Below are 56,618 nucleotides of genomic sequence, written 5' to 3'. Positions count from 1 at the left end.
GCGAATTTCCCGGCATTCGAAAATGGCCTTGCGCCCGTCGATCGCATTGACGATGTCCAGCAGGCTGATCTCATCGGCCGGCCGCGCCAGCTTGAATCCCCCACGCACGCCTTCGGTGGCGACCACCAGTTTTGCCTTGGCCAGTTTGGTGAAGATTTTCGCCAGGTAGTCCAGTGGCACCCCTTGCAGCTCTGCCAGGTCACGCACGCTCGCCTCGCGGGTCTCACCACCATTGCCCACCAGGAATATCAGGCAATGAATGCCGTACTCGACGCCCGCGCTGTAAAGAGACATAGCGATCTCCGACTAATGTTGTCGTAAATATTAGCAGTTGACCCTTAGCGAGGCAACGATCTGGAATTTTTCTCCAGGTCCTGGAAAGCCCCTCAAGAACGCGGATTTGGCGTGGTGTGACAAGTCTATCGATGGCATCGATTCGAACCATTGAGAAAAACAGCTTGCTCGAATTAACTACGATCAATAAAGTCGTAGTTGTGAGGTCGGGAGCGGAAGACGCTTTCAGCAGGGAGCGGGTGCCGACCTCCAGACCCCTTAACCCAATTCACTGCCTGGTTTTTTCCCCTGGAGTTAAAAATGAAACAACGCATCCTGGTAATTGGCGCAGGTTTCGGTGGCATGTGGAGCGCCTTGAGCGCCACCCGCCTGTTCGATATCCACGGTCACAATGACGTTGACGTAACGGTGCTGGCGCCCCAGGCCGAACTGCGCGTACGTCCACGCTTCTACGAGCCGAACGCCCACCAGCTGGCGGCTCCCATCGGCGAGCTGTTCGATGCGGTGGGCGTCAAGTTCATCAAGGGGGCTGCCGAGACCATCGACGTCGAGCAAAAGCGCGTGGGCTACATCGATGCCCAGGGCGAAAAACAGGTCTGCATCTACGACAAACTCGTTCTGGCCACTGGCAGCCGTCTCGCACTGCCTGACACCCCGGGTGTGGCCGAATATGCGTTCGACGTCGATCAGATCGAACAGGCCATACGCCTGGAAGCCCACCTCAAATCCCTGGTCAACCAGCCGCAGAGTCAGGCACGCAACACGGTCGTGGTGGCTGGCGGTGGCTTCACCGGCATCGAAACGGCCACTGAAATGCCGACCCGTTTGCGCGACATCCTGGGTGAGGGTGCGGACATCAACGTGATCATCGTCGATCGCGGTGACAAGGTAGGCGGCTCCATGGGCCCGGAAATCGCCGAGAAAATTGCCGAAGCCAGCGAGGAAACCGGGGTGAAATGGCAGCTCAAGGCTTCGGTTGTCGCTGTCGATGAAAACGGCGTGACCTTGTCCGACGGCCGGCGCATCGACGCCAAAACGGTCATCTGGACCACCGGCGTGCGTGCCAGCTCGCTGACCGAGCAGATCCCTGCCGAACGCGACCACCTTGGCCGCCTGCACGTCGACGCGCACCTGCAAGTCATTGGTCAGCCAGACATCTTCGCCACTGGCGACGTGGCCTATGCGGCCAGCGATGACATCGGCAACCATGCGCTGATGACCTGCCAGCACGCCATTGTGCTGGGCCGTCATGCCGGCAATAACGTTGCCGCGCAGATCCTCGGTGTGGACCCGACGCCGTACAGCCAGCCCAAATATGTGACTTGCCTGGACTTGGGGGCTTGGGGGGCGGTCTACACCGAAGGTTGGGATCGTCAGGTCAAGCTGACGCGCCAAGAAGGCAAGTCGTTGAAGACGCAGATCAACACGGTGTGGATTTATCCGCCGGCGGCTGATCGAAAAAGCGCTTGGGCGGCGGCGGATCCGTTGATTCCGATTGCCTGAATGGTGTGAGGTTGTGCGATTCAATAAATCCTGCCCGGAGCATTCCGGGCGGGATTTTTTTGCAGTCGCACATGTTAAGACTTGTAGGCGCCAGCGGTGCGGCGATCCGCCTTGCCGGCGCGGCTGTATTCGATCCACTGTGGGAGCTGGCCTGTCGGGCCGCCGCATCGCAGCGAAGGCGGCCTGAGAGCCGACCTGTGTTTTGTTGAACTGTGTACATATCCATTGCTGCGGTAACGGCGGCTTATGGTTTCGCCCTTACGGCGAGTCCCTTTTGTCAAACGCCACAAAAGGAACCAAAAAGTCTTGCCCCGGCGTCCGGCCCCTCGCTGAGGCTCGGCGTTCCTTCGCTCCGGTATCCATCCGGGGACACTGCCCTCCGGTTGGCTTCGCTGCACCTACATGCAGCGTGTTCGACTGCGTCGAACGGCGCTGCGCGCCAATCCCCGGATGAACACCTCCGCTCAGCCTCCCGATGGGCGGGTGGATCTAGAGCCAAAGCAACAGCAACAGCAACAGCCAAAGCGAGGCGGGTGACCGGTTTGATTTTGGATGTGGCTTAAATCACTCTTTGTCGCTGCCGTAGTTCATGATCGACAACATCCGGATCGGCACCTGCACCAACGCCTCAGGGCCATGGGGAATTTCGCCCTCGAAGGTCAGGCTGTCCCCAGCCTCCATGCGATACAGCTGATTGCCGTGGCGATAAATCAGCTCGCCTTCAAGCAAATGCAAAAACTCGGTGCCGGGGTGGGAGAAGGTTGGAAATTCTTCGCTGGCGTCATCCATGCTCACCATGTAGGCCTCGAAACTCTTCTTGGGCCCACGAGTGTGGTTAAGCAAATGGTAGGTGTGGCCTTTCTCTGTCCCCCGGCGCACCACCTCCATGCCTTGGTCGGCCTTGACCAAGAGTGCGCTGCCGTCCTGCTGGTCGTACTCACTGAACAATTTCGATAGCGGCAAGCCCAGCACGTCACACAGGCGGCTGAGGGTGTCGAGGCTGGTGGAGACCTGGGCGTTTTCGATCTTGCTCAGCATGCCCTGGCTGATATCGGCGATTTTCGCCACATCGGACAATTTCAGGTCCTGGGCCTGGCGCTGGCGCTTGATCTGCAAGCCCAGGTATTGCTCGAGCTTGAGGCGAGGGGCGGTTTCGGTTGGCATAGTCGTCTGCACACTTTCCGTTCAGTAATATTAGTTTCGCACTGAGAAAGTGCAAGTTGCGTCGTCCGCAACACATCCATCAGCCAATATTCCCATGGGGAAAAGATTTTTCCCATATAAACAGCACAACAGGGTTTATCACGCACCCGTCGCGAATCTGGCAAGGGCCTTGCATTCCTATTGGGAAACAAACTTTCTTTTCAGGAATAAATGGAAAGTCAGGGCCAACCCACTAGAGATTTGCCTTTCGCGAGGAGTGACGAGCAATGTTGCCAGCAGAAACCCAGCGCATCATCGACAAGCACGGCATCAAGTACGTGCTTGCGCAGTTTGTCGATATCCATGGTGCGGCCAAGACCAAGTCGGTGCCGATCTGTGGGCTCAAGACGGTGGCCGAAGAGGGCGCCGGTTTTGCCGGGTTCGCGATCAGTGGCATGGGCATGGAGCCCCACGGTCCGGACTTCATGGCCCGCGGCGACCTGGCCACACTGACGCCCGTGCCCTGGCAGCCGGGGTATGGCCGGGTAGTGTGCGTCGGGCATGTCGATGGCAAACCGCATCCCTATGACAGCCGTTATGTATTGCAGCAGCAGATCCGGCGGCTGGAGGACAAGGGCTGGACCCTCAACACCGGTCTGGAGCCGGAGTTCAACCTGATGCGCCGCGACGAACAGGGCAAGTTGCAGCTGGTCGACCTGAGCGACAACCTGGACAAGCCTTGCTACGACTACAAGGGCCTGTCGCGCTCCCGAGTGTTCCTTGAACGCTTGACCGAGGCCTTGCAGGCAGTGGATTTCGAGGTCTATCAAATCGATCACGAAGACGCCAACGGCCAGTTCGAGATCAACTACACCTACAGCGATGCCATGACCTCGGCGGATCGCTTCACCTTCTTTCGCATGGCCGCCGGCGAGATCGCCAATGACCTGGGCATGATCTGTTCATTCATGCCCAAGCCCGACCCGAAGCGCGCCGGCAACGGCATGCACTTTCACCTGTCGATCAGCAGCGCCGAGAACAGGAATCTGTTCCACGACGCCAGCGACCCGAGCGGCATGGGCCTGTCGAAAATGGCCTATCACTTCGCTGCCGGTCTACTTGCCCATGGCCCGGCGCTGTGTGCCTTCGCCGCGCCCACGGTCAACTCCTACAAGCGTCTGGTGGTGGGCAATTCGTTGTCCGGCGCTACCTGGGCGCCGGCGTTTATTGCCTTCGGCGCCAATAACCGTTCGGCAATGGTCCGGGTGCCTTACGGCCGCCTGGAATTTCGCTTGCCGGATGCCGGCTGCAACCCCTATCTGGTCAGCGCCGCGATCATCGCGGCGGGCCTGGACGGCATCGACCGCCAATTGGAAATCGACCACGTCTGCAACGAAAACCTCTACAGCCTGAGCCTTGCGCAGATCGCCGCGCGCGGCATCAAGACCTTGCCGCAATCGCTCAAGGAAGCCTGCGATGCGCTGGAGGCCGACCCGTTGTTCGCCGAAGTGCTGGGCCCGCAGATCGTGGGCGAGTTCATCAAGCTCAAGCGCATGGAGTGGGTGGAGTACAGCCGCCATGTGAGTGACTGGGAAGTCGCGCGCTACACCGAATTTTTCTAAGCGCTAGCAGACGCGCAAAAACGAACCATCTCGCAGCTTGAAACTTGCGGCTGCCGAACGTAGTGAGGACTGTTGTCATGTGTGGAATCGTAGGTCTTTACCTGAAAAACCCGCAGCTGGAATCCCGGCTGGGCCAACTGTTCGAGCCGATGTTGCAGGCTATGACCGACCGTGGCCCGGACAGCGCCGGCTTCGCCATTTATGGCGATGAAGTGGCGGCTGGCTGGGTCAAGCTGACCCTGCAGGCAACCCACGAAAGCTTCGATTGGCCGGCCCTGATGGGCGATCTGGAAGGTCGTCTCGGCTGCTCGCTGGACTGGTTCCAGAACGCCAGCGCCGCGGTATTGAAAATCCACGCAGAAGAAACTCCAGTGCGCCTGGCCCTCGCCGAACTGGCGCCGGGCGTGTGCATCATGAGCGCCGGGCAGAGCATCGAGATCCTCAAGGGCATGGGCTTGCCCCAAGAGATTTCCCAGCGCTTTGGCCTGGCCGGCATGCAGGGTAGCCACATCATCGGCCACACCCGCATGGCCACCGAAAGCGCGGTGACCCTGGAAGGCAGCCACCCGTTTTCCACCGGTGCCGACCTGTGCCTGGTGCACAACGGCTCGCTGTCCAACCACTTCCGCCTGCGCCAGGAACTCAAGCGTGAAGGCATCCAGTTCGAAACCGACAACGACACCGAAGTGGCCGCCGGTTATCTGACATGGCGCCTGCAGCAGGGCGATTCGTTGAAAGAGGCACTGGACCATGCACTGGAGGACCTCGACGGTTTCTTCACCTTCGCCATTGGTACTCGCAACGGCTTTGCGGTGATCCGCGACCCGATTGCCTGCAAGCCGGCGATCCTCGCCGAGACCGACGACTACGTCGCCATGGCCTCGGAATACCAGGCGCTGTCGAGCCTGCCGGGCATTGAGAACGCCAGGATCTGGGAGCCGGCACCGGCCACCTTGTACATCTGGGAACGCGAGTCAGCTTAAGGAGCGCACACATGAAAACCATCGATCTTTCCATTGCCAGCGTGCGCGACCTCAATCAGGCGTTGCATGACCAGGTGCACAACGTAGAAGACCTTGAGTGGGTGGTGACCCATGCCAACGGTAAGCACAACCTCGCCGTCGGGGTGAACCAGGCCGTGTCCATCGATATCCAGGGACACGCCGGTTATTACTGCGCGGGCATGAACCAGCAAGCGAGCATCACCGTGCACGGCAACGCCGGTGTGGGTGTCGCGGAAAACATGATGTCAGGCGTGGTGCGGATCAAGGGCAGCGCGTCCCAGGCCGCCGGCGCCACCGCCCATGGCGGGTTGCTGGTGATCGAAGGCGATGCCGGGGCCCGCTGCGGGATTTCCATGAAAGGCATCGACATCGTGGTCGGCGGCAGCATTGGCCACATGAGCTGTTTCATGGGACAGGCCGGGCGTTTGGTCGTCTGCGGCGATGCCGGTGATGCGCTGGGCGATTCGCTGTATGAAACGCACATTTACGTGAAGGGCAAGGTCGCGTCGCTGGGGTCGGACTGCATCGAGAAAGAGATGCGTGCCGAACACCTGGAAGAACTGCAAGTGCTGCTCAAGCGCGCCGGTTTCGAGCACAAGGCAGCCGACTTCAAGCGCTATGGCTCGGCCCGTCAGTTGTACAACTTCAAAGTCGATAACGCGTCCGCGTACTGATCCACGCGAGGAGAACAGATATGAATGAGAAAACCCCTCCAGTGTTGCGCGAGTCCGCGACTTTCGACCGCCTGACCATCCAGGAAATCCAGCGCGCCGCCGAGACCGGCATCTATGACATTCGCGGCGGTGGTACCAAGCGCAAGGTCCCGCACTTCGATGACTTGCTCCTGCTCGGCGCCAGCGTGTCGCGCTACCCGCTGGAAGGCTATCGGGAAAAGTGCGGCACCGATGTGATCCTCGGCAACCGCTTCGCCAAGAAACCGATCCACCTGAAGATCCCGGTGACCATCGCCGGCATGAGCTTCGGTGCGCTGTCGGCCAATGCCAAGGAAGCCCTGGGCCGTGGTGCGACCATCGCTGGTACCAGCACCACTACCGGTGATGGCGGCATGACCCCGGAGGAGCGCGGGCAGTCGCAGCATCTGGTCTATCAGTACCTGCCATCGCGCTACGGCATGAACCCGGATGACCTGCGCAAGGCGGACGCCATCGAAATCGTCCTGGGGCAGGGTGCCAAACCCGGTGGCGGCGGCATGTTGCTGGGCATGAAAGTCACCGAGCGCGTGGCCGGCATGCGCACCTTGCCGATCGGTGTCGACCAGCGCAGCGCCTGCCGTCATCCGGACTGGACCGGCCCGGATGACCTGGCGATCAAGATCGCCGAGATCCGCGAAATCACCGATTGGGAGAAGCCGATCTACGTCAAGATCGGCGCCAGTCGCCCGTACTACGACGTCAAGCTGGCGGTGAAGGCCGGGGCCGACGTGATCGTGCTCGACGGCATGCAGGGCGGCACGGCGGCGACCCAGGAAGTGTTCATCGAGCACGTTGGGATTCCGATTTTGCCGGCCATCCCGCAAGCGGTACAGGCTTTGCAAGAGATGGGCATGCATCGCAAGGTCCAACTGATCGTTTCGGGAGGGATTCGCAACGGTGCCGACGTGGCCAAGGCCATGGCGCTGGGCGCGGACGCGGTGGCCATTGGCACGGCGGCCCTGATTGCGCTGGGCGACAACCACCCGCGGCTGGATGAAGAACTGCACAAGATTGGTTCAGCCGCAGGCTTTTATGACGACTGGCAGAACGGCCGTGACCCGGCAGGGATCACCACTCAGGACCCGGAGCTGTCCAAGCGCCTGGACCCGGTGGAAGGCGGTCGCCGCCTGGCCAATTACCTGCGAGTGCTGGTGCTGGAAGCCCAGACCATGGCCCGGGCATGCGGTAAGTCGCACTTGCATAACCTTGATCCGGAGGACCTGGTGGCATTGACGGTGGAATCGGCGGCCATGGCGCGGGTGCCGCTGGCGGGGACAAGCTGGATCCCGGGTTCCGGTTTCTGAGGTTGATTTGGATCGTTCCCACGCAGGAGCGTGGGAACGATCAGATTAGGGGGCCCGCCAAGAGGCTCACGCGCCAACACTTGCTCGCTGCCGACACTTCCCATTTCCATTGCAGGAGCTTTGAACATGGTCAATCGTCTTCTCGGCAAATCCCTTGTTGGCTTATTGGCGAGTGGTGCGCTGGTGTCCTTGGCGCAGGCTGCCGATGCACCAGCATTGAACACCGGCAGCACCGCCTGGATGGTGACCGCCACGGTATTGGTGCTGTTCATGTGCTTGCCCGGTCTCGCCCTGTTCTATGGCGGCCTGGTGCGGGCGAAAAACATGTTGTCGTTGTTCGCCCAGTGTTTCGGCATCGCAGGGCTGGTGGGCGTGTTGTGGGTGATTTATGGCTACAGCATGGTGGTCGACACCACGGGCATGGTCGAGGGCGAGGTGTCCTTCAACAGTTTTGTCGGCGGCATGAGCCGTGCCTTCCTTTCCGGAATGACTCCGCAAAGCCTGGTCGGGGAGATTCCGGAAGGGGTGTTCGTGACCTTCCAGATGACCTTTGCCATCATCACCCCGGCGCTGATTGCCGGTGCCTTCGCCGAACGCATGAAATTCTCCGCGGCGCTGTTGTTCATGGCGCTGTGGTTCACCCTGGTGTACGCCCCGGTGGCGCACATGGTCTGGGGTGGTGCGGGGGCCTTGATGCATAACTGGGGAGTCCTCGATTTTGCCGGTGGCACCGCGGTGCACATCAATGCCGGTGTCGCCGCGCTGGCCGCCTGCCTGATCCTGGGCAAGCGCAAGGGCTATGAAAATACCCCGATGCCTGCGCACAACCTGAGCCTGACCATGGCCGGTGCAGCGATGCTCTGGGTCGGCTGGTTTGGCTTTAACATCGGTTCCGGTGGCGGCCTCAGTGGTACGTCCGGCATCGTCATGCTCAACACCCAACTGGGGGCGTGCGCCGGGATTCTTGGCTGGATGTTCACCGAGTGGTTCAAGGTCGGCAAGCCGAGTGCACTGGGCCTGGCCAGTGGTGCCCTGGCCGGTCTGGTGGGGATTACGCCGGCGTGTGCCTATGTGGGCGTGGGCGGCGCCCTGGCCATCGGCTTGTTATGCGGGGTGTTTTGCTACTTGAGCGTCACCGTGCTCAAGCGCCGCTTCGGTTATGACGACAGCCTCGACGTGTTCGGCCTTCACGGCATCGGCGGGATGATCGGCGCAGTGTTGACCGGTGTGTTTTGCGTGCCGTCCCTGGGCGGGCTGGTGGAAGGCGTGAGCATGGGCGGGCAGGTGCTGGCGCAGATCAAGGGTGTAGCGCTGACGACGGTGTATTGCTTCGTCATCAGCTGGATCATTCTTAAAGTGGTGAATGTCGTGGTCGGCCTGCGAGCCGATGAGTCGGTGGAGGAGTTGGGCCTGGATCTGGGCGAGCACAATGAGCGGGCCTACAACCACTGATCGACAGTGATCTACCTCTTCCTGTAGGAACGAGCCTGCTCGCGATGGTCGTTAACGATAACGCGTGTTGTCTGGGTACACGCGGCGCCCTTGAGACCATCGCGAGCAGGCTCGCTCCTACAGTGGCATCGAGTGGCGAGTACGGACCCCACGCTGCAACTGGCTGGCAACCAGGGTGTTCTTCAGCAGATAAGCAATGGTCATCGGCCCGACACCACCCGGCACCGGCGTGATTGCGCTGGCGACAGTGCGTGCACTGGCGTAATCGACATCGCCGACCAGTCGAGTGCCCGATGCGGTGGTGATGCGATTAATCCCCACATCAATCACCACCGCCCCGGGCTTGAGCCAGCTGGCGTCAATCATCTGTGGGCGACCCACCGCGACCACCACGATGTCCGCCATCCGGCACAATGTCGGCGCATCGACGCTGCGCGAGTGCACCACGCTGACCGAGCAATCGGCCTGCAACAACAGCGTCGCCATGGGTTTGCCGACAATGTTCGAACGGCCGATGACGACTGCGTGCAGGCCACTCAAGTCACCGCAGGTTTCCTGCAGCAGCCGCATGCAACCGCTGGGTGTGCAGGGTGTCAATACTTCGATCCCTTGAACCAGTCCACCGACGTTTTCCCGATGAAAACCATCCACGTCCTTGATCGGGTCAATGGCATGAATCACCGCCGCTTCATCGATGTGGGCCGGCAGGGGTAACTGCACCAGGATGCCGTTCACCGTGACGTCGGCGTTCAACTGCGCGATCAGTTGCAGCACGTCGTTCTGGCTGGCGATTTCCGGCAGGCGGTACTCCAGTGAACGGATGCCGACTTCCTTGGCCCGCAGCAGTTTGTTGCGCACATACACCTCGCTGGCCGGGTCTTCACCGACAAGCAATACGGCCAGGGCGGGGTAGATCTGTTGGCGGGCCAGGACCTGAACCTCTTCTCGAACCTCGTCGAGAACCTTGGCAGAGATTGCTTTGCCGTCGATATCGCGGGCCAGTGCGGGGTTGGTGCTGGTCAAGGTAGGTCACCGTTGTCTGGATTGAGTGAAGGTATAGCGATCATCAAGGTGTCGTCGCGCCCCGATGATTGATCAGGGACGTGCAGGCAAGGATGCTCAGGCTACCAGTTGATGGCAGCCATGCACCACCCGTACACCGCAGGATTCAGTGTGCTGACCAATGTCCGGGGCCAGGGCACGACGCCGGGCATGTCATCCGGCGTCGTGGTCTTCAGGGATGGGTCAGGACAGTTCGCCGATTCGCTCGGCCCGCTTGCCGAGTTTCATCAGCCAGTAATAACTCAAGGCCGGCACCAGCAAGCCCACCAGCCAGGCCAGGTCGACACCGTCGAGGGCTGTGGCGACCGGACCGACGTAAAGGGTGGTATTCATGAACGGAATCTCCAAGGCAATCGCCAGGACGAAACTGCCGCAGGCGATCCAGTTGACCCGTCCATAAATCCCGTTGAGGTCGAAGATGTCATCGATCCGGTACTCACCCTTGCGCAGGCAATAGAAGTCCACCAGATTGATCGCCGTCCAAGGAATCAGGAAGTAGCTCATGAAGAAAATGAAGTTGAGGAAGAAGGTGATGAAGTCGTCCTGACTGATGGTGCACAGTCCGGTCGCTATGACGCTGATCACCAGCATGAACAGGCCGCGTACCCGTGGCGTCACCTTCAAGCGCGCGAAGGGTTCGATCACCGTGATGGTCGACATGAACGCCCCGTACAGGTTGAACACGTTGATCGACACCTGGCCATAGACGATGAAGGCGAATAGCAGGATCGCGCCGCTGCCAAACAGCCCGGCAACATGGCCTCCGACATTACTGGAGAAGTCGCCGATCCCGACGCTCAGGATCGCCCCGAGAATCATCATCCAGGCACCGCCGCTGACCGTGCCGGCGTAGCTGTACCAGAACACCTGTGCGGCGCTCGCGCGGCTTGGCAGGTAGCGAGAATAGTCGGCGACGTAAGGCGCGTAGGACAGCTGCCAGGTCACGGCAATGCTCACCGCCACCAGGAACTTCGACAGCGAGAAGCCCGTCGGCAGCCATTGTTCGGCCGGGATCGTCAGTTGCAAGGCGAGCAACGTGGCGGCGGCGAACACTAGCAGCGAGAGGATCGACAGCAGCTTCTGCAAACGGTGAATCAATCGATAGCCATACAGCGCAACCACGAAACACAAGGCGCCGATCAGGTAGATGTTGCCGCTTGCCGGCAACGGGCTGGCCGACTCAAGCGCCTGCGCCGCAAGCAGGGTGTTGCTGACGAAGAACCCCAGGTAGATCAGCATCACGAACAGCAGCGGCAACACCGCCCCGAGTACGCCGAACTGCGCACGGCTCTGGATCATCTGCGGGATGCCCAGCTTGGGCCCCTGGGCGGAATGGGAGGCCATGAAAATCGCCCCCAGCAGCGAGCCGACGACGATTGCCAGGGCGCTCCAGAACAGGTTGAGCCCCATCACTACCGGCAGTACCCCGGAGGCGATGGTGGTGATGTTCATGTTGGCGCCGAACCAGATGAAGAACAGCGACCCTGGCCGGCCATGGCGTTCGGCTTCGGGAATGAAATCGATGCTTCTTTTTTCGACTTGCATGGCGATTACTCCTGAGTCCGCACGAGGTGGTTTTGCAGCCGGGCGATGGTGCCTGGCAGCTCATGGGGCTGGTGGGCGAACAGGTCCGGGTGCTCGGGATTGAGGCTCAAGTAGTCGAGGTTTTGCAGGGCGCGCCGGCATTCACTGCTGGTGAGGATTTCCAGGGAGTAGACCCAGTTGACCATGATCAACAGGGCCGAGTAGTGCCCGGCCAAGGTGGTCGTGGTGCAGGCGTCGCTGACCAGGCGAGTGTGATAACCCAGGGCGAACGCATCGAACACCGTGGTCAGCACGCAGACATCGGTGAGCACGCCGCTGATGATCAGGGTGTCGACGTCCAGCGCCTTGAGCCGGGCATCCAGGTCGGTACGGTGGAAGGCGCTGTAGCGGCCTTTGTCGATAATGGCTTCATCAGGCCGCGGGGCCAGGCGCTCGATGATCTCTACCTGGCGGGTGCCAGCGCGGTAGCCGCTCGGACCGCCATCGCACGCACGGGGTTCGCCGCGTGGCAAGTCGTTGCCATCGGCTTGATTGATGTGGCGGGTGTAGAGGATCGGGACCCGCTGCTGGCGGGCGGTATCGAGAAGATAGGCCGTATTGGCCACCACCTTGTCGAAGTGTTCGAGGACGAAACCGTCCTCCTGTTGCATGTCGATGATCAACAGAGCGTTGTTATTGTTCATGGGGCAAACCTGATCATGAGCCGAAGCACAATGCACGGTGCATACCGCGCAATGAAGCGGTATGGCGTGCGTGACTTTCTATTTGGGCAGGCTCAGTAAACGGGTTGCCAGAAGCCGTTCTGCTTGGCGGAAACACTGGCGGGCAGGCGCTTCAAATGGATATGCGAAGCGGTCCATTCGCCGCGCAGGTAAGCCTGCGCGGCGCCGGAGGGAAGGGGGAGTGACCGGAGATGACCATTATTGAGCATGGAAATCGAACCTGGACATCATTCAACAATCCTTGTGGGAGCGAGCCTGCTCGCGAAGAGGGTTTCACATCCAACATCAATGTCGACTGTCAGATCGCTTCGCGAGCAGGCTCGCTCCCACAGGGGGTGGGCTCAGCGGAACGCTGGCACTACGTGCTTGATAAACAGTTCCAGGGATTTCTTCTTCTCGGCATGCGGCAGGCTGTTGTCGCACCAGAAGCTGAACTCGTCGACGCCCAGCTCCTGGTAGTACTTGATGCGCGGGATGATTTCTTCCGGGGTGCCGATCATCGCGGTCTTGTGCAAGCTCTCCAGTTCGAACTCTGGACGGCCGGCGAATTTCTCTTCCGGACTCGGTGCCAGGAAGCCGTTGACCGGGGTTTCCTTGTTGCCGAACCAGGCATCGAATGTGCGGTAGAACTTGGCGATCGCCTTGGCCCCGACCTTCCAGCCTTCGGGATTGTCGACCGAATGCACGTGGGTATGGCGCAGCACCATCAATTGTGGGCGCGGCACGTCCGGGTTGTTGTCCAGGGCGGTCTGGAATTTGTTCTTCAGGTCCAGGACTTCTTCGTCGCCTTTCATCAGCGGCGTGACCATCACGTTGCAGCCGTTGGCGACGGCGAAGTTGTGCGAGTCCGGGTCACGGGCGGCGATCCACATCGGCGGGTTCGGTTTCTGGATCGGCTTGGGCACGCTGGTGGAAGTCGGGAACTTCCAGATGTCGCCGTCATGGGCGTAGTCGCCTTGCCACAGGGCTCGAACCACCGGGACCATTTCGCGCAATGCCTGGCCACCAGAGGAAGCTGGCATGCCGCCGGCCATACGGTCGAATTCAACCTGGTAAGCACCACGGGCCAGGCCCACTTCCATGCGACCGTTGCTGATGACATCGAGCAGTGCGCATTCGCCGGCGACCCGGATGGGGTGCCAGAACGGCGCGATGATGGTGCCGGCGCCAAGATGAATGGTGGTGGTCTTGCCAGCCAGGTACGCCAGCAGTGGCATCGGGCTTGGCGAAATGGTGTATTCCATGGCGTGGTGTTCACCGATCCATACGGTGCTGAAACCACCGGCTTCGGCCATCAGCGTCAGTTCGGTCAGGTCTTCGAACAACTGGCGGTGGCTGACGCTTTCGTCCCAACGTTCCATGTGTACGAACAGGGAAAATTTCATGACGCTACCTCGAATCTCTTGTGGTCGACCCGTCGACTGCGGGGCTGTTGATTATTGGTATACCATAATACGGTTATACTGCAAAATCTATCAGATCAAAAGATCGCAGCCTTCGGCAGCTCCTACAAAAGCTCACATACTCCCTGTAGGAGCTGCCGAAGGCTGCGATCTTTTGCTGTGTCAGGCCAGAACGGGCAAGGCACCCATCTTGCCGTGGCAATACACCAGTGGCCCGGCATTGTGTTGGGGCACGATCAGGTTCTTCACTGCGCCGACCATGATCGCGTGGTCGCCCCCTTCATACTCGCGCCACAGTTCGCATTCGATAACCGCCGTGGCGTTGGCCAGGATCGGGTTGCCGAGTTCGCTCAACGTCCACTCGATGCCTTGCGCCTTGTCCTTGCCCTTGCGTGCGAAGGCATAGGCTTCGCTCTGCTGGCCGCCGGACAGCACATGAATGGCGAAACGTTTGTTCCTGATCAGGACCGGGTAGGAGTCCGAGCTGTAGTTAGGGCAGAACAGCACCAGGGCCGGGTCCATCGACAGCGAGCTGAAGGCGCTGGCGGTCAGGCCGACGACCTGCCCATCGTCATCGAGTGTGGTGATCACGCAGACGCCGGACGGGAACGAGCCCATGACTTGTTTGTAGATGGCGGCATCGATCATTGGACTGTCCTCTGGAGTGGAACGTAGTTTTTATGAGTTTGTGGGTCTGATGGTATACCGTAATACAGCGTTTGCAAGGGCTTTTTTGGTCGTCCGATAAACGTATGCCTTTGGTCTTTAAGTCAGTGTTTGCGGGGCTTTCAGCTAGGCAATAGGTGCAGATTGGCCGGAGGATGCCGGATCAGATGGGCGCTTAAAGACCGAATCAGTCTTGTGCAAATATTGGAATACCATAATATGGTGCGCATCTGAGGGGCGGCCAGAGAGTCCCCCCGGTTTGGCTTCATACAAAGATAAGAACAGACAAACTCGAGTTCATGCATATGTCCCAGATGTCCCGGCAAGACCCGTTGATTGAAAATCACACGGTCGATTACGTTCCACTCGCAGAGCGCCATGGGAAGGCCCGCGATCTCTTCACCCTGTGGTTCAGCACCAATATCGCGCCGCTGCCCATCGTTACCGGTGCCATGGTGGTCCAGGTGTTCCATCTCGACCTGTTTTGGGGGCTGCTGGCGATTGCCCTCGGGCACATGGTGGGCGGGCTGGTGATTGCCTTGGCCTCGGCGCAAGGGCCGCGCATGGGCATTCCACAAATGGTCCAGAGCCGTGGCCAGTTCGGCCGCTATGGCGCGTTGCTGATCGTGTTCTTCGCCGCACTGATCTACGTCGGCTTCTTCATCTCCAACATCGTCCTGGCGGGCAAGTCGATTGTCGGCATCGCGCCCTCGGTACCGGTGCCGGCGAGTATCCTGATCGGAGCGCTCAGCGCCACGGCGATCGGCGTGATCGGTTACCGCTTCATCCATTCGCTCAACCGCATCGGCACCTGGGTCATGGGCAGCGCCTTGCTCGCCGGGTTCCTCTACATCTTCGCCCATGACCTGCCGGCGGACTTTTTCACCCGGGGTGGTTTTAACCTGTCCGGCTGGCTGGCCACCGTGTCCCTGGGGATCATCTGGCAGATAAGCTTTTCGCCTTACGTGTCGGACTATTCGCGTTACCTGCCGGCGGATATCGGCATTGCCAAGCCGTTCTGGGCCACCTACCTGGGGGCGACCCTGGGCACCATCCTGTCCTTCACCTTCGGCGCGGTGGCTGTGTTGGCGACGCCGGAAGGCACTGAAGCGATGGCCGCGGTGAAGCAATCCACTGGCTGGCTGGGACCGATCCTGATGGTGCTGTTCCTGCTCAATATCATCAGCCACAACGCCTTGAACCTGTATGGCGCGGTGCTGTCGATCATCACCTCGATCCAGACGTTCGCCAGTCAGTGGACGCCGAGCATCAAGGTGCGCGTGATGTTGTCGAGCGGGGTGCTGGCGGGTTGCTGTGTGGTGGCATTGGGCGCTTCGGCGGATTTCATCTCGCAGTTCATCGGGCTGATCCTGGCATTGCTGTTGGTGCTGGTGCCATGGGCTTCGATCAACCTGATCGACTTCTATGTGATCAAGCGTGGGCGGTATGACATTGCCTCGATTTTCCGTGCGGATGGCGGGATGTATGGGCGCTTCAATCTGCATGCGATCGTGGCGTATTTCATCGGGATCATTGTGCAGTTGCCGTTTGCCAACACGTCGTTGTATGTGGGGCCTTATGCCAATCTGGTCGAGGGTGCGGATTTATCCTGGTTGGTGGGGTTGGTGGTGACTTGTCCGCTCTATTACTGCCTGGCTACGCGTGGGCGGACTCAGGAGGGCAGGGCTTCTGAGTTGAGTTATACCGACTGAATTTTGAGTCCTGGTGTTTGTCTTTGATGCCCGGCTTTTGCCGGGCATTTTTGTTTGGGTGATTGGGGAACATACTTGGGTCCATACCTCACTGGGGTAAGAGTCTTGTAGGAGCCAGGCTTGCCGGCGAAGGCGGCCTGAAAGCTGGTGATTGTCTTTCAGGTGTACATATCCATTGCTGCGGTAACGGCCACTTAGGGTTTCGCCCTTACGGCGACTCACTTTTTTTTCAAACGCCAAAAAAAAGTAAGCAAAAAAAGGCTCGCCCCAGCGTCCGGCCCCTCGCTAGGGCTCGGCGTTCCTTCGCTCCGGCATTCATCCGGGGGCATCGCCCTCCGGTTGGCTTCGCTGGCACCTCCATGCGATGTGTTCGACTGCGTCGAACGGCGCTGCGCGCCAATCCCCGGATGAACACCTCCGCTCAGCCTCCCGATATAGGGGCGGGTAGATCAAGATCAAAAGCTGAAGGCGAGCTAACGCTCGGCCTGATGAGTGGTGAAGAGCGGGTGGGGATGTACGCCGCTTTGCTTTTGCTTTTGCTTTTCTGTGGGAGCTGGCCTGCCAGCGAAGGCGGCCTTGCAGCCAACCAGTCGCTGACGAATGTACTCGATCTACTGTGGGAGCTGGCTTGCCAGCGAAGGCGGCCTTGCAGCCTACCCGGACTCTGTTGACTAAATATGCCCACCTTCAATGCCAGGGATACTTCCTCTCCCACTCCCAGGCATGCGCCACGATCTGTTCCAACCGGGCGTATTGCGGTCGCCAGCCCAGCAGTGTGTTGGCCCTGGACGCATCCGCCACCAACCGTGGCGGGTCGCCAGCGCGGCGTGAAGCTTCGCCGATGTAGATGTCCCGGCCGGTCACGCGGCGCGCGGTGTCGATCACTTGTTGCACCGAGAAGCCCTGGCCATTGCCCAGGTTGAACGCCGTGCTGCTGCCACCCTTGAATAAATAGTCCACGGCCAGGGCGTGCGCGGCCACCAGGTCACAAACGTGGATGTAGTCGCGGATACAGGTGCCGTCCGGCGTGTCGTAGTCAAAGCCATAGACGGTGATGGTTTTGCGCCGTCCGGAAGCGGCCTGCAGGATCAGCGGCAGCAGATGGGTTTCCGGTTCATGGCGTTCACCCAACTGCCCGTCAGGGTCCGCGCCGGCGGCGTTGAAGTAGCGCAGGCAGACCGACTTGAGCCCGTAGGCGCGGTCGAAATCTTCCAGCATCTGCTCCACCATCCACTTGGTGCGACCATAGGGGTTGATCGCGGCCTTGGGGTGCGCTTCATCGATGGGCACGTATTGCGGGTCGCCATAAACGGCGGCGGTCGAGGAGAAAATGAAGCGTTTGACCCCGGCGCGAACCATGGCCTTGAGCAGCGTCAGGGTGGCCGCCAGGTTGTTCTGGTAGTACTTGGCCGGTTCGGTGACGGATTCGCCCACCTGTATGAAGGAGGCGAAGTGGAACACGGCATCGAAGTGGTGGCTGGCGAACAAGGCGTCCAGCGCCTGGGCGTCGGCGATGTCGAGCTCGACCAGTGTTCCGCCCAGCAACGCGCTGCGATAGCCCGTGGAAAAGTTGTCCGCCACCACCAGTTCGTGCCCCGCGCCAAGCAACTGCTTGACCATGTGTGAACCGATGTAGCCTGCGCCGCCAATCACCAGGAATTTCATGCCGCCTCTCCTTGATATTGTTGCGGTGTCAGCGCAAGGCGGCTGACCCGTCCTTTAAAAGGTCTTTGCCGTCACTTCAGATTTTCACTCGCTTGCGATGCTTTTTTCAGGAATAACCAATTGGACGCCTGCAGGCCGTCAAATTTGATGGTGTAGCGGCCATCCAGGTAGGTGGCAGGCAGTTTCCCCAGTTGCCCAAGGGGGCCGCCCTGGGTGAACAGCGTCAAGCCCGGGGGGGCCTGGATGGACAGCGTGCCCTCCAGAGGCTCGACATGGAAAGGCGTCTTGTCGTTGTCCTTGGGGACAGCCCGGGTGCCCAGGGAAATCAGCAGGTCTGCGGACTTGCCGACGGGCACGCCGTCCAGGCTTTGCACCACGACGCTGGCGTAGGCGGTCTTGAGTTGCACCTGGATATTGCCCAACTGGATCGAATTGCCGCCGATCCAGCCGGTGGCCGCCTGGGTGCGAGGCGTATCGATGGTGTAGAGGCCTTGTTTCCAGTTGCGCTTGAGTTCACCGGTGTCCGTGGTGGATTCGCTGGCCGTGGCGTCCAATAGAGATTGTGCCGGATCGTGGAACACCTGTGCGTTCCTGGCGATGATGCCCGGTTGCAACCAGGGCAGTTGCGGCGTCTGTGGCATTGCAATTTGCAGCTTGCCTTTCTCCATGGCGGTGCGCAGCAGGGCCGAGCTGTCGGGTGTAATGCGTTGGTTGAACAGGGTTTCTGGCGTCGGCGCGAAGACATAGGTGGTCTTGGCTTCGTGAACGTCGCCGCGACGATAAAGCAGGGCGGCGGCGGGCAGGGTGGCCAACATGGCCGGGTCGTTGTAGGCGTGCCAGTTGCCGGCTGACTCCGATTGCCCGGTGAGTGGTTCCTGGCTATAGGCATATTGCATCAGCGCATCCCAGCCCTGATGGCTGGCCGTGCCGGCCATGTACAGAGGCAGCGAGTGGCGGTCGGCTATCGGGAAGGGTTCGTTGTTCCATTCGGTGACGGTCAGGGGTTTGCCGACGACCTGGCCGGCGCCAATCCAGTCCACCAGGCTGGCGCTGGTCAGCGGGTTTTTCTCAAGGGTCCCCGGGCCACCGTAGATATGCACGTCGACCACGTCACCGGCGGTCAGGGCGGGCAGGGCGCTCAGGCCATTGCCGCCCCAACTGCTGGTCGTGGCAATCGGCACTTTCACGCCGGTCTCGCGCAACGACTCGATCATGTCTACGTTGAAGCGCCGTTCCAGGTCGTTGAGGAACAGCTTGGCGGGGCCAGGCTCCCAGGATCGCCAGGTCTGGTCTTCAGGCAGGTTGTGCTGTTTGGCGAAGGCTTTGGCAGCCTTCATGTACAGTTCGTTGTGCTTGGGCACGGACTTGTCGGGCAACAGGGCGTTGCCATAGTGTTGGGTGATGTCGTTTTCGTTGGTGATCAGCACGGCGGCAACCGCCGGGTCATCCTTGTAGGCCAGGCCCGTGTAGCTGTTCACGTGGCTCAGATAATCCTTGGCAAAGCGTTTCATGGCCCGCTGGATCGTCTCGTTTACGTACGCATAGCCCTTGAGGTCGGCGATGCCATACTCGTTCTTCGGCAATTCATCGAAGGCAAAGATGTTGTCGTTAGCCCAGAGGGCTCGTTGAACGTGCATGTCGAGCCATACATAGATGCCCTCATCCTTGAGGCTCTTGATCCACAAGTCGAGCTTCTTCAGCGATTCTTCGCTCAGGCGCTGGGTATCATGCACTTTCCTGCCGTCACCGAAGATGTTGGGAAGGACCCACCACGAATCATGGTGGTGCAGTCGCACCAGATTGAAACCCAGGGCCGAGAGACGCTTGGCCTGCAGCTTGATCGCATCGTCGGGTGTTTGAAATAACGTATAGGCCGACAGGTTGGTGCCCCAGAAGCGCGCCGGGGTGTTGTCGGCAAACAGCAGTTGCTCGCCCACAGCCTTGACGAAACCACGCTTGCCTGCAGGTTTTTCCGGGGCATTGAGAAAGGACAGGTCGACCGGTGCGGTTTTCCAGTCCAGTCGATCGCTCGGCCAGCTTTTCGGATCCGCAATTCCAAAGCGCTCGGCGGCGGTCGGCCCCAGCACCACATCGCCAGATACGCTGAACGTGGCTTTGAAGTTTTCGCGACCGGGCTTGATCCGGTCCTTGTAGAGAAACGCCCGCACCTGGGATCGATCACCCGGTTCGAAATACACCCTCGCCAGCGCGGGTTCGAAGCGCATCTCGATGCGCCGCCCCTGGGCATTGCCCCAGGTCCAGCCACGGTTGCCAGGCAGCAACACCGGCTCACCCATTGCTTCGGCAAGGGCCGGGTCGAAGTTGAAGACGATACCCCCGCCCATCACGTTCGTCTTGAGGCTGCGGGCATCCAGCACAAGGTTGATGCTCAACGTCTGCTCGTCTTGCTTGCGTATCTGCCCGGTCGCATCGAAATCGAGCTTCTGGCTCTTGCCCTCCATGGCGTAGACAAAGGGCGAGATCACCTTGAGCGAGGGGGTGAAATCCGCCCAGTCCCAGTTGCCACCCCAAAAGACGAATTGAGAGGCCATGGCAGGGCTGCCACCACGCGTGACCTGGGGCAGGCCGCTGCGTTCATCCACGCTGGCGACCCACTCCGCCGCCCGGGTACTCAATGGCCAAATGGCAACGGTCAGGAGAAAGACTGACAGCAAAGGCATGCGGTAAAAAAAACACGTCATGAGCGTTACCAGGTCTGTAGGAGGGTACTCTTGCTGCTTGCTGTCTCTGCGCGCTTGAGCCTGCGCGCCATCTGAGCATAGGACACGCCCAGCCCGGCTACCGACCAATACACCACGGGGATGACCGTAATGCTGCTGACGGTGATGATGGTCACCAGTATTCCGGCCAGTGTCGCCAGCAAGGCACGTCCAAGTCGCCGCGACTCATCCTCCTGCTTGGGGAACGAACGCATCGCCTTGCGAATACCAAGCGCAATGGTGGCGAAAAAAGCCACGAACAGCGTCAGCCCGATAAAGCCCATTTGCAGGGCGATGCCGATATAGGTGTTGACGATGTCGATGATGCCCTGGCCCTGGATCATTGACTGCATTTCAGGGGTGCTGCGGTAATCGAAGGAACCCAGCCATGGATTGCGCTGGATGACGATCAACGAGTTATCGATCAAGCGCTGGCGGTAGGTGATGTTCTCGACTTCTACAGAGCCGATGAAGGGCAGCAGATCAAGGATTTTCTGTCCGCCGGGCAAGATGGCCAACAGGGGCAGGGCGAGCAAGGCGGCGCCCCCGAGCAGCACCAGGCGCCTGACCGCATAACGGCCGGTGCCGATGAACATGACGATCATGATGGCGGCACCGATCCACGGGCCGCGCGACAGCGGCGCAAACAGTCCTCCAGCGAGCAGCAGGGCACCGAGTCGTCGCTGCAGTTTGCTGCGCACACCCTCCTGCAGGAACAGGTAAAAGCCGATGGCCACGGCGATGACATAGCCCAGCGCAATGGCCTGGCCAGTGGTGACGCTGGCGCGCAGCGAGCCGCCACGGCTGAGATAGGTGGCGATTTCCCATTGCACGCCCATGGCGTAGGTCAGCCCGTTGTACAGCAGCCATCGGCGGGTATATTCGAAGAGACCGATCAGCGACAGCAGCATGGCGGCGAGTAAAAAGGCCAACAGCGCATCCTTGAAGTCGCTGACATTCTTCATGGATCGACTGGCAACGTAGTAAGGCAAAAAAACATCGACGAACAGATAGAGCGATTGACGCAAGGTGTCGGTGGGCGTGGTCTGGCGCAGGAAAAGCGCAGACGTCAGCAGCAGGTAGGCCAGCAGCAGTTTGTCCGGCAGTGTGCGCCCGAAGGGCAGTGTGTCCGGCCGCTTGCGCAACGCCAGAAAAGCCGGGAGCAACACGCACAGTGCCAGTAGTCGTACATGGTTCAGGTCAAAAAGATAGTTGACCAGGCCGAAGCCGGGGACCTGCGCATTGGCGGGTGGAATGAGAAACAACAGCATGAAAAACAATGCGAGGGGATTGCGCTCACGCTGTCGCGTCACCGCCAGAATGATTGCGGTAACGCCCGCGTACACCCAGAAGCTATGGGAAAAAAAGGCTAGCAGCGTCAATCCGAACCAAAGGTTGCGCCGGCGGGTGAAATCACTCAGTGGGATCAGATCGGCCGCCGGTCGCCGTGCAAAAGCGAAGACGATACCGGCAAGGACCAGGATGACGACTAACGCGCGAAAGTGCTCAGGCATGGGCTACCGACTTATTTGATGAGAGAGCGATGGCTAATGGCTAGTGGTTTGCCTAATAGCGACTATAGTACCTTTCGAGTCGTTCAATACGGGGATTGATGTTATGCCGTCAGTTAACATATCGCCAACGTTCAGCCTTCGTCGTCGAGCGATATCTGCTGGGGCATGGAACCTGGGGGCGCTGGTCACTTCACAAGTGATACGCCTGGGCGGCAACCTGGTGATGACCCGTCTGCTGATGCCGGAAATGTTCGGCATCATCGCCATTGCTACCACCGTTTTGTTCGTCCTGCACCTGCTCTCCGATGTGGGGTTGCGCCAGAACATCCTCCAGAGTCCACGCGGCGACGACCCGGTATTCCTCAATACCCTCTGGACCGTGCAGATCGTGCGCGGCTTCGTGCTGTTCGCCTTTACGCTGTTGCTGGCAGCCGCTGCCTGGTATTCGCAAGTCATCGATTTCTGGTCGCACAACTCCACCTACGCCGCCCCTGAGTTGCCGATGGTGTTGGCCTGGACCGGTGTTACCGCGATCATCTACGGGTTCCAGTCGACGAAAGTCGACCTGGCCGTCCGCGCTTTCCAGCAAAAGAAAGTGGTGATCGCCGAGTTCGTCTCCCAGGTCGTAGGCCTGTTGGTGATGCTGGTCATCGGTTACTTCACCCATTCCATCTGGTCGCTGGTGGCGGCCGGCCTGGTCACGGCCCTGGTCAGCACGTTGCTTGGGCATTTCTGGTTCGAGGGGCCGTCCAACAGTCTGCGCTGGGAACGCGCCGCACTCCACGAACTGATGGTCTTCGGTCGCTGGATCCTGTTGTCTTCGGCCGTGGGCGTACTGTCCATGCAGGGTGACCGGATCATTTTCGGCGGCAGCATGACAGTCTTCGAAATGGGCGTGTATTCGATTGCCGTGCTGATTCTTGGCGCTTTGCAGACCGGCGTATTGAAAGTGGTCGGGGCCGTGGCCCTGCCAGCCTTCGGCGAAGCCGCGAGAACCAACGACTTCGAGCGCCTGCGCAGTTTGTATTACCGCTTCAAGATGATGGTCGACGTTGCGTTGCTATTTCTTTGCGGGTTCCTCTGGGTCACCAGTCCACTCATCATCAAAGTGTTGTACGACGACCGTTACGCCCAGGCCGGCCACATGATGGCCGTGCTCTCGACGTCGTTTTTCGTGATGCGCTACATCGTGGCCAATCAAATCTGGATCGCCCTGGGGCTTACCAAGTACCAGGCCATCGATAACATCATCCGTGTGGTGTCGTTATGGGTGCTGGTCCCGTTGTTACTGGCTTTCGGTGGGGTCGATTGGGCGATCTGGGGCGTCGCGCTGCATACGTTGCCGACCTTGGTGTTGGTTGTGTATGTCAATCGTCGCGTGGGTATTCTCGATATCAAGCGCGAGCTGATTGTGTTGCCTATGCTGGTGGTAGGGGCGTTGTGCGGGGAGCTGGTGCTGGTCGTTTTCAAGTGGCTTTTCGATTTAAGCGCTTGACCGGTTTTTCTTGACGTTGAAGCACCCTTTGAATCTCGGACGCAAATCTCGATCCAGTGGAGTCGTGAGTGATGAGTGAACGCGTGTTGAATACCTCTGTCATCAGTCGCAGAGGACTCATTCGGGCATTTGCCCTGTTAAGCCTGGGGGGGCTGGCGATGAAATTTACCGGGGTTGGGGCTCGGCCTACTGCAGGAAAATCGGAGTTTGTCGTGATCAACGGGTGGGTATTACCTGCCGCGCATTTCCGGTAACTGCAAATATGATCAAAGACTACCAAACGCAGAAAGACCTGCGCGATCACTATGATTTCTGCATCGTTGGTGCAGGCCCGGCCGGCATTACGCTGGCCTTGCGTTTGGCTGGCAATGGCTGGCGTGTAGTGCTTCTGGAGGGCGGGGGGCGCGAGTATGCCGCGTATTCGCAGAACCTCTACAAGTGTCCTTCGACGGGGCTGGATGTCTTCGCTGAAGAAACCCGCCTGCGCTATCTGGGTGGCACCTCCAATCATTGGGCAGGTCGTTGCCGCCCCTTCGAGCCTTCCGACTTTGCCCTGTCCCCACCGGTGAACTTGCCCGGTTGGCCCATCGCGTTTTCCGAGATGGAGCGCAATCTGCCAGCGGCCATGGCCATTCTGGACTTGCCGCTGGACTCGGGGTTCAAGACCGTCAACGCGGCCTTTAAAAGCGATGAATTCGAAGCCGACCGTTTCCTGCTCAGTCCACCGACCCGATTTGCACAAAAGTATGCCAAGGAACTCGAGGAGACCGAGGGCCTGGATGTCTTCATCAATTGCAATTGCGTCGACCTCGATTTCGACAGCAACACCGGCCGCATCACCGCCGTCGTGGTGTCCGATTACGAACGCCAGCAAGAGCGTGTCTCGGCCAAGCAATTCATCCTGGCCACCGGTGCGATCGAAAATGCCAGGCAGTTGCTCAACAGCAAGTCATTGGCCGCTGCCGGCGTTATCACCGAGGATGGCCTGGTCGGTCGATGCTTCATGGAACACCTGAACATCGCCCTCGGTACCTTCATCCTCAACGAAGGTGAAAGCCGGGAGGCCAGGCAGTTCTTCACCAAGGATGCGTTTGTGGTCGAGCATCATTCCGGTAAAGGCAATGTCACCGCGTCCTTGGTGTCGGCGGTGGAAACCTATGGACGCTTGGCGGCAATCAAGGGTTTTTTCGAGAACCTGGCCTGCAAGGCAGGCATGGCGCACAAGATCGAGTTCATTGCCAAGTTCAACTGTCCCGGTGACGGGGAGCTCGGAACGATGATCGAGCAGTTTCCCAACCGCAAGAGTCGCGTCTCGTTGACGCAAGAACACGATGACCTGGGGATGAGAATGGTCAACGTCCATTGGGAGCTCGCCCCTGAAGACAGGGAGACCATAAAAAGCATCGGCCTGGAGGTGGCAAAGTGTTTTGCCGAAGAAGGGCTTGGCTATGTCAAGTTGGAGGAAGCGGTGTATGACGTTTCCCTGCCGCTCAAAGTCGTGCCGCATGCCCATCACATGGGCACTACGCGGATGGCCAGCTCCCCTGAATTCGGGGTGGTCGATGAGAACAGCAAAGTGTTCGGCACCAATAACCTGTACGTCGCTGGCAGCAGTGTGTTTGCAACGGCCGGCGCGAGCAATCCAACCATGCCGCTGTTGCAGCTGACGCTGCGGTTGGCGGATTACCTCAACCATCAAATGGGCCCTGTGGCAGGCAGGTATTCTTGAGTGAAACAGTCTTAGGGAGAGCCACCAAAGCAGGGTGCCACTAGAACAACAACCATGGTGCATCTGGTCTTGGTACCGATGTGAAACGCTGACATTTGTGAGGCTGACAGGATGATTGGGCTAGCAAAGCGTGCAATACGTTACTACGTCAATAAAACGGGTCGGGGGAAGGGTTTATTCAAGAAATTTTGCCATCCCACAGGCTTCGAATGGGCAAACTACCTGGCGCGCTGGGGAGGCATTCATTCGGTCGGAAAGGGAGTATGGATCAATCCCGGCTGCAACATCCCCGACCCTTCGCTATTACGCATCGGCAACAACGTCGGCTTGTCCGATTGCACGATATTCGGGCATGACGGGCTGATTGGCGTGTTCGAAATCAGCGCGGGTAAACAGCTCGACTCCGTCGGTGCGGTCGATATATTCGACAACTGTTTCATCGGTTACCAGGCCATCGTCATGCCGGGCCGCAAAATCGGTCCGAATTCAATCGTTGCCGCCGGTGCCGTGGTCACCAGGGATGTTCCGCCCGGTGTCGTGGTGGGCGGGAACCCGGCGAAGGTGCTCTGCACCGTTGAAGACCTGATCAAGAAAATCGAAGAGCGTTGCGAAGCCTATCCCTGGATGGAACTCATCCGCCAGCGCGGCACGCACTTCGACCCGGATTACGAGCCCAAGCTCAAGGCCATGAGGGCGCAGTACTTCTTTGGCGAGAAAGCCAATGAGTAGCGCGTCCCTGGATGTGCTCGTCGTCAACTACAACACGGCGGGTCTGTTGCAGCCCATGTTCAATGCGCTGCGCCAGTCCAAGAGTACCGACCACGCACGCTACCTGGTGGTGGACAACGCTTCGGCGGACAACTCGCTGGATTGCCTGGGCGATATTTGTCCAGAGGCCGTGTTGCTGGCCAATAAAGACAATGTCGGCTTTGGCCGGGCCAATAATCAGCTGGTTGAACACCTGCAGGGCAAGTACGCGTTGCTGCTCAACACCGACGCGTTTGTGTCCGACGACACCCTGGCCAAGACCCTGGAGTACATGGAGGCTCATCCCGATTGTGGGATCCTCGGTGTACGCCTGGTCGGTCGGGACGGCGAGATGCAACCGTCCTGCCGTTATTTTCCGACGCCGCTGAATGTCTTCCTCGTGACGGCCGGCCTTGAACGCTTCTTCCCGTGGGTGAAACTGGTCGACGACCTGGACTGGGATCATGCCTCGGTGCGCGAGTGTGACTGGGTACCCGGTTGCTATTACCTGATCCGCCGTGAAGTGATCGACAAGGTCGGCCTGTTCGATCCGCGCTATTTCCTCTACTACGAGGAAGTGGATCACTGCCGGCGCGTCAAGGAGGCGGGCTGGAAGGTAGTCTACTACCCCCACACGTCGGTGGTGCATATCGGTGGCGAGAGTGCCAAGTCGGTCGACAAACTGAACATGGACGGCCGACAGCTGCAGACCCTGCAAATCGAAAGCGAGCTGTTGTACTTCCGCAAGCATCACGGTTTGCCGGGGTTGGCCTTGCACATGCTGCTGGTATGCCTGTGCGACCTGATCCTGGGGCTCAAGGCTTTGTTGAAAGGTCGCGGTCGGGCCGCCATCAAGGCGTGTTGGCAACACACACGTGTGACTTGGGCACTGTTGCGTAAAACCAAACTCGGTAGCCAACCCACACGGTAGGTCAGTCCATGTTCGAAAACATACGTGCGGACTTGCGAGCATACGAGGGTGATTGGGGCGCCCAGGGTTTCTGGGTGATGCTGGTGTATCGCTTCGGGCGCTGGCGCTACGGCGTGCGCCCGGCGCTGCTGCGCAAATTGCTGTCCTTTATCTACAAAGTGCTGTTCAAGCTGGTGCAGATCGTAACGGGCATCGAGCTGCCGTGCGAGGTGGTGGTCGGGCGCAACTTCGTCATCGATCATTTCGGCGGCATCGTGATCAGTGGTTATGCGCAGTTCGGCGATGACTGCCGTATCCGCAACGGCGTAGTCGTCGGGCTCAAGAACGTGAAGGAGCCGATCGCCCCGGTGATGGGCAACAACGTCGATATCGGTACCGGCGCCAAGGTGCTGGGCAATATCCGCATCGGCAACAATGTGGTGATCGGCGCCAATGCCGTGGTGTTGACCGATGTGCCTGACAACTCGGTGGCGGTCGGCGTGCCGGCGACCATCAAGCAGCGCAAGCTTGCCGATGCCGAGCAATTCTCATGAACACGGTGACGACGGGGGTTGGGGTCGTTGTCATCGGTCGCAATGAAGGCCAGCGACTCGAGCGTTGCCTGGCTTCGCTGGTCGGTGCGGCGCAGCAGATCGTCTATGTCGACTCGGGCTCCACCGACGGTTCAGTACAGATGGCCCGAAGGCTTGGTGTCGAGGTGGTTGAACTGGACATGAGCATTGCCTTCACGGCCGCACGTGCACGCAATGAAGGTTTCGCCCGGCTGCAACGGCTGTTGCCATCGATGCGTCATGTGCAGTTCGTCGACGGTGATTGCGAGGTGGTTGCCAGCTGGCTACCCCATGCACAGGCCTTTCTTGAGGCCCGGCCTGAGGTGGCGGTGGTTTGCGGGCGGCGCCGCGAACGTTTTCCGCAGCGCTCCATTTATAACCTGATGTGCGACCTCGAATGGGATACGCCAACCGGTGCGACCAGCGCCTGCGGTGGCGATGCACTGATGCGCGCGGACGCCTTCGCCACTGCGGGCGGGTATCGCCCGGACCTGATTGCCGGGGAAGAACCGGAGCTCTGCGTGCGGCTGCGAGCCAAGGGCTGGAAGGTCTGGCGCTTGCCTGCGGAAATGACTTTGCACGATGCGAGCATGACCCGCTTCGGCCAATGGTGGCGGCGCACCTTACGCGGCGGCTATGCCTTCGCCGAGGGCGCGTTTCTACACGGTGGCGCACCGGAGCGCCATTGGCGCCGCGAGTCGCGCCGCGCCTGGTTCTGGGGCTTGGGCGTGCCGCTGGCGACGGTCATTGCCACGCTGCTGCTGGGCTGGCCCGGGTTGTTGCTGCTGTTGATCTATCCGCTGCAGGTCGCGCGCCTGGCCCGGCGGGGCGCTGGCCCTGCGCGGCAAAACTGGCTACTGGCGTTCTTCCTCGTGCTGGGCAAATTTCCCGAGATGTTCGGGCAGGTCAAGTTTCTTTTGAACAGGTTCGGTGCCGGCAAATCCGCATTGATCGAATACAAGTGAGACTTCGATGGACTATTGGATGATCGTCAAAAGCGTCTTCTCCGTGCACGCTGGCTATTCCCTGAGGGCATTGAAGAACAAACTCAAGTTTGTGCTATTGGTGGGCAAGAACTGGACCGAGTTGAATCTGTTTTTCGGGCGCATGTCCAACGCGCTGGGCGATACCGGCATCGAGAGACTCGGCGGCGATTGCCTGGGTGTTATCCACTGGCCCTACATCAGCAAAAGCTGGAACTCCCAGGACAAACTGGGCGTGATGGCCTCGCACTACGAGGTGGTCACGAAAAGCTGCCCGCAATTACTGCTGTTCGGGCGCGACGACAGCCTGGTCCTGAGCGACCTGACGGCGTGGTCCGATGGTTGCACGTTGGTACTGGACCGCCCGTTCTGGTTCATGCGTGAAGGCGAGTTGGTGCTGAATCTGTTCCAGGGCGATCTGCGCATTGCCTCGATCGCCTTCACCTTGTGCTGCACGGAGGGTGAGCTGTGCATCTTCATCGGTGCCGTGCAGGGCATCCATAAAGGCATCGAGAGCGAAAGATCGCTGGCCATCTACCGGGATGTCACCAAGGACTTCGAAGGCCTGCGACCCAGGAGCTTTCTGATTGAAGTGATCAAGTACATCGCCAGCCATATCGGCGTCGGAAAAATCTACGCGGTAGGGGATGTCTATCGTCATCATCGCCACCCGTATTTTGGTGCGCACAAAGCCCAGGAGCTGGCCGCCAATTATGATTCGATCTGGCTTGAACACGGGGCGACACCGTCTGCGCGCGAAGACTTTTTTGAAATCCCCATGGCTTCGTCCAGAAAGCCGCTGGAAACCATTGCTTCAAAAAAACGCGCCATGTATCGCCGGCGCTATGAGCTGCTGGACGATACCTTCACCAGGATCGACCAGGTGCTGAAAGGCAGCTACGCAGTGAATTGACGTGACCGGTTACTGGACTACTGTGGGGGTACCTGCAGTAACAACTTCGACGACATTCAAGCCGGGTGCCCATGCGTATCGCTTATTTCATCAATCAATACCCGAAGGTCAGCCATAGCTTCATTCGTCGCGAGATCCTGGCGCTGGAGCGCCAGGGCTTTGAGGTCCAACGCATCGCGTTGCGAGGCTGGGATGCCGAATTGGTGGACACCGAGGACGAGTCTGAACGCAGCAAGACCCAATACGTGCTGGCGGACGGCGTCAAAGCGCTGCTGCGACCTGCGCTGCAGGTGCTGCGTACCCAACCGCGGCGGTTCTTTTCGACGCTGTGGTTGGCGCTGCGCATGGGGCGGCGCGCCGATCGTTCCTGGCCGTACCATCTGGTCTATTTGCTCGAAGCTTGCCGCGTGCTGTCCTGGATGCAGGCGTTCGGTGCCCGGCACGTGCATGCCCACTTCGGCACCAACTCGACCGAAGTGGTGATGCTGGCCAACGCACTTGGCGGGCCGACGTACAGTTTTACCGTGCATGGTCCGGAAGAGTTCGACAAACCGCAGTTCATTCACCTGGGCGAGAAAGTCCGGCGCTCGGCGTTTGTCGCGGCCATCAGTGCCTATGGGCGCAGCCAGTTGTATCGCTGGGTCGACCCGGCGCATTGGGCTCGGGTCAAGGTTGTGCATTGTGGCCTGGAGCGGGCCTTTCACGATGTGCCGGCGGTGGCGGTGCCGTCCGCGCCGCGGTTGGTTTGCGTGGGGCGCCTGTGTGAGCAGAAGGGCCAATTGCTGTTGCTGGAGGCCGCTCGTCGCTTGGCCGAACAAGGCGTGGCGTTTGAGCTGGTCCTGGCTGGCGACGGCGAAATGCGCCCGCAGATCGAAGAATTGATTGCCCGGCACGGCCTGCAATCGCGTGTGCGAATCACCGGCTGGATCAGCAGCGAACAGGTGCGCATGGAAATTCTCGCCGCGCGGGCCCTGGTATTGCCCAGCTTCGCCGAAGGCTTGCCGGTGGTCATCATGGAAGCCATGGCGTTGCGCCGGCCGGTGCTGACCACTTATGTGGCGGGCATTCCCGAACTGGTGCGCCAGGGCGAGAACGGCTGGTTGTTTCCCGCGGGCGCGGTGGAAGAGTTGGCGGTGGCGCTGGCGGACTGCCTGGCGCAGCCGGTCGAGCAGTTGCAGCGCATGGGCGAAGCGGCTTATCAGCGTGTGCTGGAGCGCCATGATATCGATACCGAAGCGACCAAGTTGGCTCACCTGTTCAAGGCGCAAGCATGATCACATTCCTCAATTGGCTACTCGGCGTACCGCTGGCGATCATCCTCCTGCCGGTACTGGTGCTGTTCGTGCAGGTGCTGCTGGCTGGCTTGCCGGTGCGTGCGCAAGCACTCGCACAACGCCCGCGACCTCGGGTCGCGGTGCTGGTGCCGGCCCACAATGAGTCCTCGATTATCCAGGCCACCTTGAATTGCCTGCGCCCGCAATTGCAGGAGGGCGACCGCCTGTTGGTGGTCGCCGACAACTGCTCGGACGACACCGCCGCGATGGCGCGTGCGGCCGGCGCAGAGGTAGTGGAGCGCAGCAATGCCCAGCAGCGTGGCAAGGGCTATGCACTGGATTTTGGCGCGCGTCACCTGGCCGGTGATGCGCCGGACGTGCTGATCATTGTCGATGCCGATTGCCAGGTGAACGAGGGCTTCATCGAACGCCTGGCCATACAGTGCATCGACTCGGGCCGGCCGACCCAGGCGCTTGACCTGATGCGTGCGCCAGCGGGTTCGGGGCTGAAGGTGCAGATCGCCGAGTTTGCCTGGTGCGTCAAAAATCGGGTGCGACCGCAAGGCTGGGCTCGGCTGGGGTTGCCCTGTCAGTTGATGGGCACGGGCATGGCGTTCGTCTGGCGGGACCTGCCCTTGATCACGCTTGCCAGTGGTCACATCGTCGAAGACCTGAAAATGGGCCTGGATTTCTGTCGCAGCGGCAAGCCACCGATGTTTTGCCCTGATGCCCTGGTGACCAGCTATTTCCCGCGCAGTGACGAAGGCCTCACGACCCAGCGTACGCGTTGGGAGCATGGTCACCTGGGCGTGATCCTGGGCGACGCGCCAAAATTACTGGTGGAGTCGCTTGCCCGACGCAACTTCAACCTGCTGGCCATGACCCTGGATCTATTGGTGCCGCCACTGGCGTTGCTGACGTTGTTGTTGGGCGCGGCGTTTGTCCTGTCCTGGTTGGTGTTGCTGCTGTTCGGTGCATGGCTGCCGGCATTGATCGCATCGGTGGGGGTGGTCATGTTGATGATGACCATCTTGCTGGCGTGGAGTCAGTTCGGTCGCGCCATCATCGCGTTTTCCGCGTTGCTGTACGCACCGTTCTACGCACTGAAGAAAATCCCCCTGTACCTGGGCTTCCTGGTTAAACGCCAGGTTGAATGGGTGCGCTCCAAGCGAGATGACTCCTGATGCGCGCATTGGCCTGGCAGCACAACTGGCAAACGATCATCCAGTCACTCAAGGTCATCGGCGATAGCGATCAAGAGCAGCGCTTGATCGAGGCATTGGCCTGGCCGCAGCGGGCAACGGTGCTCGGGTTCGTCAACGCCCATGCGATGAACCTGGTTGCCAGGGACGATGCCTACTTCCAGGCACTGTCGGCCGCCGACGTGTTGCTGCGCGATGGCTCCGGCATGTCGATCCTGTTTCGCCGAATGGGCAGGGAGCCGGGGTTGAACATGAACGGCACGGACTTCATCCCCAAGTTACTGTCGGCCTATAAAGGGCGGCGCGTGGCGTTATGGGGCACGCAAGAGCCTTTCCTGGTCCATGCGGCAAAGCATTGCCAAACGGCATTGGCAGTCAATGTCGTGTCTGTCCACCATGGTTTCGACGATGTGCAGACCTACCTCGAACTTGCCCGGCAACATCAGCCGGAACTGGTGGTGCTGGGCATGGGCATGCCCAAGCAGGAAATCGTTGCCGCCCGGCTGGCGGCCAGCGGCGTGCCCTGCCTGATCGTGTGTGGCGGGGCGATCCTGGACTTTCTCGGCGGCAAGGTGAGTCGCGCTCCGCAATGGGTGCGAGGCCTGGGTTGCGAGTGGGTATTCAGGCTGCTCAGTGAACCCAAGCGGCTGTTCAGTCGTTATGTGGTCGGTAACCCTCTGTTCATATTGAGAACGCTTGCCTGCCCGGTACCGACCCGGGGGTGAGGTGCGTGCCGTAAGAACAGGCTCGGCAGCGTAATATCTTGCAAAACTCCGGCGTAGCATCTTTACTGCTCATGTAAGCGACGACTTGCTGACGCGGTAATAATTTGTTTCGCCTTTGGTGCGAATGGCGACGAAAGTTTGACGCCGGCCATCATCGTGTTGAAGCCTGATTTTCAGTTCGTTATTCCTTGATTCGAACTTTCGAATAATCTTCCTTAATCATTTAGTGTTAATACCAAATGAAAGAATATGTAAAGGGACTGTTGCGTCAGTTGATTACGCCGTCGGTACGCTTTGAACTGCGGAAAGCCCATGCCTGGCTGCGCGATATTGCCGGCCGAGCCTGTTTTTGGCGCTGGGAATTTGTCAGGTTCAAGCTGCGCGAAGAGAGTCCTTACGACATTCTCTATATGGGGCGTAAGGCACAGCGTGAATTTGTGAAAGTTCTCATGGGTGCTGAACCTCAGGTTGCCAATCAGCAACTTAGGGCGAATAAACCAGGCATAACGGTGTTCGTCAGTGAAATACCGACGCCGGGCGCACTCTGTGTGCCCCAATATCTCAGCGCCGTAGTTCCTCTGGGCCGCTCGATCGAGGACATCACCGCAAGATATAACTCTGAGCTGCGGCGCAATCTTCGCAAGAACCGTTTGCGCTATCGCCTTAAACAGGCGTTGAACGACGATGAAATCGAAAGCGCCGACCAAGGCATGCTGCAACCCTATGCCAGCGCAAGGCATGGCACGTCTGCTTCGCAAATTGAGCAGCAGGAGGTGCGAAGGGTGGCCAAAACCGCCGGCCGCCTGGACCTGGTGCTGCTGGAAGACGAGGTGGTCGCCTGTCACCTTGGCTGCGTGATTACCCGCGCGGGCAAGCGCTACTGGAGCACGATCCGTTTCGGCTACCCCGAAACAGTCTATTCGAATGCGAAAAAGCTTAGGGAAATCAACTCGATCACCACCTTCATGGCGCTGGAATGGGCGCTGGAAAACGGCTTTGATTATTACGATATCGGCACTTGCCTGGCGCGCCCGGACGACGGCTTGCTGGAATGGAAAAGAAGGCGTGGCGGCGATGTCGATACCCTGAATAACCATGGCTATCTGTTTGTCCGGCTGCCCAAGGTGGGCGTTGCGCAATTTCTCTGGGAAACACCCTTGTTTGCCGTAGAGGGAAAAGAACTGACCCTGCATCTGGGTTTGCCGGACGGGCAAACTGATGAGGATATTGCCGAGCGCTATCGCGAAATGGGATTTGGCGGACTGAGCAAGGTCTATCTTCATTGCGCCAAGGCACCACCGGAACAACTGCTCGAGACTTTACGCGCTCGATACGGTCATCTGAAGGTACCACCTGTCATGGAAAGTATTATTTGCAATTGACTGGAGTTTGATAGTGCGCACAAGGACGACAAGCGCTAATTGTATTTAAACGCATTAGAGTGGTAATCCTTATGTCGCAATCGAATATGTTGGTGAGCGGCGCTGGGGCGAAATGGAGTTTTGCTGCGTATAAACACATGTTCAAGGAGAAAGTTGCCAGGAAAGCGCCGCTGGACCTGCAAAGTGTCGCGGTAAAAACCTGGGACGTGGCTCCCCCTGATGAATCGATTGCACCCCCTGCTTTTTACCTGCCCAACCAGCTTGAACGCGTGACGGGATGGCAGTTTTATCCCTTCGAGCATCCCCGTCGCACCATGGAGGGCAACGGGCTCGTGCAGCACGGCCCCACTCGCGCCTTTCTGCTCAAGGACGCCTGGCTGATCGACGGCGCGCTTTACAAAGGTGATGCCAAATCCTGGTTATCGCCCAGGGCCGGTTGGTTGCCGAAGATTCGCATAGAACACGAAATCGATCGCGCAGCGATGTATTGCACTGTGGGCGGCAATAAGTGGTTTGGATCGTGGATGGTGGATGATTGCATCACCTATCCCATGGCGAGCCAGCTCGGCGTTCCGGTGACCACGGAACTCGCTGAAACCGAAGTCAGCGTAACCCGGCACGGGATACTTCACGCCCCCGGTTATGAAAAGTGGCTGGGCATGAATCCGCTGCGTATGCGCAACGCATTTTTTCGTGAACTGGTGATTTTTGACGACATCAGCCAGAACCGCCACAAGCACATGCGCTTTCGCGCAATGACGGACAAGTTGTTGTCCCATGTCAACGTCAATTCGCACCCAGGGGTGTTCGTGCTGCGGGGCAACAAGGGTGAGTTGCGGTTGCTGCGCAATGAACTGGAATTGGCTGAACGCCTGCGCGAGCGCCGCGGTTTTCGCATCATCGACCCCTCGAAATCCGATGTGGCGACCATCGTCGCGGCTTGTGCCGGCGCCAGGACCGTGATCGGCATCGAAGGCAGTCAACTCATACACGGCGTCAATGTCCTTGCGCCCGGTGGTTCGCTGCTGGTCCTGCAACCCCCTGATCGTTTCGTCTGCTTCTTCAAGTACCTGACGGATCGTGATCAGCAAAACTTCGGTTTTGTGGTGGGCACCCCGGACGGCGAAGGTTTCCGGATCGATCCCGATGAGGTTGAGCGCACCCTCGACCTGTTCCCGGCCTGACGCTTTTGCGGCCTCGTGCTTAACCCGGTAACGCTGGTCGTCAGCGTTACCGGGCGGCTCATGCAATCAAGATACGACTAGTAGGCATGTTTGCCGGAGAAGGCTGTCACTGTCCGGGCAAGGATGACGAAGTCGAGCCACAGCGACCAGTTGTTGATGTATTCGATGTCCGAATCCACCCGGCGAATCATCTGTTCGATGTCTTTGGTTTCACCGCGATAGCCACGCACTTGAGCCAGGCCAGTAATGCCTGGCTTGATGTTGTGGCGGGCAAAGTAGTCGGCAATGTCGGGTGAATACTGCGCGTCGTGCTGGATGGCATGCGGACGCGGCCCGACCAGGGACATTTCACCCATCAGCACATTGAACAACTGCGGCAGCTCATCCAGGCTGGTGCGTCGAATGAAGGCGCCTACCCGGGTCATGCGCGGATCATTCTTTTGTGCTTGCTTGACTACACCGTCTTCAGGCTGATGAACCACCATGCTCCTGAACTTCCAGATGCGAAACGGTCCGCCACTCCAGCCCATCCGTTGCTGGCGAAAGAACACCGGCCCCGGGCTGTCGAGCTTGATGGCAATGGCCACAACGGCCAGCACTGGCGCCGCAATCAGCAAAAGCAGAAACGCCAGCACGCGGTCTTCAAGGTTCTTGAGCAGCAGGCGCATGCCCATCAGTGGCGTCTCGGACAAGGTCAGCACCGGAATGCCGGCGATTTCCCGAACGCTGTGGTTGATCAAGCGCAGGGAAAAGATGTCTGGCACCCAGTTGACCGAGATGTGCTTGTCGAACAGCTTCAGATACACATCCTTGATCACCTGGGAGCCGTCCAGTGGCGTGACGAAGTAAACGGTGCGGATCGAATGCTGGACGACCAGGTCGTCAAGATCGCAAATATGACCGAGTATCGCCAGGCGGTTGGGGTTTTCCGAACCATCCTTGCCCCGGTCATCGGCCGCCCCGATCAACACGGAGCCGACTACCCGTTCACCCAACCAGGGATTGTTGCTGATTTTCTGGTGCAGGAAGTCCGCCAGCTCTCCCGAGCCGATGATCAGTGCGTTGTCCCGTTGGGTGGGGTGCGCCAGGAACTTCTTTTGCAATTCACGGGTCGCGAGGTGCAAAAGCAGCTGGGCGAAATAACCGATGACGAACAACTCACCGACCAGCAAGCGTGAGTACTGTTCGCTTTGTTTCGTAAGAAAGGCCATGGCGACGAGAAAACAAAAAGCGGCGGTCCACGCCTTGAACAGTTTGAAGGCCTTGACGGCAAACACGACATTGCTTCGATAAATCGCGTAGTGGTCGTAGACGACGGCAAGCGCCCCCAGTAGCAACAGGACCATGATCACATAAGCCTGGGTGATGAAACCTATGTGATAAACAATCAGGTACCACGCGACACCGGTGACAGCGAGGCTATCGAGGCCTGCCTGGATAAAGATACTGGTACTGCTTCTTCGCTGGAGTACGGAACGGCTACTGCTCGGCTCAAAAATCATGATCAGATCCCATTTTTGCTGCCCCCTCGCGCCCAACCCGAACGCGATCCAGGTCAAAACCACCTTCGTTTCAGAGCTTTAGCCTCAACGGCAAGCTACTTATAGTCGAGAAATCCTCCTTCCACCGAAATTCGCAAAGCTGGGGAGAACGCGGCATCCCGTGCTATCACTTTAGCAGCAGTGTGGATTCATTCACGCAATGGACGAAGTTTAGTCTGCGGCATGCACGCAGGCACCGGGCGGCCTGCTTTTGGAGTGACTGGACGACCATCGGTAGAAACTGGATTGTCTGCCTGGATGGGCGGGAGGACCTGGGACGTCGGCTGCGAACAAGCAGCGTTATCAGTTGCTCATGCCGTCTTCGATGGCGATGCCTTGGGCGCGCATTTTGTCGATCAGTTCGGCGCGGGTGCCTGGCAGGTTGAGCATGGTTTTGGCGCGCAACGCCGCCACTTCGTCGGCACTGTAGGGCTGGTAATCGGCGGGTCGGCTTTTACCGGCCATGCCGTCCTCGCGCATCAGCCAGTTGAGCAGGTCGGCCAACTGCGCGTTGTTCAACGCCGATTGCGACATGCCTGGCACGCGCACCAGGAATTCACGGCCGCCCGGGACTTTCAGGAAGTTGCCGACAAATCCCGTCATTCTCGGGGTGTCATTGGCCGCCGAGCCCATGCCGTTGCCCAGATGGCAACCGGCACATTGCAACTGATAGTTAACGCCCACGCTGTAGCCGGCCTCGGCGATGGGCTTTTGCAGTTCCTCGTTGCCCGGCGCGTGGCGCTGCGTCGGGTCGGGGATGGCCCGGGCCTGGGCGAGCGGGGTGGTCAGGGCGCAGGCCAGGCCGAGGATTAGCAAACGACGCATTTCGAACCCCTTATTTGTTGTGCCTTGAAAAGATCGCAGCCTGCGGCAGCTCCTACAGGAGCACGCGGTCAATCCAGGAGCTGCCGCAGGCTGCGATCTTTTAAAAAAAAACGCCGATCGCGTGGGCAACCGGCGGTGGTGCGTGTCAGACCGCCACGCCACGGATGATCGAAACGGTGCAGTGATAGATGTGCGACTTGGCGGCCAGGCACCAGTTCACATCGTTGTTGTTGAACGGGCGGTAGGCCGGTTCTTCACTGTCGTTACGGGTGCAGGCGCACTGGGCGCAGCTTTGTTTACCGCAGCAGTCGTTGTACGAAATGATGTAGTCCTTGCCGTCGGCCGGGTTGCGGCAGGTGCCGATCCAGGTCACTTGCGAGGCCTCGGTGCCCGGTGGGCAGGAAGTCACCGAACCGCCGCAGCAACTGCACAGAAAACCGTCGATGGAGCAGTAGCGCCAGTAGTCGCAGCTGTTTGGATCACCGGGGTCACCGGCTTTCGGGTCAGTGGCGGCCAGCGCCTTGCTGGTGCGATCCAGCGGCAGCAGCACGGGAAGGGCGGCACCGGCGACGATCAGCGAGCCCATGCGAGCCAGCAGTTTGCGGCGCGAAGTCGTGTCGGCAACACGGCGCGAGGAGCGTTCGAATAACAGATCCAGCAGTTTCATGAAGGTCTCCCTGCCTTATCAGTGGCTATGGCCGTGGCTGTGGTCATGAGCGTGGTCGTGGGGTTGCGCATTGAGATATTGCTGCAGCGTCGCGTGCTTGAGGTGCTCGACTTCGAACAGGCTGTCCAGGTGCTCGCGGGAGTTGACCAGGCCTTTGGCGCGCAGGGTGCCGGACTTGTCGATCAGGGCTGCGTACGGCAGCTTGCCGATCTGGTAGGTCATGCCCACTTCCGGGCCGACTACATAAGTGGCGTCTTCGAGTTTGTGCTCGCGGATCAGCGCTTGCTGGGCGTCCATGTCGCCATCGCTGACGAACACCACGTCCAGCGTGCTGGCTTGTTCCCTGGCGATGGATTTGATCGCCGGCAGCAGGGATTTGCAGATCGGGCAAGTCGGCGAGAGGAAGAACAGCAGTTGCGATTTCTCGCCGGCATAACCGAAGTTCACCGGGCGGCCATTACGGTCAGCAGCGGTCACTTGCGGTGCGGCTTCGTTGACGGCCACGCCTTTGTCCATCATCAGCGCGCCGGCCGGGGCCAGACGGCCGTGCAACACGCCAATCTGACGGACCAGGCCCATGACGACGAACGCCACGGCCACCAGCAATACCCAGAGCAGAACGTTGGAAACTATCAAGCCTTCCATTGTGATTACCTACCAATCAATTTGAGCAGAAGAGGGGAGTTCGCCGCCAGGCCATCGGCCGCGGCGTAGATGAGCAGCGCGACGGCGGCCGAAGCCAGGGTCACGAAGCCATCGAACACAGTCATGTCGCGCACTACCGGCGCTACGCTTGCCAGCAATGCCAGCGCCACCAGCACGCTGTTGCGCAGCAGCAGGACCGGGCGCAGCGGTTGCGCCTGGTCGGGACCTGCACAGCCGCAGTCGATGTCGCGACGCCCACGCCACAGGTTGATGCCGATGGCGGCGGCGTACAGCGCCAGCAGGCTGGCCGCGCTCAACGCTGCCCAGGGGCGGCTGACCGGCACCAGCAACGCGAACGCAATGGCCAGTTCCAGCAGCGGGATCAACCGCGCGATCGGGCGCACCAGCGCGTCGGGCAGCAGTTGATAATCGGCAAGTTGTTTGCGAAAGCGCGCTGGCGCTCGCACCTTGTGGGTCGCGGCACTGGCCAGCAGCACCGCAATGGCGATGGCGCTGGCAATGATGAAGATCGGATCTGATTGCATGGCCTGATCCCTGTTAGTAGCTCATGACCTGGGTCGCGGTTTTTGCGACCTTGGCCATGCTGCCGGTGTGCTGGTTGGTCTTGAGGTCGAAGATCTGCAAGCCACCTTCAACGTCGGTGCCCAGCAGCAGTGGCTTGTCGTCGCCGGTGGCCTGCATGCTCCACACCGGTACCGGTGCTTCCAGGGTGGCGATTTTCTTGCCAGTCTTCAGATCGAAGGCCCAGATCAGGGGACTCGGGTCTTCCCACTTCATCGGTTCGTGGGCGTCGTGCATCAGCACGTACAAGCGGTTCAGCTTCGGCGCGACCGCCATCAGCTGCCAGCCGCCCGGGGCCCAACCGGCTTTCTTCTCTTCGTCGGTGACCAGCGACCAGCTCGGCAGGATTTTCGGCGCGTCAGCGGAGAAATCCACGGCGCGCACGGTGCCGGTAGTGGTGGTGAAGTAGTAGGTGTCGCCGACGTTGACCGCGCGCTCCACCAGTTTTTCCGCGTTCGGGTCAAAGAACGGCGTGCGGTTGCGCGCGTTTTCCTGGCCTTGATCGTTGAGGGTCACCACCTGCAGGCTGCCGTCGCCGCACAGCGAGGCGAAGCGACGCTTGCCCACCGGGTAGTTGAGCACGCAACCGGGAATCGCGATTTCCGAGGCAACCGCTTTGGTCTGGGTATCGACCACAGTGACCGAGGTCGATGGGGTGAAGTTGTAGACGTAGACGAAACGGTCATCGCCGCTGGTCTTCAGGCCGTAGCGCTGGGTCAGCGATTCGGCGCGCTTGTTCGGGATCAGTACTTCCCAGGCCGGCGACAGGGTCGAGCTGTCCCACGCGGTCAGCACGTCGGTACGGGTGCCGCGGGTGCCGCGCGAATACCAGATGTCGGCGCTGTAGATCAGCTTGCCGTCATGGCTCAGGGCCGAAGGCGCGGCAAAGCCGGTCGGGACCATGCCGAGCACGCGTTTCTGGTCGGGGTCGACCACGGTGACACGGCCGGCGACGAAGCTTTCGAACTCGACATCGACGACGAATGCCCGGTGCGGTTCAGCGGGGAAGGCCAGGGTGGTCTGGCCGATGCCGGTGTCGGCGGGCAAATCCGCGCGGGCACTGTTCAAGCCGAGTACAAGCAGGCTCAGGCCTAGCGCTGACTGTACGGAGATCCTGTTTGTTCGCATAAGGGGAACTTCCTGAATTGTTGGTAACGCGGATCGCGGGTGAGTGGGCAGATTCTGACCATCGAATAGTGCCTCTCCCGGCAATCGCGGGAATTGCCCTGCCTGCCAAGTGTTTGTGTATCTGTGCCAGTGTCGGGGGGGATCGTTCCCACGCTCTGCGTGGGAATGCAGCCCGGGACGCTCCGCGTCCCAAATCAAAAGCCGAACGCGGAGCGTCCGTTGAGGCATTCCCACGCAGAGCGTGGGAACGATCAGATCGCGGGGGGGATCAGGGGGAGGGAAAAGCTGAATACCGCACCACAAGGCTCCAGGTTTTGCGCCCAGATATCGCCCCGGTGACGGCCGATGATGTTCTTGCACAGCGCCAGGCCAATGCCGTTGCCGCTGACCTTGGACGAGAAGAAGCCGTCGAACAGCTTCTCTTGCGCCTGGGCCTGGATGCCGCGGCCGTTGTCCTCGATGCGCACCAGCGCCACGCCGTCGGCGGCGCTGGCATGAATGCGCAAAATCCGACGTTCGAGCGGCAGGTCGGCCATTTCTTCGATCGCGTTGAACGCCAGGTTGAGGATCACCTGGCCGATCAACACCTTCTCGCAACTCACCCTTAGCGGCTCGGGTGAGGTCACGACTTCCACGCGCACCAGGCTCGGGTCGGCTCGCAGGCTGATGAAGTAGCGGGTTTCGCGCAGCAGTTCGTTGAGGTCGATCAGCTCTTCGCTTTGCTCCAGTTTAACGACGTAGTCGCGCACGCTCTTGATGATCACCGAGGCGTGCTCGATCTGCCGCACGGCGCTCTGCAAACCCCAGGTGACGCCTTGATCGGCGTCGGCTGCGGTGCCCAGGCGAATCACCGCGCCCTCGATGAAGTTGCGCGTGGCGGCCAGCGGTTGGCTCAGTTCATGGGCGATGGCCACGGCCATTTCACCCATGGCGTTGTAGCGCGCCAGGTATTCGAGTTTCTGCTCGCTGACCCGCCGCGCGTCTTCGGCCTGCACCTGCTCGGTGACGTCGCGGAACAGCAGCAGATGGCCGACCAGGTCGTCTTCAATCTCTATATAACGGCACGTTGCGTCATGCCAGCGCCATTCGCCGTCCTGGCGCTGCACTTGGTAATGCACGTTGAAGGGCGTGTGTTCCGGCGTCTCATGGGCGAATTTTTGCAGCAGGCGCTGGCGCGAAGCCTCGTCGCACCAGGCCAGGAAGTTCTGGCCCATCAACGGATGGACTTCACTGCCGAGCAAGTGCGCGCCGGAGTCGCTGATAAAACCGATATCGCCCTCGGGACCGAGCACCGCCACACCCTCGGCCAGATCCTGCATGAAGGCCTTGAGCCGGCTTTCGAAACGCTTGAGGTCGCGCTTGACCTTGTCCTCCTTGGAGATGTCGCGGAACTGCACCATCAACACATCCCGACCGTCCAGATGCACCAGGGTCGCCACGGCCTCGGAAAGAATCTCCACCCCTTGCTTGGAGCGATAGCACCACTCGATGGCGCGCTGGCCGGTGCGCGCAGCACCTTCCAGCCAGCGCAGGCCCACCGAGCGCCGGTACTTGGGTGCGTCGCGGGTCATGTCCGGGGCCTTGAGCGGCGTCAATTCCTCCAGGGTAAAACCCAGCGCCGCCAGGGCGGCGGCGTTGGCCCAGAGAATTTCCTTGGTCTGCGCATCGTGAAGAATGATGCACAGCGGCATGGCTTCGATCAGCGCATGGAAGTCGTTCGGTTTTGGCTGGTACATCACACGGCCCCTGGCGGCAGAGATTTGCAGTATGGCGTTTTATACCTGCTCGCACAGCGGCATGCGCTCAGAGGTAACCGGTGTGGATCTAGGGGATTTCTTTAGGCGGGGGGCTGCACGCACCAATAGTTGCGCCGGCATCCGGTTTTTACACTGGACCGCAATGCAAGGGTGACCACGCCTTTATCTGTAGGAGCTGCCGAAGGCTGCGATCTTTTGATCTTGATCCAAAAACAAAATCAAAAGATCGCAGCCTTCGGCAGCTCCTACAGACAGCGGTGCGGTGTGGCCCCCACTAACAATAAGCAAAACGGAGAAAGCCCATGCTGCGTTCAGCGGTCGTGCAACAAGACGCACCGATCGGTGTTGACGAGAATGTCGTCGACAGCCCGGCCTTTGCGCAGGTGCTGGAAGAAGTGCGCCAACGTCGCAACGAATTCGACAGCGTTTCCCATGTGCCACGGGACATGATCGAACGCTTCAAGCAGGTGGGCATCTACCGCGCCGCCACGCCGAAATGCTACGGCGGCGACGCCCTGGCGCCGGCGAAGTTTCTGCAAATGATCGAACGCATCTCCGAGGCCGACGGCTCCGCTGGCTGGGTGGCCAGTTTCGGCAGTGCCGGCGTCTACCTCGCGGCGTTGCCACGCGAAACCCTGGCTGAACTCTACGCCGATAGCCCGGACCTGGTGTTCGCTGGCGGCCTGTTTCCCTTGCAACCGGCCGAGGCGGTAGAGGGCGGCTATCAGGTCAACGGCACCTGGAAATTCGCCAGCGGCTGCATGGGCGCGGACTTGTTGGGCGTGGGCATCGGTGCTGCGGGCGGCAAGCCGCGCACCGCGGTGTTCCGTCCGCAGCAGGTAGAGATCATCGAGAACTGGGACGTGGTCGGCCTCAAGGGCACCGGCAGCCACGACTTGCGCGTGTCCGACAAGCGCGTCGACGAACGCTGGACGTTCATTCGCGGTGGCGCCTCGACCATCGACGAACCGCTGTTCCGCTATCCCTCGATTGCCTACGCCGCGCAAGTGCTGGCGGTGGTCAACCTGGGCCTTGCCCGCGCTGCCCTCGATGAAATCAGCCGCATGGCTGGCGGCAGCGGTATCACCGGTGCGCCGAAACTGTCCGACCGCGCCTACGTGCGCATCGAAATCGCCAAGGCCGAAGCCAAGCTCAACGCCGCACGCGGCTTCTTCTACAGCGCCACCGAACAGGTATGGAACTCGATCCTCGCCGGCAATCCGGTCACCCCGGAGCAGACCAGCTTGTTGCGCTTGTCCGCCATTCACGTGTCCCAGGCCGGCGCCGAGGTGGTGCAAAGCGCCTACAGCCTGGCCGGTACCACCGCCATTTACCTGCGCCATCCACTGCAGCGTTACCTGCGCGACTCGATGGTGGTGACCCAGCACGCCTTCCTCAGCGAAGGGCTGTATGACGGCGCCGGCTCGGTGTTCCTCGGCGTGCAGCCGTTCCCGGGCTACATCTGAACACTTTATTCCAGAGCTTCATTTTCAAGGATCAATACACATGACTCAAACCACTCAAGAACCGTTGCGCGTCGTCTTCTGCATCGGCATCACCCAGAACTTTTTTGACCTGCCTACCGGCGAAGGCCTCAGCGTATGGAAGGGCTTCAGCCGGATGATGGCGGATCTCGGCGCGATGCCCGGCATCAACGTGCTCGGCGCCATGGATGACGACCGCCTGATGGTCGGCCCTTCGACCACCTCGCCCTGGACCGTGTACATCATGGCCGACGTCGACTGCCACCAGTCGGTCATCGACGCCTGCAACCTGTTCCGCACCACGCCGGTGAACGAATACAGCCTGTGGCGCTACGCCAAGGTCGAAGCGCGCATCGGTCGCCCGCTGACCATCCCTGACGCGGCCAAGGTGTAAGCCATGGACGAGGCCTTGCTGCAGCGTCTGGCGACGCTCGAAGGGGAAAGCGCAGTGCGTCGCTTGATGGCGCGCTACATGGACCTCTGCGACGTGCCGCGGGTGCCGACCCAGGTCAGCGAACTGGCCGAGCTGTTCTGCGTCGATGCGATCTGGGAAGGCGTGGGGCGCGAGACCGCGCAGACCTTCGGCCAGCATCGTGGACGCGAGGCCGTGGCGGCGTTTGTCGGTGGTTACCTGCCGCCGTCGGATCACTTCCAGTTGAACCTGCATTACCTCACCAGCGAGTCGATCGTGGTCGACGGCAGCACGGCGCAGGGGCAGTGGATCATGCAGCAGATTTCCACCTACGCCGATCAGCGCAGCGAACTGTTCGGCACTCGCCTGAACATCGATTTCCGCTGTGTCGACGGCGTCTGGCGGATCGCGCATTTTCGCACGCAACGGCTGTTTAATACGGAGCTGAATGCATGAGTACCTTCATCAGCGAATTCCTCCTCGGCGGCAGCGGAAAACGCGTGGCCATCAAGGACTCCATCGACATTGCCGGCCATCCGACCCGCTCGGGCAGCCGTGCGTTTGCCGACGCACCAGCGGCGACGAAAAACGCCGAAGTGGTGGACGCGATTCTCAACGCCAATTGGCAGATCGTCGGCAAGACCAACCTGCACGAACTGGCGTTTGGCGTCACCGGCATCAACGACTGGACCGGCACGCCGATCAACCCGCAAGCCCCTGACCGCGTGCCGGGCGGCTCCTCCAGCGGTTCGGCCTCGGCGGTCGCGGCGGGCCTGGCGGACATCGCTATCGGCACCGACACCGGGGGTTCGGTGCGGGTGCCGGCGGCCTGCTGCGGTATCACCGGACTAAAACCGACTTTTGGCCGTGTCAGCCGCGTTGGCGCGCATCCGCTGGCCTCCAGCCTCGATTGCGTGGGGCCGTTCGCCAGGACCATGGACGACCTGATCGCCGCCATGCAGGTGATCTGCCCGGGCTTCAATGTGCAAGGTTTGCCAGGTGACGGCGCCAAGGTCGGCTTCCTCGAAGTGGCCTGCGACGCGCACCTGCAAGCCAGCCTCGGTGCTGCCGCCGACCGCGCGGGCTGGCGCCGCAGCCACCTGCAATTGAGCGAGTTCGAAGCGGCGTTCGCCGCCGGCCTGACCGTGATCAATTTCGAAAACTGGGCAGCGTTCGGCCACCTGACCGGCAAGGGCCTGATCGGCGCCGATGTGGAAACCCGTCTGCTCGCAGCCAGCCGCACTACTCGTGAAGAGCTCGCAAAGGCAGAAATCGTGCGTACTCGCTTTACCCAACAGGTGGATGCCGCGCTGGAAGACTTCGCGGTGCTGCTGTTGCCGACGCTGCCGAGCCTTCCACCCACGCTGAGCGAAGCGCGTAGCGGCAGCAAGGCCGTGGCCGGCATGACCCCGCTGGCGCGTCCTTTCAACCTCAGTGGCCATCCGGCGCTGACGGTGCCGGTGGAACTCGATTGCGGCGGGCTGAAAGTCGGCCTGCAGATTGTCGGTCGCAAAGGTCAGGACGAACTGGTCTGCGCCTTCGGTGCGCAGCTGCAAGCCTCAATCCTTTAAATCTAACAAGAAGCCATGAGGAGAACCGCATGAGCACTCATGAATACCGGCTGATCGCAACGTCGAAAAGCCCCGAAGAGCTGGTCCAGCACGACCGCGTCGATGTCTCGCTGTACAACGACCCGGCGCTGTTCGAAGCCGAGCTGGAAAAGATTTTCTACCGCACCTGGGTGTGGGTCGCCCACGAAAGCGAAGTGCGCAACAGCGGCGACTTCAAGACCGCCACCATTGGCCGTCGCCCGGTGATCGTCGTTCGCGACAAGAAGAACAACATCAACGTGCTGGAAAACCGTTGCCGCCACCGCGGTGCCACCGTGTGCGAGAAGCACAAGGGCAACGCCACCGGTTTCACTTGCCCGTACCACAGCTGGTCCTATGGCCTGGACGGCAAGCTGCGTGCGCTGCCGTATCCGGATGGCTACGAAGGCATCCTGGAAAAGTCCGAATTGCCGCTGACCAGCCTGCGCGTCGAGAGTTACGCCGGCATGGTGTTCGCCAGCTACAACGATGAGATCGAACCGCTGGAAGACTTCCTCGGCGGCGCCAAACACTGGATGGACCTGTTCATGAAGCAGGGCGCCGGTTACCCGATCAAGACCCAGGGCGAACACAAGTTCAGCTTCAAGGGCAACTGGAAGATCCAGCTGGAAAACACCACCGACGGTTACCACTTCCCGATCGTGCACAAGTCGTTCATGTCCTCGGTGGATGAAGAAACCTCGGAAATGCTTTCGTTCATGACCGACGAGCAAGCGGTCACTCACTCCCTGGGCAACGGCCACAGTGTGATGGTAATGGTGCCGGAGCACGTTGATCTTGATCACGACGACGGCACTGAACAATTGCAAGAGCGCTTCGCCCACGTCACTGAAGAACTGTCGAAGACCCTGCCGGCCGATCAGGTGCGTCGCATCGTGCGCTCGCTGCACGGCGCCGGTTTCAACCTGAACCTGTTCCCCAACGTGGCCATGTCGATGTCGTTCTTCCGCGTGCTGCGTCCGGTGTCGGTCACTGAAACCGAGATCCGTCACGTTGCCCTGGGCATGGACGGCGGCCCGGAAATCGCCAACCGCGAACGCATGCGCATTCACGAACACTTCCAGGGCCCGTTCGGTTTCGGCAGCCCTGACGATGCCGAAGCCTGGGACCGCGTGCAGCGTGGCTCGTACGCCGGCGTCGATGCGCCAATCCTGGTCAACCGCGGCCTGAACCGCGAAATCACCGCTGAAAACGGCGACAAGGTCAGCCACGCCACCGACGAGGGCGGCATGCGCGGAGCCTACGACATGTGGAAAAGGATGATGAGCCAATGAGCAATCACGACACCCTGAACGGTTTTTCCGGCCCGCTGGCCCAGGCCATCGAATTCATCTGGCGCGAAGCCGAGCTGCTCGACCACAAGCACTACGCCGAGTGGGCGGCCTTGTGGAGCGAAAGCGGCAAGTACATCGTGCCGATCGACCCGGACACCGAAGACTTCGAGGCGACGCTGAACTACGCCTACGACGACGCACGCATGCGTGACCTGCGCATCGAACGCCTGACCGCCGGCTATTCGCCGTCGGCGGTGGATGCGGCGAAAACCATTCGCACGATCTCGCGTTTCCGCCTGGTCGAAGCCGCCGGTGACATCGTCGAAGTCAACTCGGCGCAGCTGCTGTACGCCTACAAACGCGGCGTGCACACACCGTTCGTGGCCGACCTGAACCACCGCATCCGTTTCACCGATGGCGTGCCGACCCTGGAGCGCAAAGTGGTACGGCTGATCAACTCCACCGACAGCCTGAGCGCGCTCGGCTTCCTCCTGTGAGGGCAACATCATGAGTCGAGTAGCCCTTGTAACAGGTGCCTCGCGCGGACTCGGCGAGTGCATCGCCCGCCGTCTGCACGGGGCGGGTTATCGCGTCGCCCTGGCCGATGTGCGCCTCGATGGCGTGCGGCGACTGGCTGCCGAGCTGGATGCCAGCGGTGCCAGTGCTATCGCCATTGAGCTGGACGTGCGCAGCAAGTCCGACTTCCAGCATGCCCGCGACGTGCTGGTCGAGCACTGGGGTGGTTGCGACATCCTGGTGAACAATGCCGGTGTATCGAAAGTCGCGGCGCTGATGGACATCACGCCGGAAGAGTTCGACGAGTCGATGGCGATCAACCTGCGCGGCACCTTCGTCGCCTGCCAGGTGTTCGGCGCACACTTCGCCGAGCGTGGCTTTGGCCGCATCGTCAACATCGCTTCCCTGGCCGGGCAAAACGGCGGCACCGCCACCGGCGCGCATTACGCGGCGGCCAAGGGCGGCGTGGCGACGCTGACCAAAGTCTTTGCCCGTGAACTGGCGCCGCAAGGGGTGACGGTCAACAGCATCTCGCCAGGTCCGCTGGACTTGCCGGTCGTGCGTGAAACCGTGGCCCCGGAGCGTCTGGAACAGATCCTGAAAATGATCCCGGCCGGCACCCTCGGTGATCCGGCGTTCATCGCCGACAGCGTGCTGTTGTTGATCGCCGACAACGCCACGTCCGTCACCGGCGCGTGCCTGGACGTCAACGGCGGCCTGTTCATGCGCTAAGCCACAGAAAAATGCCCCCCTGTAGGAGCGAGCGCGCTCGCGATGGTCGTCAACGATGACACGGGAAACCTGACACCCCGTGGCGACCTCAGGTTCATCGCGAGCATGCTCGCTCCTACAGGATGCAGTACCCAAGACAACAGTATTCAGGTGATGCCATGATGAAGGTGAAAATCGAAAGGATCGTCGAAGAAGCGCAGGATATCCGTTCCTTTCGCCTCGTGCGCAGTGACGGCCAGCCGCTCGACACCTATGAACCGGGTGCCCACGTCGACCTGACCGGGCCGACCGGCGTGACCCGCCAGTATTCCCTGTGCAGTCCGCCACAGGATCGCCGCGCCTATCTGGTGGCGGTGAAAAAAGAGGCAAATTCACGCGGGGGCTCGCAGGCCCTGCATGAGCAAGTGGAAGAGGGGATGGAGCTGGAAATGGGCGCGCCGCGCAACCTGTTCCGCCTCGATCCCGATGCCCGCGAACATGTGCTGTTCGCCGCTGGCATTGGCGTGACGCCCCTGTTGAGCATGGCCTATCGACTGGCGGAAAGCGGCCAGCCGTATCGCCTGCATTACTTCGCCCGCTCAGCGCAGTACGCCGCGTTTACCGAACTGCTGGCAACGAATTTCGCCGATCACGTAGAGTTCCACTACGGCGTCGAACCGGGCGATCTGGACGCTGCATTGAGCGCATGCCTGGATCGCGCCAACCCGGCGGCCCACGTCTACACCTGCGGCCCGGCACCGTTCATGAAAAAAGTGGTGGAAGTGGCTGCGCGCAGTCGCGCCGATGAGGCCATTCACCTTGAACACTTCGCTGCGGATCCGGCGGCCAACAGCGCTCCGGCCGGCAGTTTCGAAGTGCAGCTGGCCAGTTCCGGTGTAGTGCTGCAAGTGCCGGCCAACACCAGCCTGGTGGACGTATTACAGGCCCACGGTTGCGACATCGACACCGAGTGCCGCGAAGGCATCTGCGGCACCTGCATCGTCGAAGTGCTGGAAGGCGTGCCGGAGCACCGCGACAACTGCCTTTCCAACAAGGAAAAGGCCTCCAACCAGCAGATTTGCGCCTGCGTTTCACGGGCACTTTCCGCTCGTCTGGTATTGGACATTTAATCGCTTTGCGCGCTGGAAAGCCGACGCCGGAGTCTGTTGAATGAGGCCCGGCGGCCGCCAAGGGAGGGGTTGGCTGGAGTACGAAACACTATTTACCGAACCGCTCGGCGAAGCGGTCGAGAATAACAACAAGAACTGTGAGGCTTTGCGGACATGATTACAGCATCGACGGTGCGCAATGAGGCGTTCGAAAGTTGGTTGAGCCAGGTGAACCAGGCCTGCGGGCGTTTTGACGCCAGGGCGCTGGACACCGACTTCTACGGCCAACTCACGGAGTTTCGCAGCGGCGCGATCAACCTCAGTGTGGTCGACATGGCGCATGTGCATCTGTATCGCACCAGCAAGGACGTCAGCACCAGCAGCGACGGCCACTATTACGCGGTGTTCCAGCTGCACGGCAGCTCGCACCTGGAACAGGGCGACAATCGCACGCAACTGGGCTGTGGCGACATCGCGTTGATCGATGCCAGCCGCCCCAGCGACATGACCTACAACGATGACTCGCGCCAGTTGTCGCTGATCCTGCCGCGCCAGGTGGTGGAGCGTGGTACGCACTTCAATGCGGTGAACTGCGCCACGCGCATCGGCGCCAACAGCCCTCTGGCGGCGATGGCCAACAAGCTCGTACTGGAGACCCGCCAGCAAGAAGGGCTGGACATGCAGGAAAGCGAGGCCGTGCTCGACGCCCTGGTCAGCCTGCTGCTGCCGGGGATCAGCGCCCGTGACAGCAATGCCGATCCCCATGAGCGGCAGTTCCGCAAGATCATCGCCTTCATCGACGCGCACCTCAGCGACGAAGAGCTGTGCCCTGAACTGATCGCCCGAGAAGTGGGGATTTCCGTGCGCGGCCTGTACCGGATGTTCTCCAAGCGCGGCCTGGTGGTGGCGCAATACATCAAGCACCGGCGCCTGGACTTCTGCGCGGAAAACCTGCGCCGTGCCGATGTCGAGCAGAAGCTGTCGGCACTGTGTTACGCCTGGGGTTTTTCCGATTCAAGCTACTTCTCGTCGGCATTCAAATCGCGTTTTGGCGTGTCACCGGGTGCCTATCGCAAGCGCTATAGCCAGCACTGACCGCGTTGTCGTTCTTCGCGAGCAGGCTCGCTCCCACAGCAGATCTCGGTGTTCACCGCAGATCTACTGTGGGAGCGAGCCTGCTCGCGAAGGCGGCCTCAGGATTGCCGCAGATTGATCAATGCCGCGCCGGCTCATCCACCGGCAGGTGCAACACCTCGCGCACCAGCATGGCAATGCTGCTCACGCCCATCTTTTCCTTGATCTTGGTGCGGTGCACGTCAACGGTCTTCACGCTGATGTTCAGCTCCCGGGCGATCACCTTGCTGGCCTTGCCATCGATCACCAGCATCAACACTTCACGCTCGCGGCTGGTCAGCAGCGCCAGCTTGCCCTGCAGGTTCTGGCGCTGCTGCTGATCGGCCTGGGCGTGCACGGCGGTCTTGAGCGCGGCCTGGATGCGGTCGATCATCTGCTGCGGGTTGTAGGGCTTCTCGACGAAGTCCAGCGCGCCATTCTTCATCGCCGTGACCGACATCGGGATGTCGCCATGGGCCGAGACGAAAATGGTCGGCAAGGTGCTGCCGCGCTGGTTGAGGATCTCCTGCAGCTGGAAACCGCTGGTTTCCGGCATGCGCACATCCAGCACCAGGCAGGCGGGCTGCCTGGGGTCGTACTGGCTGAGGAATTCTTCGGCGCCAGCGAAGCACTGCGCCTGCACGCTGACCGACTCCAGCAGCCAGGCCAGCGAGGTGCGCAGGTCTTTGTCGTCGTCAACGATGTAAACAATCGGTTTGCGGGTTTCCATCAGGGGCTGCCACGAAAATTTCTAATTATTGTTTTCGCACGCGAACGCACGGCACGCATCGGCTGTGTTTTTTCCAGCCTGTTAGCAGGATACCCACTGTCGCGGGCCCTTGCGATAAAGAAACCACCTAGTCGACTAGCGGAAACCTAACCTCGCCATGGGGATCGCAGGAATGGTTGCGCCGTGCCCTCAGCCTTAGTCTTGTTCCATCACCTACGGGCCGCTTCAGAGCGGTCCTCCTGAAGGAAGGGGCATCGACATGGCCGACCTGAGCCAGCAGCAAATCGACTTTCGCAACGCCATGGCGCAGCTGCCTGCTGCGGTGAACATCATCACCACCAACGGCCCCGGTGGGCGCTGCGGCATCACTGCCAGCGCTGTGTGCTCGGTGACCGACTCGCCGCCCACGGTGCTGGTATGCGTCAACCGCAACAGCGCCACCCACGACGTTTTCCGCAGCAATGGCCGCCTGTGCGTCAACGTGCTGTGTGGCGAACAGGAAGAACTGGCCCGCCACTTCGCCGGCATGACCCAAGTGCCGATGGCCGAACGTTTTGCCTGGGACCTGTGGGACGACGGCGCGGCGGACGTGCCGGTGCTGCGCGATGCCCTGGTGCAACTGGAAGGGCGTATCACCGAGTGCAAGGAAGTGGGCTCGCACTCAGTGATGTTCGTGCAGCTGGACAAGGTGGGCGTGCGCGAACCACGCGATAGCCTGGTGTACTTCAACCGGTTGTTCCATCGCCTGGAACACGCTGGTGCGCATTGCTGACAATTGATCGTTCCCACGCTCCGCGTGGGAATGCAGCCCGGGACGCTTTGCGTCCCTTCTAGAGCCGAACGCAGAGCGTCCGTTGAGGCATTCCCACGCAGAGCGTGGGAACGATCAGCGGGGGGCTGTTACTGGGGGAGATATTCCCGGGCCAACCGGCACGCCCGCTCTATCAACATCGGCGCCATTTCAATCGCCGTCGGCGTGCCCTGGCGGGTATGAATCCAGCCCAGGTACGTGGTGCCACGCAGCATCAAAAACATCGCCAGCGTCTTGCGATCCGCTTCGGTCAAGGGTTTGACCCTGTGATAACCCTCCAGCAGCGCCGCTTTGATCTGCTCATAACGCGGATCCTCCACGCAAAAATACAGCGCGGTCGCCAGCTCGAACATGTGCCAGCCAAACCCCGCGTCATCGAAGTCGATCAAGCGCAGGCGCGGGCCTTCGATCAGCAAGTTTTCCGGGACGAGGTCGGCGTGGATCATGCCGAAGTTACCCAGATAGCGGCCGTATTGACGCAGGTCCTTGCGCGCTGCACGCCGGGCTTGCAGCAACAGCTCGCGTTGCTCATCGCTCAGCTGTTGCAGCTCCCAGAAACGCCCCCAGAACGGATTGGCACCGATCAAGCCTTCCTCATCCCAGGCGTGCCGGACAAACTCGTCCGGCTGCTGCCATTCTGTCGAATGTACATGAATGCGCGCCGCAAGCGCCCCAGCTTCGGCAAACAGGAAGTCGATTTCGGTATCGGCCTGCACCCCGGCCTCTGAGGTGCCGGCCGTGGTGCCCGGCAACCAGGCGAGCATATCGACATGGCGTTCGCCGATGTCGGCATGGCTCACTTCAATCAGATGGCGCAGGTCCCGGGCGCGGATGATCTGCGGCACGGTAATCCCGGCGCTTTCCAAGGCTTCCATCCATTGCAATTCGGAACGCAACGCCGCTGCGCAATGATAGCCATTGCGATGGATGCGCAGGGCCACCCGCTGACCGTCGTGGCGGCGGGCAGAGAACACCGCGTTCTCGCGGAATTTCACCAGTTCGATGTCGCCGAAGTCGCCGTCCCAGTGTTGCAGGGCGTGGCGCGCCAGGTCGTGCAATCGGGCGACTTGCTGATCGTGGTTCAACGTGTGGAAGTCAGTCATGGCAGGGGCCTCAAATCGCGCTCAGGGCGTGGTCCAGGGTGTCGACGAACAAGTCGGCATGATCGCGGCTGAACACCAGCGGCGGGCGCAACTTGAGTATGTTGTCACCGGCGCCGATCTTGCTGATCAGCACGCCGTTCTCGCGCATGTCGTTGACCACCTTGCGCGCCTCCAGTCCGGCCGGCTCCTTGCTGGCGTGATCGCGCACCAACTCCATGGCGAAGAACAGGCCCTTGCCGCGCACGTCGCCGATGATCGAATGTTTGCCTGCCAGTACCTGCAAACGCTGCTGCACATAAGCGCCGACGTTTTGTGCGTTTTGCAGCAGCTGCTTTTGTTCAATCTCGTCCAGCACCGCCATGCCGACCGCCGCTGCTACGGGCGAGCCGCCGAAGGTGTTGAAGTACATGGCGTTGCGCCCGAACGACTCGACCAGCGCCTTGTGGGTGATCAACCCGGCCAGCGGATAGCCGTTACCCATGGGTTTGCCGAGGGTGACGATGTCCGGCACGACGCCGTGGGCCTGGTGGCCCCAGAGGTGATCGCCGGTGCGGCCGAAACCCGATTGCACTTCATCGGCGATGAACAGGCCACCGGCGGCGCGGATCAACTCGGCGGCCTTGGCAACGAAACTGGCCGGCACCCGGGGCAAGCCTTCGTTGGCGAACAAGGTGTCGATCAGTAGCGCGGCGGGGCGAATGCCCTGGGCCTGCATCGAGGCGATGGCGGCCGCGATGTTGGCCGCGTACTGCTCGGCCAGATGCGCCTCGCTGGTGCCCACCGGTGCCCGGTACAGGCATGGAATCGGCACGGCGCGGGCATGGGCCGCGAAGGGTTCCGGCGAGGGCAGGGCGGTGGTGACCTGCGCCAGCGACGCGGAGTTACCGTGGTAGTTGTAATCGCTGACGATAATGCCGGTTCCGCCGCTGGCGTAGCGTGCCAGGCGCAGCGCCAGTTCGTTGGCCTCGGTGCCGGTGCAGGTGAACATCGCGGTATCCAGCGGTTGGCCGAAGGTCGCGGTCAAGCGTTCGGCATAGCGCACCACTTGTTCATCGAGGTAGCGGGTGTGGATGTTCAGCGTGGTGGCCTGGCGGTGCATGGCGTCGGTCACGTGAGGGTTGCAGTGGCCGACGCAAGGCACGTTGTTGTAGACGTCGAGGTAGCGGCGACCGTCGACGTCGAACAGCCACACGCCTTCGCCGCGCACCAGGTGCAAGGGCTTGTCGTAGAACAGCGGCGAGGCGCTGCCGAGTACGCGATGACGACGTTGCAGGAGAGTGTCAGGCATGGTCTGGAACCTCGATTTGGGCGGCGCGGCGAGTGCGCAGCAGGAAGTTGAAAATACCCAGTGCGAAGGTCACGCCGAGGGCGATCAGCATGCTCAGGTCAAGCTGGAAGCAGGCGGCGACGACCACCAGCGTCAGGGCCAGACCCAGCCAGGCGACCAGCTTGCCGCCGATCAGGCGGAAGGGACGTGCCAGGTCGGGCTGGCTGCTCTTGATGCGCAGGTACGCGCCGAAAATGCACAGGTAGCAAACGTTGAGCAGCAGCACGACCGCGAGCATCACCGTGGCTGGATCGACTTCGGACAAGGGCAAGCCGATCGCGCCGATCAGCAGCAGTGCCGGATACGGCGTGCCGCGTTTGCCGGTCTTGCCCAGCCACTGCGGGAACAGGCCGTCGCGAGCCATCGCGAACAATTGCCGGGAGGCTGCGTACACCAGGGAGAAGAAGGTGGCGATCAAGCCGAACACGCCGCCGCAGCCAATCACCTTGGCCAGCCACGAGCCTTCACCGAATGCGCTGTTGCTGGACATCGCGGCGTACAACGGGTCGCCCGCCGAGCCCACCAGTTCCACACCACCGGCGCCCGGTGCGCAGACCAGTACCACCAGGGCTGTGACCAACAATGTGCCGATGGCCGCCAGAATGCCGCGAGGCATGCTGCGGCCGGGGTTTGCAGCTTCTTCCGCCGCCGAGCCGGTTTGCTCGACGGTGATGAACAACCAGATCGCGAATGGCACGCAGGCGAAGATGCCGCCGAGGCTGAGCGGTGCCGAGACGTTAGCCGGCAATGCTAGCAGGTTGTTCAACTCGACATGCGGCGCCATGGCCACACCGAAGGTCAACAGGGCCACGACCGCAATCACGCCGGCAATGAACGTCAGGCCCATGGCCTCACCCACCCCGCGCAGGTGAATGCCAATGATCACCGCAAACAGGGCGACCTTCACCGGCCAGCCGCCAAGACCGAATATCGACTCGGTATAGGCACAAATGAACGTTGCCGCCACCCCGGTGCCGATGGTCAAGGCCAGCGCGCACGCCACCCCGACCAGGTAACCCACGAACGGCCCAAACGCACTTTGCGCATACACGAACACACCGCCGGCGCTGGGCAACGCGGTGGACAGCTCCGCCACGCATAACGCCAGCCCACCGCACAGCAGCGCCATCAACAAGGTGGCGATCAACATGTTGAGCCAGCCACCGGCCGCCAAGCCAAAGTTCCAGCCGGAAAACTGCCCGGCCACCACCAACGCAATTCCAAGGCCAGCAATCTTTGGCCAACCCAACGCACTTTTCTTGAGCACAGAAATCTCCCGCGACCCGAAGGTCGATTTATTGTTTTTTTGTGAGAAATGGAGGGGTTCAGCGTTGCTTTGCGCTTCGATACTACGCGCGGGGCCCGGCGCGGCATGTTTGCGTGCATGCCAGGTGGTTGGTTGTGGGTGCCAGATTGGGCGCCCACTGATCGTTCCCACGCTCTGCGTGGGAATGCCGCCAGGGACGCTCCGCGTTCCGCTTGTGGATGTGACGCAGAGCGTCACGGGATGCATTCCCACGCAGAGCGTGGGAATGATCGGTCAAAGGCTCAGATCCTGAAACTCCCCACCAATAGGTTAAGTCGCCCAGCCTGCTGTTCCAGCTCAGTACAAGCCCGCAACGTCGCCTGCAAGTTCTCCACGCCCTGCTGGTTCAGCGCATTGATCCGGGTGATGTCGACATTCAACGCCTCGACCACAGCCGTCTGTTCTTCATTGGCGGCGGCGACGGACTGGTTGACGTTGTCGATCTCGCCGATGCGTTGGGTCACGCTGCTCAAGCGGCTGCCGGCGAGGTTGGCGATGGTGACGCTTTCTTCGCTGTGCTGTTGGCTTTCGGTCATGGTGGCGACCGAATCGCGGGCACCCACTTGCAGCTCCTCGATCATCTGCTGGATCTCCAGCGCCGAGGACTGGGTGCGACCGGCCAGGCTGCGCACCTCGTCGGCGACCACGGCAAAGCCGCGGCCGGCTTCACCGGCCCGGGCTGCTTCGATGGCGGCGTTCAGCGCCAGCAGGTTGGTCTGCTGGGAGATGCCCTTGATCACTTCGAGGATTTGCCCGATGTTCACGGTCTTGTCGTTGAGCACTTCGATGTTGGCGCACGACGTGCTG

Annotated in this window: 51 protein-coding genes and 1 pseudogene (2 of these 52 cut by a window edge); 29 read left to right on the top strand and 23 right to left on the bottom strand. The window is 60.6% G+C overall.

All coding sequences use genetic code 11. The features are described from left to right. A protein-coding gene (locus AC1Q8Q_RS18790; RefSeq protein ID WP_020801384.1) for an RrF2 family transcriptional regulator crosses the window boundary here: on the bottom strand, positions 1–294 show its 5' portion. It extends 270 nt beyond the left edge of the window; 294 of the gene's 564 nt are visible here — the first part of the coding sequence; the start codon lies at positions 292–294; its stop codon lies beyond the left edge, outside the window. A 300-nt stretch (positions 295–594) separates the two neighbouring features. On the opposite strand from AC1Q8Q_RS18790, the gene AC1Q8Q_RS18785 reads away from it, so the two are divergent. Further along, entirely contained in the window at positions 595–1,797 is a 1,203-nt protein-coding gene (locus AC1Q8Q_RS18785) for an NAD(P)/FAD-dependent oxidoreductase (protein ID WP_151142668.1), read from the top strand. 564 nt (positions 1,798–2,361) lie between these two features. Here the strand turns inward: AC1Q8Q_RS18785 and AC1Q8Q_RS18780 are convergent. Then, on the bottom strand, positions 2,362–2,961 hold the full coding sequence (locus AC1Q8Q_RS18780; RefSeq protein ID WP_020801132.1) for a helix-turn-helix domain-containing protein: 600 nt from the start codon (positions 2,959–2,961) through the stop codon (positions 2,362–2,364). Positions 2,962–3,227: 266 nt separating this feature from the next. On the opposite strand from AC1Q8Q_RS18780, the gene glnT reads away from it, so the two are divergent. From glnT to AC1Q8Q_RS18755, 5 genes are all read left to right on the top strand, one after another. After that, positions 3,228–4,562, top strand: a complete 1,335-nt coding sequence (glnT, locus tag AC1Q8Q_RS18775) for a type III glutamate--ammonia ligase (RefSeq protein WP_020801133.1) — start codon at positions 3,228–3,230, stop codon at positions 4,560–4,562. A 77-nt stretch (positions 4,563–4,639) separates the two neighbouring features. Continuing rightward, a complete protein-coding gene (locus AC1Q8Q_RS18770) occupies positions 4,640–5,545 on the top strand; it encodes a class II glutamine amidotransferase (protein ID WP_492615347.1) in 906 nt (301 codons plus the stop codon). A gap of 11 nt (positions 5,546–5,556) precedes the next feature. Further along, the gene (locus AC1Q8Q_RS18765) at positions 5,557–6,240 is read left to right on the top strand and encodes a GltB/FmdC/FwdC-like GXGXG domain-containing protein (RefSeq protein WP_020801135.1); all 684 of its coding nucleotides are present in this window, start codon (positions 5,557–5,559) and stop codon (positions 6,238–6,240) included. A gap of 20 nt (positions 6,241–6,260) precedes the next feature. Further along, the gene (locus AC1Q8Q_RS18760) at positions 6,261–7,583 is read left to right on the top strand and encodes an FMN-binding glutamate synthase family protein (protein ID WP_020801136.1); all 1,323 of its coding nucleotides are present in this window, start codon (positions 6,261–6,263) and stop codon (positions 7,581–7,583) included. A 126-nt stretch (positions 7,584–7,709) separates the two neighbouring features. Continuing rightward, positions 7,710–9,035 carry an ammonium transporter gene (locus tag AC1Q8Q_RS18755; RefSeq protein WP_492615346.1) on the top strand — a complete coding sequence of 442 codons (1,326 nt, stop codon included), beginning with the start codon at positions 7,710–7,712 and terminating at the stop codon, positions 9,033–9,035. 117 nt (positions 9,036–9,152) lie between these two features. On the opposite strand, the gene folD is transcribed toward AC1Q8Q_RS18755, so the two are convergent. From folD to AC1Q8Q_RS18725, 6 genes are all read right to left on the bottom strand, one after another. Beyond that, on the bottom strand, positions 9,153–10,058 hold the full coding sequence (folD, locus tag AC1Q8Q_RS18750; protein ID WP_020801138.1) for a bifunctional methylenetetrahydrofolate dehydrogenase/methenyltetrahydrofolate cyclohydrolase FolD: 906 nt from the start codon (positions 10,056–10,058) through the stop codon (positions 9,153–9,155). A gap of 222 nt (positions 10,059–10,280) precedes the next feature. Next, the gene (locus tag AC1Q8Q_RS18745) at positions 10,281–11,642 is read right to left on the bottom strand and encodes a purine-cytosine permease family protein (RefSeq protein WP_033044484.1); all 1,362 of its coding nucleotides are present in this window, start codon (positions 11,640–11,642) and stop codon (positions 10,281–10,283) included. A gap of 5 nt (positions 11,643–11,647) precedes the next feature. Beyond that, on the bottom strand, positions 11,648–12,325 hold the full coding sequence (locus tag AC1Q8Q_RS18740) for a cysteine hydrolase family protein (RefSeq protein ID WP_020801140.1): 678 nt from the start codon (positions 12,323–12,325) through the stop codon (positions 11,648–11,650). Positions 12,326–12,417: 92 nt separating this feature from the next. Next, complete coding sequence (locus tag AC1Q8Q_RS18735; protein ID WP_020801141.1) at positions 12,418–12,573, bottom strand: hypothetical protein; 156 nt, start codon at positions 12,571–12,573, stop codon at positions 12,418–12,420. A 132-nt stretch (positions 12,574–12,705) separates the two neighbouring features. Further along, positions 12,706–13,749, bottom strand: coding sequence for an LLM class flavin-dependent oxidoreductase (locus tag AC1Q8Q_RS18730; protein ID WP_020801142.1), 1,044 nt, complete (start codon positions 13,747–13,749; stop codon positions 12,706–12,708). A 180-nt stretch (positions 13,750–13,929) separates the two neighbouring features. Beyond that, positions 13,930–14,415 carry a flavin reductase family protein gene (locus tag AC1Q8Q_RS18725; RefSeq protein ID WP_008061453.1) on the bottom strand — a complete coding sequence of 162 codons (486 nt, stop codon included), beginning with the start codon at positions 14,413–14,415 and terminating at the stop codon, positions 13,930–13,932. Positions 14,416–14,738: 323 nt separating this feature from the next. Here AC1Q8Q_RS18725 and AC1Q8Q_RS18720 point away from each other — a divergent pair, with 323 nt between their 5' ends. Beyond that, positions 14,739–16,145, top strand: coding sequence for a purine-cytosine permease family protein (locus AC1Q8Q_RS18720; protein WP_083349318.1), 1,407 nt, complete (start codon positions 14,739–14,741; stop codon positions 16,143–16,145). A gap of 687 nt (positions 16,146–16,832) precedes the next feature. On the opposite strand, the gene galE is transcribed toward AC1Q8Q_RS18720, so the two are convergent. The 3 genes from galE to AC1Q8Q_RS18705 all read right to left on the bottom strand — a co-directional run bounded on the left by galE (position 16,833) and on the right by AC1Q8Q_RS18705 (position 22,044). Continuing rightward, positions 16,833–17,810: a UDP-glucose 4-epimerase GalE gene (gene galE / locus AC1Q8Q_RS18715; protein WP_020799632.1), complete on the bottom strand. Its 978-nt coding sequence runs from the start codon at positions 17,808–17,810 to the stop codon at positions 16,833–16,835. Between the two features lie 71 nt (positions 17,811–17,881). Then, a complete protein-coding gene (locus AC1Q8Q_RS18710; RefSeq protein ID WP_492615345.1) occupies positions 17,882–20,512 on the bottom strand; it encodes a glycoside hydrolase 5 family protein in 2,631 nt (876 codons plus the stop codon). 5 nt (positions 20,513–20,517) lie between these two features. After that, positions 20,518–22,044: an O-antigen ligase family protein gene (locus AC1Q8Q_RS18705; RefSeq protein ID WP_492615344.1), complete on the bottom strand. Its 1,527-nt coding sequence runs from the start codon at positions 22,042–22,044 to the stop codon at positions 20,518–20,520. 103 nt (positions 22,045–22,147) lie between these two features. On the opposite strand from AC1Q8Q_RS18705, the gene AC1Q8Q_RS18700 reads away from it, so the two are divergent. From AC1Q8Q_RS18700 to AC1Q8Q_RS18645, 12 genes are all read left to right on the top strand, one after another. Then, on the top strand, positions 22,148–23,539 hold the full coding sequence (locus AC1Q8Q_RS18700; RefSeq protein ID WP_033039089.1) for an oligosaccharide flippase family protein: 1,392 nt from the start codon (positions 22,148–22,150) through the stop codon (positions 23,537–23,539). 262 nt (positions 23,540–23,801) lie between these two features. Then, the gene (locus AC1Q8Q_RS18695) at positions 23,802–25,268 is read left to right on the top strand and encodes an FAD-dependent oxidoreductase (protein WP_492615343.1); all 1,467 of its coding nucleotides are present in this window, start codon (positions 23,802–23,804) and stop codon (positions 25,266–25,268) included. Positions 25,269–25,379: 111 nt separating this feature from the next. Continuing rightward, the gene (locus AC1Q8Q_RS18690; RefSeq protein ID WP_020799627.1) at positions 25,380–25,997 is read left to right on the top strand and encodes an acyltransferase; all 618 of its coding nucleotides are present in this window, start codon (positions 25,380–25,382) and stop codon (positions 25,995–25,997) included. Beyond that, complete coding sequence (locus AC1Q8Q_RS18685) at positions 25,990–26,946, top strand: glycosyltransferase family 2 protein (protein ID WP_020799626.1); 957 nt, start codon at positions 25,990–25,992, stop codon at positions 26,944–26,946. The genes AC1Q8Q_RS18690 and AC1Q8Q_RS18685 overlap by 8 nt, the downstream gene beginning before the upstream one ends. Before the next feature lie 8 nt (positions 26,947–26,954). Then, entirely contained in the window at positions 26,955–27,479 is a 525-nt protein-coding gene (locus tag AC1Q8Q_RS18680; protein ID WP_020799625.1) for a serine O-acetyltransferase, read from the top strand. Positions 27,480–27,484: 5 nt separating this feature from the next. Continuing rightward, positions 27,485–28,462: a glycosyltransferase family 2 protein gene (locus tag AC1Q8Q_RS18675; protein ID WP_033039832.1), complete on the top strand. Its 978-nt coding sequence runs from the start codon at positions 27,485–27,487 to the stop codon at positions 28,460–28,462. 19 nt (positions 28,463–28,481) lie between these two features. Continuing rightward, positions 28,482–29,393: a DUF535 family protein gene (locus AC1Q8Q_RS18670; protein ID WP_020799623.1), complete on the top strand. Its 912-nt coding sequence runs from the start codon at positions 28,482–28,484 to the stop codon at positions 29,391–29,393. A gap of 71 nt (positions 29,394–29,464) precedes the next feature. Further along, the gene (locus AC1Q8Q_RS18665) at positions 29,465–30,667 is read left to right on the top strand and encodes a glycosyltransferase (protein WP_033039820.1); all 1,203 of its coding nucleotides are present in this window, start codon (positions 29,465–29,467) and stop codon (positions 30,665–30,667) included. Beyond that, positions 30,664–31,851 (top strand): glycosyltransferase family 2 protein, encoded by a 1,188-nt coding sequence (locus AC1Q8Q_RS18660; RefSeq protein ID WP_083349314.1) that lies wholly within the window; start codon positions 30,664–30,666, stop codon positions 31,849–31,851. Before AC1Q8Q_RS18665 ends, AC1Q8Q_RS18660 begins: the two co-directional genes overlap by 4 nt. Continuing rightward, positions 31,851–32,594, top strand: a complete 744-nt coding sequence (locus AC1Q8Q_RS18655; protein WP_492615342.1) for a WecB/TagA/CpsF family glycosyltransferase — start codon at positions 31,851–31,853, stop codon at positions 32,592–32,594. Before AC1Q8Q_RS18660 ends, AC1Q8Q_RS18655 begins: the two co-directional genes overlap by 1 nt. Before the next feature lie 239 nt (positions 32,595–32,833). Beyond that, positions 32,834–33,976 carry a hypothetical protein gene (locus tag AC1Q8Q_RS18650; RefSeq protein WP_042955685.1) on the top strand — a complete coding sequence of 381 codons (1,143 nt, stop codon included), beginning with the start codon at positions 32,834–32,836 and terminating at the stop codon, positions 33,974–33,976. Between the two features lie 71 nt (positions 33,977–34,047). Continuing rightward, entirely contained in the window at positions 34,048–35,160 is a 1,113-nt protein-coding gene (locus tag AC1Q8Q_RS18645) for a glycosyltransferase 61 family protein (RefSeq protein WP_033039812.1), read from the top strand. 77 nt (positions 35,161–35,237) lie between these two features. Here the strand turns inward: AC1Q8Q_RS18645 and AC1Q8Q_RS18640 are convergent, their stop codons facing one another. The 7 genes from AC1Q8Q_RS18640 to AC1Q8Q_RS18610 form a co-directional block, all read right to left on the bottom strand. After that, positions 35,238–36,662: an undecaprenyl-phosphate glucose phosphotransferase gene (locus AC1Q8Q_RS18640; RefSeq protein WP_492615341.1), complete on the bottom strand. Its 1,425-nt coding sequence runs from the start codon at positions 36,660–36,662 to the stop codon at positions 35,238–35,240. Positions 36,663–37,004: 342 nt separating this feature from the next. Then, on the bottom strand, positions 37,005–37,526 hold the full coding sequence (locus AC1Q8Q_RS18635) for a hypothetical protein (protein WP_020799615.1): 522 nt from the start codon (positions 37,524–37,526) through the stop codon (positions 37,005–37,007). Between the two features lie 145 nt (positions 37,527–37,671). After that, the gene (locus AC1Q8Q_RS18630) at positions 37,672–38,193 is read right to left on the bottom strand and encodes a methylamine dehydrogenase light chain (RefSeq protein WP_008062110.1); all 522 of its coding nucleotides are present in this window, start codon (positions 38,191–38,193) and stop codon (positions 37,672–37,674) included. Positions 38,194–38,211: 18 nt separating this feature from the next. Next, the gene (mauD, locus tag AC1Q8Q_RS18625; protein WP_020799614.1) at positions 38,212–38,838 is read right to left on the bottom strand and encodes a methylamine dehydrogenase accessory protein MauD; all 627 of its coding nucleotides are present in this window, start codon (positions 38,836–38,838) and stop codon (positions 38,212–38,214) included. Between the two features lie 5 nt (positions 38,839–38,843). After that, entirely contained in the window at positions 38,844–39,383 is a 540-nt protein-coding gene (locus AC1Q8Q_RS18620; protein WP_432668295.1) for a MauE/DoxX family redox-associated membrane protein, read from the bottom strand. A 13-nt stretch (positions 39,384–39,396) separates the two neighbouring features. Beyond that, on the bottom strand, positions 39,397–40,548 hold the full coding sequence (locus AC1Q8Q_RS18615) for an amine dehydrogenase large subunit (RefSeq protein WP_168758352.1): 1,152 nt from the start codon (positions 40,546–40,548) through the stop codon (positions 39,397–39,399). Between the two features lie 251 nt (positions 40,549–40,799). Further along, the gene (locus tag AC1Q8Q_RS18610; protein WP_020799610.1) at positions 40,800–42,284 is read right to left on the bottom strand and encodes a sensor histidine kinase; all 1,485 of its coding nucleotides are present in this window, start codon (positions 42,282–42,284) and stop codon (positions 40,800–40,802) included. 323 nt (positions 42,285–42,607) lie between these two features. On the opposite strand from AC1Q8Q_RS18610, the gene AC1Q8Q_RS18605 reads away from it, so the two are divergent. From AC1Q8Q_RS18605 to feaR, 9 genes are all read left to right on the top strand, one after another. Then, positions 42,608–43,771 (top strand): acyl-CoA dehydrogenase family protein, encoded by a 1,164-nt coding sequence (locus tag AC1Q8Q_RS18605; RefSeq protein WP_020799609.1) that lies wholly within the window; start codon positions 42,608–42,610, stop codon positions 43,769–43,771. 40 nt (positions 43,772–43,811) lie between these two features. Beyond that, positions 43,812–44,183 carry a hypothetical protein gene (locus tag AC1Q8Q_RS18600; protein ID WP_020799608.1) on the top strand — a complete coding sequence of 124 codons (372 nt, stop codon included), beginning with the start codon at positions 43,812–43,814 and terminating at the stop codon, positions 44,181–44,183. 3 nt (positions 44,184–44,186) lie between these two features. Beyond that, positions 44,187–44,657, top strand: coding sequence for a nuclear transport factor 2 family protein (locus AC1Q8Q_RS18595; RefSeq protein ID WP_492615340.1), 471 nt, complete (start codon positions 44,187–44,189; stop codon positions 44,655–44,657). Next, positions 44,654–45,772 (top strand): amidase, encoded by a 1,119-nt coding sequence (locus AC1Q8Q_RS18590; RefSeq protein WP_492615339.1) that lies wholly within the window; start codon positions 44,654–44,656, stop codon positions 45,770–45,772. Before AC1Q8Q_RS18595 ends, AC1Q8Q_RS18590 begins: the two co-directional genes overlap by 4 nt. 29 nt (positions 45,773–45,801) lie before the next feature. After that, positions 45,802–47,085: an aromatic ring-hydroxylating oxygenase subunit alpha gene (locus AC1Q8Q_RS18585; RefSeq protein WP_020799605.1), complete on the top strand. Its 1,284-nt coding sequence runs from the start codon at positions 45,802–45,804 to the stop codon at positions 47,083–47,085. Next, the gene (locus AC1Q8Q_RS18580; protein ID WP_492615338.1) at positions 47,082–47,582 is read left to right on the top strand and encodes an aromatic-ring-hydroxylating dioxygenase subunit beta; all 501 of its coding nucleotides are present in this window, start codon (positions 47,082–47,084) and stop codon (positions 47,580–47,582) included. The genes AC1Q8Q_RS18585 and AC1Q8Q_RS18580 overlap by 4 nt, the downstream gene beginning before the upstream one ends. A 10-nt stretch (positions 47,583–47,592) precedes the next feature. Continuing rightward, positions 47,593–48,333 (top strand): SDR family NAD(P)-dependent oxidoreductase, encoded by a 741-nt coding sequence (locus AC1Q8Q_RS18575; RefSeq protein ID WP_492615337.1) that lies wholly within the window; start codon positions 47,593–47,595, stop codon positions 48,331–48,333. Positions 48,334–48,491: 158 nt separating this feature from the next. Beyond that, positions 48,492–49,442, top strand: a complete 951-nt coding sequence (locus AC1Q8Q_RS18570; protein ID WP_033044313.1) for a PDR/VanB family oxidoreductase — start codon at positions 48,492–48,494, stop codon at positions 49,440–49,442. Positions 49,443–49,595: 153 nt separating this feature from the next. Next, a complete protein-coding gene (gene feaR / locus AC1Q8Q_RS18565) occupies positions 49,596–50,516 on the top strand; it encodes a transcriptional regulator FeaR (RefSeq protein WP_020799599.1) in 921 nt (306 codons plus the stop codon). Positions 50,517–50,634: 118 nt separating this feature from the next. On the opposite strand, the gene AC1Q8Q_RS18560 is transcribed toward feaR, so the two are convergent. Continuing rightward, positions 50,635–51,264: a response regulator transcription factor gene (locus AC1Q8Q_RS18560; protein ID WP_008062087.1), complete on the bottom strand. Its 630-nt coding sequence runs from the start codon at positions 51,262–51,264 to the stop codon at positions 50,635–50,637. Between the two features lie 259 nt (positions 51,265–51,523). Between AC1Q8Q_RS18560 and hpaC the strand changes: the two genes are divergently transcribed. Beyond that, positions 51,524–52,036, top strand: a complete 513-nt coding sequence (gene hpaC, locus AC1Q8Q_RS18555) for a 4-hydroxyphenylacetate 3-monooxygenase, reductase component (RefSeq protein ID WP_020801262.1) — start codon at positions 51,524–51,526, stop codon at positions 52,034–52,036. A gap of 128 nt (positions 52,037–52,164) precedes the next feature. Here the strand turns inward: hpaC and AC1Q8Q_RS18550 are convergent, their stop codons facing one another. From AC1Q8Q_RS18550 to AC1Q8Q_RS18535, 4 genes and pseudogenes are all read right to left on the bottom strand, one after another. Continuing rightward, positions 52,165–53,178, bottom strand: coding sequence for a phosphotransferase enzyme family protein (locus AC1Q8Q_RS18550; protein ID WP_492615336.1), 1,014 nt, complete (start codon positions 53,176–53,178; stop codon positions 52,165–52,167). A gap of 10 nt (positions 53,179–53,188) precedes the next feature. After that, positions 53,189–54,466, bottom strand: a complete 1,278-nt coding sequence (locus tag AC1Q8Q_RS18545; RefSeq protein ID WP_020801260.1) for an aspartate aminotransferase family protein — start codon at positions 54,464–54,466, stop codon at positions 53,189–53,191. Then, complete coding sequence (locus AC1Q8Q_RS18540; RefSeq protein ID WP_492615335.1) at positions 54,459–55,772, bottom strand: amino acid permease; 1,314 nt, start codon at positions 55,770–55,772, stop codon at positions 54,459–54,461. Before AC1Q8Q_RS18540 ends, AC1Q8Q_RS18545 begins: the two co-directional genes overlap by 8 nt. A 281-nt stretch (positions 55,773–56,053) precedes the next feature. Then, positions 56,054–56,618, bottom strand: a pseudogene (locus AC1Q8Q_RS18535) (methyl-accepting chemotaxis protein) (its annotated part continues 35 nt past the right edge of the window); the annotation flags it as partial.

The organism is Pseudomonas sp. GW823-FHT06B06 (assembly GCF_058795195.1).
Note: the sequence above shows the minus strand (reverse complement) of the source record. Positions and strands in the feature narration are given on the sequence as shown.

Bases quoted from the DNA above. Each gene is read 5' to 3' on its own strand.
- AC1Q8Q_RS18785 (WP_151142668.1), top strand. From the start codon at position 595: ATGAAACAACGCATCCTGGTAATTGGCGCAGGTTTCGGTGGCATGTGG.
- AC1Q8Q_RS18780 (WP_020801132.1), bottom strand. From the start codon at position 2,961: ATGCCAACCGAAACCGCCCCTCGCCTCAAGCTCGAGCAATACCTGGGC.
- glnT (WP_020801133.1), top strand. From the start codon at position 3,228: ATGTTGCCAGCAGAAACCCAGCGCATCATCGACAAGCACGGCATCAAG.
- AC1Q8Q_RS18770 (WP_492615347.1), top strand. From the start codon at position 4,640: ATGTGTGGAATCGTAGGTCTTTACCTGAAAAACCCGCAGCTGGAATCC.
- AC1Q8Q_RS18765 (WP_020801135.1), top strand. From the start codon at position 5,557: ATGAAAACCATCGATCTTTCCATTGCCAGCGTGCGCGACCTCAATCAG.
- AC1Q8Q_RS18760 (WP_020801136.1), top strand. From the start codon at position 6,261: ATGAATGAGAAAACCCCTCCAGTGTTGCGCGAGTCCGCGACTTTCGAC.
- AC1Q8Q_RS18755 (WP_492615346.1), top strand. From the start codon at position 7,710: ATGGTCAATCGTCTTCTCGGCAAATCCCTTGTTGGCTTATTGGCGAGT.
- AC1Q8Q_RS18745 (WP_033044484.1), bottom strand. From the start codon at position 11,642: ATGCAAGTCGAAAAAAGAAGCATCGATTTCATTCCCGAAGCCGAACGC.
- AC1Q8Q_RS18740 (WP_020801140.1), bottom strand. From the start codon at position 12,325: ATGAACAATAACAACGCTCTGTTGATCATCGACATGCAACAGGAGGAC.
- AC1Q8Q_RS18735 (WP_020801141.1), bottom strand. From the start codon at position 12,573: ATGCTCAATAATGGTCATCTCCGGTCACTCCCCCTTCCCTCCGGCGCC.
- AC1Q8Q_RS18730 (WP_020801142.1), bottom strand. From the start codon at position 13,749: ATGAAATTTTCCCTGTTCGTACACATGGAACGTTGGGACGAAAGCGTC.
- AC1Q8Q_RS18725 (WP_008061453.1), bottom strand. From the start codon at position 14,415: ATGATCGATGCCGCCATCTACAAACAAGTCATGGGCTCGTTCCCGTCC.
- AC1Q8Q_RS18720 (WP_083349318.1), top strand. From the start codon at position 14,739: ATGTCCCAGATGTCCCGGCAAGACCCGTTGATTGAAAATCACACGGTC.
- galE (WP_020799632.1), bottom strand. From the start codon at position 17,810: ATGAAATTCCTGGTGATTGGCGGCGCAGGCTACATCGGTTCACACATG.
- AC1Q8Q_RS18710 (WP_492615345.1), bottom strand. From the start codon at position 20,512: ATGACGTGTTTTTTTTACCGCATGCCTTTGCTGTCAGTCTTTCTCCTG.
- AC1Q8Q_RS18705 (WP_492615344.1), bottom strand. From the start codon at position 22,044: ATGCCTGAGCACTTTCGCGCGTTAGTCGTCATCCTGGTCCTTGCCGGT.
- AC1Q8Q_RS18700 (WP_033039089.1), top strand. From the start codon at position 22,148: ATGCCGTCAGTTAACATATCGCCAACGTTCAGCCTTCGTCGTCGAGCG.
- AC1Q8Q_RS18695 (WP_492615343.1), top strand. From the start codon at position 23,802: ATGATCAAAGACTACCAAACGCAGAAAGACCTGCGCGATCACTATGAT.
- AC1Q8Q_RS18690 (WP_020799627.1), top strand. From the start codon at position 25,380: ATGATTGGGCTAGCAAAGCGTGCAATACGTTACTACGTCAATAAAACG.
- AC1Q8Q_RS18685 (WP_020799626.1), top strand. From the start codon at position 25,990: ATGAGTAGCGCGTCCCTGGATGTGCTCGTCGTCAACTACAACACGGCG.
- AC1Q8Q_RS18680 (WP_020799625.1), top strand. From the start codon at position 26,955: ATGTTCGAAAACATACGTGCGGACTTGCGAGCATACGAGGGTGATTGG.
- AC1Q8Q_RS18670 (WP_020799623.1), top strand. From the start codon at position 28,482: ATGATCGTCAAAAGCGTCTTCTCCGTGCACGCTGGCTATTCCCTGAGG.
- AC1Q8Q_RS18665 (WP_033039820.1), top strand. From the start codon at position 29,465: ATGCGTATCGCTTATTTCATCAATCAATACCCGAAGGTCAGCCATAGC.
- AC1Q8Q_RS18660 (WP_083349314.1), top strand. From the start codon at position 30,664: ATGATCACATTCCTCAATTGGCTACTCGGCGTACCGCTGGCGATCATC.
- AC1Q8Q_RS18655 (WP_492615342.1), top strand. From the start codon at position 31,851: ATGCGCGCATTGGCCTGGCAGCACAACTGGCAAACGATCATCCAGTCA.
- AC1Q8Q_RS18650 (WP_042955685.1), top strand. From the start codon at position 32,834: ATGAAAGAATATGTAAAGGGACTGTTGCGTCAGTTGATTACGCCGTCG.
- AC1Q8Q_RS18645 (WP_033039812.1), top strand. From the start codon at position 34,048: ATGTCGCAATCGAATATGTTGGTGAGCGGCGCTGGGGCGAAATGGAGT.
- AC1Q8Q_RS18640 (WP_492615341.1), bottom strand. From the start codon at position 36,662: ATGATTTTTGAGCCGAGCAGTAGCCGTTCCGTACTCCAGCGAAGAAGC.
- AC1Q8Q_RS18635 (WP_020799615.1), bottom strand. From the start codon at position 37,526: ATGCGTCGTTTGCTAATCCTCGGCCTGGCCTGCGCCCTGACCACCCCG.
- AC1Q8Q_RS18630 (WP_008062110.1), bottom strand. From the start codon at position 38,193: ATGAAACTGCTGGATCTGTTATTCGAACGCTCCTCGCGCCGTGTTGCC.
- mauD (WP_020799614.1), bottom strand. From the start codon at position 38,838: ATGGAAGGCTTGATAGTTTCCAACGTTCTGCTCTGGGTATTGCTGGTG.
- AC1Q8Q_RS18620 (WP_432668295.1), bottom strand. From the start codon at position 39,383: ATGCAATCAGATCCGATCTTCATCATTGCCAGCGCCATCGCCATTGCG.
- AC1Q8Q_RS18615 (WP_168758352.1), bottom strand. From the start codon at position 40,548: ATGCGAACAAACAGGATCTCCGTACAGTCAGCGCTAGGCCTGAGCCTG.
- AC1Q8Q_RS18610 (WP_020799610.1), bottom strand. From the start codon at position 42,284: ATGTACCAGCCAAAACCGAACGACTTCCATGCGCTGATCGAAGCCATG.
- AC1Q8Q_RS18605 (WP_020799609.1), top strand. From the start codon at position 42,608: ATGCTGCGTTCAGCGGTCGTGCAACAAGACGCACCGATCGGTGTTGAC.
- AC1Q8Q_RS18600 (WP_020799608.1), top strand. From the start codon at position 43,812: ATGACTCAAACCACTCAAGAACCGTTGCGCGTCGTCTTCTGCATCGGC.
- AC1Q8Q_RS18595 (WP_492615340.1), top strand. From the start codon at position 44,187: ATGGACGAGGCCTTGCTGCAGCGTCTGGCGACGCTCGAAGGGGAAAGC.
- AC1Q8Q_RS18590 (WP_492615339.1), top strand. From the start codon at position 44,654: ATGAGTACCTTCATCAGCGAATTCCTCCTCGGCGGCAGCGGAAAACGC.
- AC1Q8Q_RS18585 (WP_020799605.1), top strand. From the start codon at position 45,802: ATGAGCACTCATGAATACCGGCTGATCGCAACGTCGAAAAGCCCCGAA.
- AC1Q8Q_RS18580 (WP_492615338.1), top strand. From the start codon at position 47,082: ATGAGCAATCACGACACCCTGAACGGTTTTTCCGGCCCGCTGGCCCAG.
- AC1Q8Q_RS18575 (WP_492615337.1), top strand. From the start codon at position 47,593: ATGAGTCGAGTAGCCCTTGTAACAGGTGCCTCGCGCGGACTCGGCGAG.
- AC1Q8Q_RS18570 (WP_033044313.1), top strand. From the start codon at position 48,492: ATGATGAAGGTGAAAATCGAAAGGATCGTCGAAGAAGCGCAGGATATC.
- feaR (WP_020799599.1), top strand. From the start codon at position 49,596: ATGATTACAGCATCGACGGTGCGCAATGAGGCGTTCGAAAGTTGGTTG.
- AC1Q8Q_RS18560 (WP_008062087.1), bottom strand. From the start codon at position 51,264: ATGGAAACCCGCAAACCGATTGTTTACATCGTTGACGACGACAAAGAC.
- hpaC (WP_020801262.1), top strand. From the start codon at position 51,524: ATGGCCGACCTGAGCCAGCAGCAAATCGACTTTCGCAACGCCATGGCG.
- AC1Q8Q_RS18550 (WP_492615336.1), bottom strand. From the start codon at position 53,178: ATGACTGACTTCCACACGTTGAACCACGATCAGCAAGTCGCCCGATTG.
- AC1Q8Q_RS18545 (WP_020801260.1), bottom strand. From the start codon at position 54,466: ATGCCTGACACTCTCCTGCAACGTCGTCATCGCGTACTCGGCAGCGCC.